Below are 57671 nucleotides of genomic sequence, written 5' to 3' on the forward strand. Positions count from 1 at the left end.
CTCGTAGCGCATCATCTCGCCTTGCCTCCTTGCGGAGACAACAACCGGCGCTCCCACATCCATCAGACACGGCCTAGCCCTTGATGAAGGCCAGCAGGTCCTTGTTGATGACGTCCTTGTTGACCGAGCACATGCCGTGGCTGAAGCCCGGGTAGACCTGGAGCTTCGAGCCCTTGACGAGCGTGGCCGTCAGCCGTCCGCCCCCGTCGATGGGGACGATCTGATCATCATCGCCATGCATCACCAGCGTGGGCACGTCGAACCGGGCCAGGTCCGCGCGGAAGTCGGTCTCCGAGAAGGCCTTGACGCAGTCGTATTCGGCCTTGAGGCCCGCCATCAGGCCTTGGAGGACGAAGCTCTCGCGGAGCCCCTCGGACACCTTCGCGCCGGGGCGGTTGAAGCCGTAGAACGCCAGGCTCAGCTCCTTGAAGAAGCTGGAGCGGTCCTTGCGCACGCCCGCGCGGATGCCGTCGAAGACCTCCAAAGGCAGTCCATTGGGGTGCCAGTCCGTCTTGATCATGATGGGCGGCACGGCGCTGATGAGCACCGCCCTGGCCACGCGCGAGGTGCCGTGGCGCCCGATGTAGCGCGCCACCTCGCCGCCGCCGGTCGAGTGGCCGACGTGGATGGCCTTGCGCAGGTCCAGCGCGGCCGTCAGCTCCGCGAGGTCGTCCGCATAGGTGTCCATGTCGTGCCCGCCCCAGGGCTGTGACGAGCGCCCGTGCCCTCGGCGGTCGTGGGCGATGGTGCGGTAGCCCTGTTCCGACAGGAACATCATCTGGTCCTCGAAAGCGTCGGACGAGAGCGGCCAGCCGTGTGAGAAGACAATGGGCTGGCCATTCCGGGGGCCCCAGTCCTTGAAGTAGAGCTGGGTGCCATCCCGAGTGGTGAGGAAGCTGCCCGAGATTCTTCCCACGTGCGAGGCGCCCGGCTTGTTTTCAGGGTTCATGTGTCTGTCCTTTGCTGTCGAGGAAGGCCCACCGCTCGCGACGGTATGCATCCCGGCGCGGGGCTGACATTGCCCGGCTCGACGAGCCCCGGGTCCGGAAGTGGAGTGGGGTCCGCCGACCGCTAACGGGGCCAGTCCCGCAGGAGCCGTTCGACGGTCTCCTGCCGGTCCCACGGCACCCGGCCGGTCAGCGTCATGCCCGCGTGCTCGATGCGGATCCGCCCCCGCGCCGACGCCCCCGGCAGGTGGCGCGAATCCACGCGGGTCCAGGCCGCGCCTCCGGTGGCCTCCACCACGCGCATCACGCAGTCGTCGAACTCCGCCTCCGGCAGCCAGCGCAGGGCGTCCAGCACCAGGTCGGAGTCGAACTTCCGCAGGGACGTCGGCTCCCCGGTGAGGGCCCGCAGGGCCTGCGGGCCCTTCCCTTCTGGAATGAAGGAGAGCCCCTGGGGACCCAGCACGCAGAAGCCCCGACGCCGCCCCAGCTTCGCGGGAAAGAGCGCCATGCGCTCCAAACGCACGCCCGACCGGGCCGCTCCGCGCAGGGGCGGCTGACGGTGCAACTCCACCAGCACGGCGACCGCCGTGGCCCCCTTCACCGAGCGCGCGCGAAGCACGCGGTCGCCCTCCACGAACAGCTCCTCCGACGACTCCAGCCGGACGCCGCCGTCGGGGATGGAGCCCAGGCGCACCCCCTGCAACGCCCCGAACAGCGGGTCCCACAGCAGCCGCTCACTGGTGAGCCGCAGCCGGCCCGAGCGCAGGAGCCGCGTCGACATGGGCGCCAGGGCGGTCAGCACGAAGAACGCCGCCACCGCCGGCTCGGCCCGAGCCGGCACGAGGAGCAGGAGCAGGAAGCAGAGCGCGGAGAGGATCCCCAGCCCCATGACCAGGCGCGGGGGCAGCTCCCACGTCGTCGGCACGGTCGCGAGGCCCGGGCCTGGACGTCGCCAGGTGTCGTCCTCGAAGACCAGCACCTCGCCCGGCTTCAGCGCCCAGGACTCGGGCCGCCGCACCTGGTCCTCCAGCCGCGTCAGCGCCTCCTCGAGCGACACCTCCGGGTGGGCCCTCCCCCACGCCCCCAACCTGCGCCGCGCGAGCCGGGTCAGCCGCTCACGCCGCGCCAACAGCTTCCGCGCCTCCCGCAACACCGGGGTGTCCTCGGCCCAGGACTCCAACGCCGCGCGACGGCGCACGCGCTCCAACGCCTCCGTCAGCGCCTCCTCCTGGGCCAGGAGCTCCGGCACCAGCTCCGGCCGCCGCAGCAACCGCCGCCGCCACCGCCAGTGGGACAGCACCTGCTCCAGCTCGGAATGCGAACGCCGCGCCGCCTCGAGGACCTCCGCGCGCCCTTCCAGCTGGCGCTCGGCGTCGGACCCGGCGGCGCGCGGCAGGACCGTGCTGGAACGGGGGCGTTCGGACATCACGCCGGCGAGCATAGTCCCGCGCGAACGCGACGTTCGCACCCGCGCGGTGAGCCCGCGCTCCCACCGCCGCTACTCTCCCGCCGGCTCCAGCTCCAATCGCTCGCACTGGAGCAGCACCGCCAGGGCCTCCGAGGCTTCGGAGGGCGATGGCGGGACGGCCTCGGGCCACGGCACGGAGGGCTGGTGCGGCGTTCCCTCCGATTCCTTCAGCAGCGCAAGCAGCTCCCGGGCCGGATCCCTGGGAAGCGCGGGCCCGTCCTGCGCGGGGCGTGGCGCGAAGGACGTGCCTTCCTCCAGGACCGGTGCCTCCGACGCGGCCTCTTCACAGGAGATGGCGGCGGCCCGGAGCAACATCGCGGGCGATGGCGAGCGCACCACCGTCATGGGCTCCGCGGGCAGCAGATCCTCCGGATCGAAGCCGAAGGGGATGGGGGGCGTCACCCTCGGCGGCGCGTCCCCGCTCCCCGCTTCCGGCCTCACCAGGGCGAACGTCTCCACGCCACTCAGACACCGCAGCGTGTTGAGCCGGGGCGTGGACGCCTCGGGGTTCACGGACGCCGGCGGAGGCCAGGAGAACCCCCGCTCCACGGAAGCCCCTCGCGTCGCCATGTCGGAGGGCGTCAGTCCTGGCGGCCACGCAGGCACCGGCAGCAGCGTCACCTCCGGCTCGCGCAGGGGCAGTGAGCGCACCCGCGCCCCACCCAACCCCGCCGCCATGGCGAGCGCCGCCGCATGCTCCGCCAGCACCCGCTCCGCCCAGACCTTCAACCACCGCGCCAGGGCCAGCACCCAGGCCACGTGGCGCCGCGCGCGAGGCAGCGCTCCCTCGGCCTCGGCTGACGTGGCGCCAGACATCCTCACCCCTCCTTCACCGGCATCCGGATGACCAGCGGGGCCGGCTCCGTGGCCAGCACCTCCGACGCCACCGACAGCACCTCTCCCTCCGCCCGCACCTCCAGGCTGCCCAATGACTCCACCGGGGGCAGGCTGGCGAAGCGGAAGTGCCCCTGCGCATCCGTGCGCGTACTCAATCGCAGGGCAGGCAAGGCCACCCACGCCCCCCCGATGGGCTCGTTCCCCGGCCCCACCACCTGCCCCAGCAGCGGCGCGGTCCCCTCCGGAGCATCCACCAACGACAGACACCTCACGCCCGCCAGGGGTTGCTCCTTGCGCACCTGCACGCGCAGGCGGAAGGAGGGACGCGGCACGGAGCGGAGCCCCGCCCAGAGCGCGGCCGGCACCGGACTCAGGTCCACCTCCAATTCCTTGTCACTCATGGCGGCGAAGACCAGATCGCCCAGCAGCCGGTGCGCGCGCTCCGGCGTCTCCGCCCCCACCGTCACCAGGTAGCAGACCGTGAAGCCCAGGGCCCCCCGCTTCCCGGCCCGGGTCGGGGGCGCGGGCCCCAGCTCCAGCAGGTAAAGGCAGACACCCCGGTCCAGGGACTCGCGATCGGGCACGCCCAGATACACGGGGGTCTCCGTGGCAATACGGCCCACCCACGCCTTCATGCGTAGATCGACTTCGTCGATCATCCCTTGGCCCCCCGGTTCCGGCCCCGCCGACCTCGCCGCCTCTTGCTTTCATCATACGCTCGCATCGCCAGGGATGTCTTGTCATCACCCGGCGGAGCGAACGGGACGTCAGTGATTGGACAGGCATTGCGCCGGCTCGCGGCCCCAGCGACGGCATCCCACCTGTCGGGAATCGGGCACTCCCACCGCCGCGCACCCTGGCACCCCGGAAACCCCGTACGGGATTCACGCGATCAGCTTCTCTTCCAGGGCACCTTCCGCGAAAGATGCACCTCAGGGCCGGCATTCACCGTGGAACTTTCATCATGACGATGGACTCCCCTTCTTTGAAACGACGACGCAGCTCGCTTCCTTCCTCCAGCCTCGGGCTGGGCTGCCTGGCGGTGCTGGGGCTGGCCAGCCCCGCGCTGGCGCAGGAGGACACGCCTTACAAGGTGGGCCTGCTGGTGGACGCGGGGGCCCCTCACGGCATCGGCGTGTCCGCGGTGGTGCGGCCCGCCTCGTGGCTGCGGCTCCAGGCGGGCCCCACCACCAACACGCTCAGCATCGGCGTGCGCGGCGGGGTGAGCATCCTCCCGATGGACACCTTCATCGCGCCGTCCTTCAACGCGGAGGTCGGGCACTACTTCGGTTCGGAGTACAGCGAGGTGCTGGACTGGCTGGGCCGCGACCCCAGCGCCACGGCGCAGGCCATCCGCGACGTCACCTACAACTACGTCACGGGCAGCGTGGGCCTGGAGGTGGGCACGAAGAGCCGCTTCAACTTCTTCCTGAACGTGGGCCTCAGCTACGTGGCGCTCACCGTGCCGGACCCCACGCCGCTCCTCCAGGACGCCGCCAATGACGACACCGTGACGTCGGGGCCCATGCACCTGCGCGCCACCATCCCGTCCGTGAAGCTGGGCTTCATCCTCTACTTCTTCTGAGCCAGGAGACCTTCAACCATGCGAACGCCATCCTTCCGCACCCTCCTGCTCGCCAGCGCCGTGTCCCTCTTCGGCACGGGCTGTGACTCCCTCTTCAACATCGAGGTGGAGGCCGAGCGCATCTGCAAGACGGAGAAGGACCTGTCCTTCCCGGCCGCCCTCCCGGGCAGCGCCAGCGTCCAGCAGTCCATCCAGATTCCGCTGGGCGACTTCTCCAGCGCGCTGCCCGACGACGCCGACGTGCGCACGGAGCTGCGGCTGAAGCTCTTCGACGCCACGGCCACCACCGACATCAGCGGCATCGAGCGCGCGAAGGTCTCCGTGCGCAAGCCGGGCTCCACGGACTACGTGCTCCTGGGCGAGTTCCGGCGCACCGGCACCAGCGGTCCCACGAACACGCTCGAGCTCACCGGCAGCGGCGCCGTGGACGTGCTGGACCTGGCGAAGCAGCAGGAGCTGGAGTTCCTCTTCGAGGCCAGCGGCTCCCTGCCCACGCAGTCGTGGAGCGCGGACATCGACGTCTGCATTGGCGCCAAGGCGAGCGCCAACTACTTCCACCTGCTGTTCTGAGACCTCCCCGTCCCGCCCCGGCGTCAGGACACCGGGGCGGGCGCGGCGGGCTGGATGCCCAGGTGTTCGTGGCGCGTGCCCAGCACGTGGTCGAAGAACGGATGCGTCACGCACCAGTTCGCGTCCGCCACGCGCCCCAGGTGGTGGTCGCACAGCCAGGGCACCTGCGCCCGAGCCCACGCCGGGTCCAGGTGCGCGCGGCGGTGCACGCGGTGGTAGTTGAACGCGCAGGCCCACACGGTGCCCACGAAGAACGGCGCCAGGGGGAACAGGGGCGCGTGCGCGAGCGCGAGCACCGTCAGCGCCGCCCGCTCCTTGAGCTCCGCGGCGCGCGTCCAGAGCGAGCGCAGGTACGCATCCGCGCACGGGGACGCCGCGAAGGCCGCGTGCGGCGGGGCGGACGCGTGGCGACGGCCCGGCGTCAGGTACCGGCGCAGGGCCCACTCCGCGAAGTTCGAATACGCCCACCCCAACGGGATGCCAATCATCACGCCCCCTCCCGCCTCCGCCCGCGTGACACCGGCAAGGGGGTGGCCACGGGCCCTCCCAGGGGCAACCGGGAAGCGGGTGCCAGTGCACAGCGCGAAGCGTCCGGGTGCGGCCGGTGACAGGGGCCGGCCCACGGGGGAGGTGTCCCAAGGAACAGGCTGGAAGTTGGACGGGGGCGCGAGGGGCCCTTAAGTGGGGACGGTGGGACGCAAGCGGGCCATGGGCGGCATCGACATTCCGGGATGGGCGTGGCTGGTGCCGTGCGCGCTGCTGCCGGTGGTGCTGCTCAACCTGGGCGTGGCCTGGCTGGGTGGAACGCAGGTGTCGCCCCTGTCCTTCTCCTTCCTCCAGACGAAGGCCCGCGCCCTGGGGGCGTACGTGGCGCACCGGCCGGCGTGCGTGCTGGACGAGCACCCGCCGCTGGAGCCGCTCATCGCGGAGGCGGAGCGCCGCCACGGGATTCCGCCAGGGCTCCTGAAGGCGCTCATCCAGGTGGAATCCGAGACGCGGGTGCACCGCATCTCGCCCGCGGGGGCGATGGGCCCCGGACAGCTGATGCCGGACACGGCGGCGCTGATGCGGGTGGAGGACCCCTTCGACCCCGCGCCTTCCGTGGACGCGAGCGGCCGCTACCTGGCGGAGCAGCTGCGCAGGTTCCGGAACGTGCCCCTGGCGGTGGCCGCGTACAACGCGGGGCCCGGCGCGGTGAACGGGCGCGTGCCGCACAACGGGGAGACGGAGTTCTACGTCGCCAAGGTGCTCGCGGCCTACGCGCGCACAAGGCCACCAGCGCCAGTGGTGGTGAAGCGTCCCGCCGTCGAGGCTCCGGTCAAGGCAGTGGAGCGCGCCGCCGTCAGCCAGGCCAGACCGCCAGCGCCCGTGAAGCGCCCCGCCGCGGAGGCACCCGCCAAGGCAGTGGAGCGCGCCGCCGTCACGCAGGCCGCCGCGAAGAAGGCCCGGCCGCCCGGCGCGGACGTGAAGCCGCCCGCCGCGCCGAAGGTGACGGCACCCGTGAAGAAGCCAGCGCCCCGGCCGGCCACCGGCGACAAGCCCCCCGCGAGGATCGCGTCCGCGACGAAGTAGCGTGGGCCCGAAGGGTCCGCTCCGGCCCCATGGCACGCCTCCTTCGCGGGGGACGGGCCAGCCTCAGCCCTTCCGGGAAGCCTGGAGGCCGCCCGCCGCGCCCGTGTCCATCCACACCTCCACGTCGCGGTGGAGCTGGAGGAAGGACGCCGGGCACCGGGGCGTCAGCGGCCCGTGCACCATCGCCGTCACCGCCGCCGCCTTGTTCACCCCGAACGCCAGCACCACCACCTTGCGCGCCTGGAGCACCGCCGCCATGCCCAGCGTCAGCGCCGCCATGGGCACGCGAGACGGATCATCCCCGAACGCCAGCACGTGCGACAGCCGCGTCTCCCGCGACAGGCGCGCGCGGTGGCTCATCGCCGTCAGCACCTCGCCGGGTTCGTTGAACGCGATGTGGCCATTGGGCCCCACCCCCAGCAGCAGCAAGTCCAACCCGCCCGCCGCCGCGAGCGCCGCGTCATAGCGCGCGCACTCACCCTCCGCGTCCGGCGCGCACCCGTCGAGGAAGTGGATCCGCTCCGTTGACAGATTCACATGCCGGAACAGGTGCCGGTCCATGTACGCGCGGAAGCTGCCCGCGTCCTCCGGCGGCAGGCCCAGGAACTCGTCCACGTTGAACGTGGTCGCCCGCGACAGGTCCAGCGCCCCCCGGGCCGCCAGCTCCACGAGACTCCGGTAGACGTTGAGGGGTGAGCGCCCCGTGACCAGCCCCAGCACCAGCTCCGGCGTGTGCCTCACGGCCTCGGCGATACGCGCCGCGCAGGTGGTGGCCGCCTCCTGCTCCGTTTCGAACACCCGTAGGTTCATGAGCCGGCCAGCATACGCCGCCCTCCCTGCCCCGGTCGCGCGCCCCCCAGCCCCAGCGTGCGTGCCGCCGCGCGGCAAGCCCCTCCGTCTTCGCGAATGACACGCGAGCCCCGTGGCGAATTGACAAGCACGGTCCCCCGCACGCCGGGGAGCCGGGAAGGGTTTCCCACGGGCATCCCGTGCAATCCGTCCTCACGCGTGGAGGCCGGGTCGCGCTAGAACCCAACCCATGAAAGTCGCCGTGCTCACCGGTGGCGGGGATTGCCCCGGCCTCAATGCGGTCATTCGCGCCATCGTCCGCCGTGCCAGCGAGCACGGCTTCGAGATGATGGGCCTGCGCGATGGATGGAAGGGCCTGCTGGACGACAACCACTTCCGCCTCACGCGGGAGACGACGTCCGGCATCCTCCACCGGGGTGGCACCATCCTGGGGACCTCGCGGGTCAACCCGTTCAAGGTGGAGAACGGCCTGGAGCGCGTGAAGCGCGCCATCGAGCGCAATGGCATCCACGCGGTCATCGCCATTGGCGGCGAGGGCACGCTGTCCGCCGCCACGCGCATGTCCCAGGAGGGCGTGCGCATCGTCGGCGTGCCCAAGACCATCGACAACGACCTCAACGGCACCGACTTCACCTTCGGCTTCGACACCGCGGTGTCCATCGCCACGGAGGCGGTGGACCGGCTGCACTCCACCGCGGAGTCGCACAAGCGCGTCATCGTCTGCGAGGTGATGGGCCGGCACGTCGGGTGGATCGCCACCTACGCGGGCATCGCGGGCGGCGCGGACGTCATCCTCGTCCCGGAGATTCCCGCCGACCTGGAGGCCGTCGCCCAGCACCTCCAGCGCCGCAACGCGGGGGGGCGCACCTTCTCCATCGTCGTGGTGGCGGAGGGCACGCGCATCAAGCTGTCCGCGGAGCAGAACGAACAGCTGGTCACCACCGGCGCCCTGGACGAAGCGGGCCGGCCGCGCCTGGGCGGCGTGGGCAACATCGTCGCCGCGGAGATTGAACGACGCACCGGCTTCGAGACGCGCGTCTCCGTGCTGGGCCACATCCAGCGCGGCGGCGCCCCCACGGCGCACGACCGGGTGCTCGCCACCCGGTTCGGCGTGCATGCGTGCGACATGGTCGCCCGCGGCGAGTTCGGCAAGATGGCCGCCCTGCGCGGCAACGACATCGTCAGCGAGCACCTCTCCGAGGCCACCCGCGAGCTCAAGCGCGTCCCCAAGGAGTTCTTCGAGGTCGCGCAGGTCTTCTTCGGCTGATGATGACGTGATGCGCCATGCCTGCTCCCACCCGGAGTGACAGGCATGGCGCCGCGCATCCGGTAGCATCCGCCCCTCAACGCCGAACGCGAAGGGATGGTGCCGATGCTCACCGGTCGCATGATGGACTTCCCTCTCACCCTGACGCACTTCCTGGAGCGCGCGCGCACGTACTACGCGGCGCAGGAGATCGTCAGCCGCAATCCGGACAAGTCCCTGCACCGCTACACGTACGCGGACTTCCACCGGCGCGTCAGCCAGCTGGCGAACGCGCTGACGCGGCTGGGGGTGAAGCCAGGGGACCGGGTGGCGTCGCTGAGCTGGAACCACCACCAGCACCTGGAGGTCTACATCGGGGTGCCGGCGATGGGCGCGGTGATGCACACGCTCAACCTGCGGCTGCACCCCAACGACCTGGCCTACATCGCGCGCCACGCGGAGGACATGGTGGTGGTGGTGGACCGCTCGCTCCTGCCGCTGGTGGAGAAGTTCGAGAAGGCGGCCGGCTGCATCAAGCACGTCATCGTCATCCCGGATGACGGCCCGGTGCCGGAGGGGCGGCTGGACTACGAGCAGCTGCTGGCGGCGGAGGAAGGCACCTTCGCCTTCCCCCGGCTGGATGAGAACAGCGCGGCGATGCTCTGCTACACGTCCGGGACGACGGGCAACCCGAAGGGGGTGCTCTACAGCCACCGCTCCATCGTGCTGCACACGCTGGTGTGCTGCCTGCCGGAGGTGCTGGGGCTGCGGGAGTCGGACACGGTGCTGGCGGTGGTGCCCATGTTCCACGCGGCGGCGTGGGGCCTGCCGTTCGACGCGCTGCTCACGGGTTCGAAGCAGGTGCTGCCCGGGCCGCACCTGGATCCCCAGTCGCTGCTGGAGCTGATGCAGGGCGAGCGGGTCACGGTGGCGGGCGGCGTGCCCACCATCTGGCTGGGCATCCTGGCGCAGCTGGACCGGGAGCCGGGCAGGTGGGACCTGAGCACGATGCGGCACATGGTGATTGGCGGCTCCGCGGCGCCGCCGGCGCTCATCGACGGGTTCCGCAAGCGCCACGGGCAGAACGTGCTGCACGCCTGGGGCATGACGGAGATGAACCCGGTGGGCACGCTCGCGCGGCTCAAGGGGGACCTGCGCACCGCCTCGCCGGAGGCGCAGCTGGAGGCATACGCGTCGCAGGGCTATTCGGTGCCCTTCGTGGAGACGCGCCACGTGAGCGACAGCGGCGAGGTGCTGCCCTGGGACGGCCAGGCGATGGGCGAGCTGGAGGTGCGCGGGCCCATGGTGGCGGCGTCCTACTTCGGCGACGAGGGCCAGGACCGCTTCACGAAGGACGGGTGGTTCAAGACGGGCGACGTGGTGACCATCGACCCGGCGGGCTACCTGCACATCACCGACCGCAGCAAGGACGTCATCAAGTCCGGCGGCGAGTGGATCAGCTCCGTGGCGCTGGAGAACGCGCTGATGTCGCACCCCAGCGTGCTGGAGGCGGCGGTGTTCGCGGGCCGGCACGCCAGGTGGGACGAACGGCCGCTGGCGGCGGTGGTGTTCAAGGCGGGGCAGCAGGCGACGAAGGAGGAGCTGACCGCGCACCTGGAGAAGCAGTTCGCGAAGTGGTGGCTGCCGGATGACTTCCTCTTCGTGTCCCAGATTCCGCGCACGTCGACGGGGAAGTTCCTGAAGATGAAGCTGCGGGAGGACTTCGGGGACCACCTGCTGAAGGCGCCTGTCGCGTCCTGAAAGCGCTGGCCACCTGACACTGGGAGTTGGCGGCTCGCGCTGGGGCGGGGCTGGGGGTAACGTCAGGGTGTGATGCCCTCCGTCCAACAGCTCCGCCCGTTCGCCTACGCGCCCGTGCAGGCCTTCCTGCAAGCCTCCGGCCCGGTGGTGCTCATCCAGCAGCCGCCAGAGCCGGTGTTCCAGCAGGTGGCGCTGCGGCTGGCGGAGGCGCGCACGGTGGGCATGGCGCACCGCTCGCGGCTGGTGGACCGGCTGCTGGTGATGCTCCAGGGGTTTGACGCGCTGGAGGTCCACTTCCTGGGGCCGGAGCGGGACGGGCAGGAGATGAAGGTGGGGCGCATGGACGGGTGCGCGCTGCTGGTGCACGACCCGTCGGTGTCGAAGCAGCACGCGGTGCTGCGCTGGCACGCGGCGCAGGGGTCGTGCTCGGTGATGGACCTGGGCTCCATGAACGGCACCTGGCTGAACGCCGGCGCGCTGGGCGAGGGCGAGGTGCGGATGCTCACGGACGGGGACGCGCTGTCCTTCGGGGACGCGCAGTTCCTGTACCTCCGGGCGGAGACGCTGCACTCGCACCTGCGGCTCGCCAGCCCCGGCGGCGGGCTGTGACGGGCGCCTCCCCGCGACTCCCCGGCTGAGACCCGGCGGGTCCAGGCAGGCAGCCAGCGACGGAGGACGGCGCGCTGTCAGGGGGTCCGTTATCCTCGGGCCTCCTCACACCGAGAGCGCGCACACGATGGGAAGGCTGCTGGTCCTGCTGTGGGTCTATCTGGGCGCTTACCTCGTGCTGCGCAGGTTGTGGCCCGCCGTCACCCGCGGCTGGCGCCAGGGCGTGCTCCTGGGCCTGATGGGCGTGGCGCTCGCGACCTGGCTGGTGCCCGCGCTGACGGGCTACGGCCTCCACCACACGCCGCCGCTCCTGGCGCCGCTGAAGCTGTTCGCCGTCGTCTGGAGCATCGCCGCGCTCCTGGTGATGCTGGCGGGCCTGCCCTTCCTGGTGCTGAAGCTGCGCGCCGAACGCCGCCAGCAGGCCGCGCCCCCGGGCGTCGACCTGGGGCGTCGCGACCTCCTGATGAAGGCCGGCCAGGCCGTGCCCGTGCTCGCCGTGGGCGCGAGCGGCGTGGGCGTCGTGGGTGGCAGCCTGGGCTTCACCGTGCGCGAGGTGGAGGTGAAGCTGCGCGGCCTCCCCGCCGCGCTCGACGGCTTCCGCATCGGGCAGATCACCGACGTCCACGTGGGCCCCTTCATCTCCCCGGAGTACCTGCGCGGCGCCGTGGAGGCGATGAACACCGCCGGAGTCGATCTCCAGGTGATGACGGGCGACCTCATCGACGACGTGAACCAGGTCGAGGAGACGATGGCCGCCCTCGCCTCCACGACGGCGCGCCACGGCATGCTCGCCATCCTGGGCAACCACGAGCACTGGCGCGGACTCGACGAGGTCCTGGGCGGCTATGAGCAGCTGGCCCGGCGCGGAGCCCCGGTGCGCCTGCTCGTGGACGAGGCCCACGTGCTGGAACACGGCGGCCAGCGCGTGCGCGTGGTGGGCGTGGACTTCCCCATCTCCAGCCGCGGCCGCGCCGGGCGCGACAGCCGCTGGAAGCAGTCCGCGGAGACGGCCTTCGCGGACGGCCACCCGGACGACGTGGTCCTCTGCCTCTCCCACCACCCGGACTTCTTCTCCTACGCCGCCGAGCGCGGCGCGCGCCTCACGCTCGCCGGCCACACCCACGGCGGCCAGGTGGCCCTCCTGGGGATTCCGCTGTTCGGCTTCGTCTTCAAGCACATGCTCGGCCGCTACCGCTTCCGCGACAGCCACCTGTACGTCTCCGGCGGCACGGGGCACTGGCTCCCCTTCCGCATCGGCATCCCCCCCGAGGTGACGCTGCTCACGCTGCGCAGCGCCTGAAACATCCCGACGCGTGCGGACTTCCGCCAACGCACCCCGCCAAAGGTCTCAACCCCAGCCGCCTTGTTTCACCGATTTTACGTGGAACATGTTTTATAGTATGTAAAACGTGTTTAGAACGAAGGGGCGGAATAATGAGAACCTTGAAGCAGTGGGCCTGCGTCGCGGGTGCGCTCTCGGTGTTGGCGGTGGGCTGTGGTCCGGAGGACTCGCCGTGGAACGACCCCACGAGCGGCCTCCAGGAGCTGGACAGCTGCAAGGGCGACAACAAGCTGGCGGATGGCGGCAAGTACTTCGTCAACAACAACTGGGGAGACATGGGGGTGCAGGACCAGGGGGGTTACACGGGCATCGACAACAGCAACCCCAATGACAAGGGCGTCATCGACGCGGAGAAGAAGGCCGCGGCGGCGCTGGATGGGGGCGGCTGTATCTACGGCGCGCACGGAGGCAATCCGGCCACCTGTGGAGGGCAGACGTCGGTGCAGGGCCTGCCCAACGACACGAGCCAGTCCATCTTCCACAACGAGTACCACCCGGAGTGCGGAGGCAAGCCGCTCATCCTGAGCGTCTGCTACTCCGGCGCGAAGGGCACCAACGGCTACCAGCCCATCGCGGCGGTCGTCAGCGGGAACTACAACGTCCCGCCCGAGAAGATCATGGCGTGCACGGGCACGGTGGCCCCGGGCGTCCCGATGCGGTGCTTTGGCACCATCGTGGATGGCAACGGCAAGGCCATTGGCGACCAGAAGGTGGGCGGCGTGGACTTCGTGCAGGTCCGCGGCGAGCCGGGGCCGAATGACATCGTCCGGTGCAAGCCGAACGACACGTGCCCGACGTGCACCCCGGACGCGGGCGTGGATGCCGGCGTGGACGCGGGCACCGACGGCGGGGTCCGTCCGGATGCAGGCGTGGACGCGGGCACCGTGGACGCGGGCACCGACGGCGGGGTCCGCCCGGATGCGGGCGTCGACGCGGGCGTGGATGCCGGCGTGGACGCGGGCACCGACGGCGGGGTCCGCCCGGATGCCGGCGTGGACGCGGGCACCGTGGACGCGGGGCCCCCGCCGTTCGACGCGGGCGTCATCATCCGCGACGCGGGCGTCATCGTCCTCAACGCGCACGCCGCGCGCTGACGGACGCGCGAGCAGCCCGGGCCCCGTTCCGCCTTGCTGGCGCGACGGGGCCCCACGGCCTGACGCACTCCCGGTCCCCCGAAGCCCCTTCCCTCGAGGGGCGTGAGCGCGGCCCTACGGCTGACGCGCCGCTGCTTCGAGCAGGCGCAGCGGCGTGTCCCGTCCCATGGCGATGAAGGGCGCCCAGTAGTGGGGATGGGGCTGGGCCTGTCGCAGCTCCCGCATCGCCTCGCGCAGCGCCGTGGCCAGGCCCTGCCCCGCCAACAGGTGGCGGTAGTAGGTCTCCATCAGCGTGCGCGTCGTCGCGTCGTCCACCTTCCAGAGACTCATCACCACCGTCTCCGCGCCCGCGACGAGGAAGGCCCGGCGCAAGCCGTAGACGCCCTGCCCCCGCCGGACGTCGCCCCGGCCCGTGTCGCAGGCGGAGAGAACCACCAGCTGGGTGCCCCACAGGTCCAGCCCCGCCAGCTCCAGGGCCGTCACCAGCGAGCTGTCAGCGGAGGACCCGGAGTCACTGGCGCTGGACGCCGCTTGCGCGCGCTCCCCCGCGAGGAGCAAGCCCGAACGCAACAGGGGGTCCGGAGGGCGCGGCGCCCGGGCGTCCTCGCCCAGCGCGCCGAAGTGGGCGATGGCGCGGGTGTTCTCCTGGGTGGCGGCGTCCTCCAGGAAGAAGCCGTGCGTGGCCAGGTGGAGGATGCCGGGCGTGGTCATCCGCAGCAGCCGCTCCTTGGTCGCCTTGGGCCCCAGATAGAGCTGGGCCCGGGGAAAGAGGCGCTGGATGGCCTCCGCCTCCTCACGGGAGCCCGGCAGGGGCACCGGGGCCCAGTCACGCATCCGCAGGTCCTCGGGCCGCGTGGGAGCGGAGCGCTCGGCCCACGCGTCCGCGCTCGCCGGAGCCTCGGCCGTGGCCTGGAGCCCCGGGCGGAAGGCCGGGTCCGCCAGGACGACCACGGACGACGCGGAGCGGGGCGGCTGGGGACGGGGCAGCAGGTCCTTGCCGGACGTGAGGTAGGTGAAGTCGTAGGTGTCGACCAGGAACCGCTGGCCGTCGTGCAGCGCCGCGAAGGGGACCAGGGCCAGCTGACCATCCGGCGACAGGAAGAGGCGGTGGGCCTTCCCCAAGAGCGGCAGCAGCGGCTGGAAGGCGAGCTGGTAGAGCGCCTGGGAGGACGCGTCGAAGGCGGCATCCCGGCGGGCCAGCGCGTCCCGCATGCGCGAGGCGGCGGCCTCGATGGGCTCCGCCGGGCCCAGGTCGAGCGTCCGGATGCTCGCGTCGGGCAGCAGCACCAGCGCCATGCAGCGCAGCTGGGCCGAGGAGGTGCGCGCGCCCGGAACGAGGGGGCGATCCTCGTACGTGATGAACTCCACGAGCGCCCCGTCCTCCGGCAGGGCCGCGGCGACACGGTCGACGATGTCCTCGGGCGTGGGCAGCGCGGCCAGCGCGCGCAGGGGCGCCGAGCGCCGGGCGAGGGTGGCCTCCAGCGCATCGCCCTGCGTGGCCAGGGCCTCGAGCTGCCGCTGGTAGGCCGAGGGCGGGAGCGCACCGGGCCCGTGGAGCGACAGGCTCGCCAGCTGGCTGCGCAGCCCGCGCAGCCGCGCGAAGGTGCCGCGCTCCTCGTCCCCCAGGCTCCGGTAGACCGCCCGGGAGATGTCCGCGGTCTCCTCCACGGAGCGGCCCTTGAGGAGCAGCGCGGCGCTCAATGCCAGACGCCGGACCTCCGCGGATTCGGGGTGCGCGCGCAGCAGCGCGTACAGGTGCTCCTCGTCGACGCGCAGCAGCTGGAGGAAGCTGGCCAGCCGCGCCTCGGAGAACTCCAGCGCCTCCCGGCGAAGGCGCTGCTCGGAGACGGCGAAGGCCCGCGTGAACAGCGGCACCGCCGCGTCCAGGCGCCGCTGGGCCAGCCGCAGCAGGGCCAGGTTGTTGAGCGACGCCGCGAGGTCCGGGTGGTTGCGGCCCAGGACGGCCTCACGGATGGAGAGAGCGCGCTCGTAGAGCGGCTCCGCCCGGCCGTACTGCCCCTGGTCCCGGTAGAGGTTGGCCAGGTTGCTGAGCGCGCCGGCGACATCCGGATGGTTCCGGCCAAGCACCTCCTCCCAGATGGAGAGCGCGCGCACATAGAGCGGCTCCGCCCGGTCGTACCGGCCCTGCTTGCGATACAGGGTGGCCAGGTTGTTGAGCAGCGCGGCGACGTGGGGATGGCGCTTGCCGAGCGACGTCTCCCAGAGGACGAGCGCGCGCGCGAACAGCGGCTCCGCCCGGTCGATCAACCCCTGCGCCTGATAGAGCGTGGCCAGGTTGTTGAGCGACGCCGCGAGGTCGGAGGGGTTGCCGTCCGGCGCCGCCTCCCGGATGGAGAGGGCCCGCGTGTACAGCGGCTCCGCCCGGTCATACAGCCCCTGGTCCTGGTAGAGGTTGGCCAGGTTGTTGAGGGAGTCCGCGACCCGGGGATGCCGCTTGCCCAGGGACTCCTCGCGGATGGAGCGCGCGCGCTCGTAGAGCGGCTCCGCCCGGCCGTACTGCCCCTGGTCCTGGTAGAGCGTGGCCAGGGTGTCGAGCGAGTCCGCGACCGACGGATGCGCCTTGCCGAGGGCCGACTCCCGGATGGACAGCGCGCGCACGTAGAGCGGCTCCGCCCGGCCGTACAGCCCCTGCTCCCGGTAGAGCAGCGCCAGGTTGTTGAGCGAGTCCGCGACGGTGAGGTGGGACATGCCCAGCACCGTCTCCCGGAGCTCGAGCGCGCGCACGTAGAGCGGCTCCGCCCGGCTGTAGAGGCCCTGGTCCTGGTAGAGCATGGCCAGGTTGTTGAGGGACTGGGCGTAGGCGAACTGGTTCTCGCTGAGGACCGCCTCCTGGCTGGCCATCGCGCCCGTGCGGCGGCGCTTGTCCAGGCTGAACAGGTTGTTCTGCCGCCGGGACAGGGCGTGCTCGTGCGAATAATAGCCCCCGGGCTGCCGGTCCGGCTCCATCACCGGGGAGGCCGCGAAGGCGAGCAGGGAGCTCACGACGACGGAGTCCACGGCGTCGTCGCTCACCGCGGCTTCCCGGATGGCCAACGCGCGCTCGTGCACCACCCCGGCCCGCGCGAAGTCCCCCTGGAGCCGGTACGCCTCGCCGAGCAGGTTCAGGCAGGTGGCGACCTCCCGGTGCGCGCCGCCAAACACGGCCTCCCGCAGCGCGAGGGAGCGCTCACCCGGCGCGACGGCCTCGGCGTACCGGCCCGCATCGTAGAGCGCCAGCGCCGCGTCGTAGGTGCGCTGGGCCTCCAGCAGCTGGCCCTCCACACCGGCCGGCATCCTCGCGGCGCACCCCAGGGCCAGCACCACCATCCACCCGAGAATCCACCGCATGCCTCCTCCTTGGGGTCCGAAGGGTGGCCCATCCCGTCCCCCCCGTGAGAGAGGCAGGGACCCGGAGAATCATGCAGGAAGGCGCGGCGGTGACGAGGGCGGAGCTACTGCCCGTAGCCCCGAAACTGCTCGAACACCCGCGCCATTTCCGCGTCATCCAGCAAAACCGGTTCCCCGACCTGGAGCGCGCGCCAGTACATGGCGGCCAGCGTCTCCACCTCCACCGCCAGCTTCCAGGCGGCGGGCAGGTCCGCGCCCACCGCCACCATGCCGTGATTGGCCAGCAGGCACGCCTTGCGGCCCTCCAGCGCCGCCATCATGTGCCGCGCCAGCTCCGGCGTGCCGAAGGTGGCGTACTCCGCGCACCGCACGTCCGTGCCGCCCGCCGCGGACACCATGTAGTGGAAGGCCGGGATGCCCCGGCGGAGGCACGCGAGCGTGGTGCTGAACATGCTGTGCGCATGCAGCACCGCGCCCACCTCCGGCCGCGCCGCGAGGATGTCCCGGTGCAGCTGCCACTCCGTGGACGGCCTGCGCCGGCCCTCGTGCGTGCCGTCGAAGCGCATGAGGACCACGTCCTCCGGCGTCATCGCCTCGTAGTTCATCCCGGAGGGCGTGAGGAGGAAGCCCTCCTCCACCCGCTGGCTCAGGTTGCCGGACGTGCCCTGGTTCAGCCCGGACGTGTTCATCCGCCGCGCGGTGGCCACCATCGCCTCGCGCAGCGCCGGATGTCCCCCGGCCGCGCTCACGTCGCCGGGCTCCGCTCCGCGCGCCGCTCCGGGAAGAGCGACAGCAGCCCCTCCTCCGTCGCCGGACACACGCCCCGCTCGGTGATGAGCGCCGTCACGAGCCGCGCGGGCGTCACGTCGAACGCGTAGTTGGCCGCGGGGCTCCCGGGCGGGGTGATGCGCACCGTGGCGATGTCCCCCGAAGGCAGCCGGCCCGTCACGTCGCTGAGCTCCGCGCCGTCCCGCTGTTCGATGGGGATCTGCTTCACCCCGTCCTGAATCGTCCAGTCCACCGTGGGCGAGGGCAGCGCCACGTAGAACGGCACGCCGTTGTCCTTCGCCGCCAGCGCCTTGAGGTAGGTGCCGATCTTGTTCGCCACGTCCCCGTGCGCCGTGGTGCGGTCCGTCCCGACGATGCACAGGTCCACCTCCCCGTGCTGCATCAGGTGGCCGCCCACGTTGTCCGCGATGACGGTGTGCGCGACGCCGTGCTGCCCCAGCTCCCAGGCCGTGAGCACCGCGCCCTGGTTGCGCGGGCGCGTCTCATCCACCCAGACGTGGAGCGGCAGGCCCGCGTCGTGCGCCAGGTACATGGGCGCCAGCGCCGTGCCCCAGTCCACCGTCGCCAGCCACCCGGCGTTGCAGTGCGTGAGCACGTTGAGCCGGCCCTTGCGGCCCTTCTTGTCCCACGCCTCCTGGAACAGCTTCAGCGCGTGCTCGCCGATGGCCCGGTTGATGGCCACGTCCTCGTCGCACAGCGCGGCCGCGTGCCGGTACGCCGCCGCCGCCCGCTCCTGGGGCTTCAGCGGCGCGAGCACCTGGCGCATCCCGTCCAGCGCCCAGTGCAGGTTCACCGCCGTGGGCCGCGTGGCCCGCAGCATCGTGAGCGCCTGCTCCAGCGCGGCGTCGGACGCATCCCCCCGCATGGCCAGACACACGCCATAGGCCGCCGTGGCGCCGATGAGCGGCGCGCCCCGCACCAGCATGCTGCGGATGGCGTGGCCCGCCGCGTCCGCCGTGGTCAGCTTCACCTTCACGAACGCATGCGGCAGGCGCGTCTGGTCGATGACGCCGACGCTCCAGCCGTCGGGCTCGACCCAGATGGAGCGCATCGGCTCGCCTTGGACTTTCATCGCCGTGTCTTTCCTTGTTCAGCGCTTGAGGACGCGGCCCGCCACCGCGGAGAGCTTGTCCACCAGGGCCGGGTCGCGCACGTCGGGCGAGGTCATGATGGCGTGGTCCAGCGCCGTCTGGCAGCCGCTCCGGCACGGGCCCGCATGCTGGCCCACGAGCGGCGCGATGTTCTTCACCAGCCCGCGCGCCTTGCCCGCGTTGCCCAGGAGCACCGCCACCACCTGGTCCACCGTCACCGCGTCGTGGTCCGGGTGCCAGCAGTCGTAGTCCGTGACCATCGACACGCTCGCGTAGCAGATCTCCGCTTCCCGGGCGAGCTTGGCCTCCGGCATGTTCGTCATGCCAATCACATCACAGCCCCACTGCCGGTACAGCTTGCTCTCCGCCAGCGTGGAGAACTGCGGCCCCTCCATCACCAGGTACGTGCCGCCGCGCACGACCTTGAGGTCCAGGCCCTCGCACGCCGCCATCACCGCGTCGCCCAGGCGCGAGCACACGGGTCTGGCCATCGACACGTGCGCCACCAGCCCCGCGGAGAAGAAGCTCTTCACGCGCGCGAAGGTCCGGTCCACGAACTGATCCACCACCACGAAGGTGCCCGGGGGCAGGTCCTCGCGCAGGCTGCCCACCGCGGAGACGGACAGGATGTCCGTCACGCCGCTGCGCTTGAGCGCGTCGATGTTGGCCCGGAAGTTCAGCTCCGACGGCGGGATGCGGTGCCCCCGGCCGTGGCGCGGCAGGAACACCACCGGCTGGTCGCCGATGCGCCCGAAGCAGAACTCGTCCGACGTCTCACCGAAGGGCGACGACACCCGGCGCCACGAGACATCCGTCAGGCCATCAATCTGATACAGGCCGCTGCCGCCGATGATGCCCAGCACGGGCTTGTTGGAACTCGACATGGTGGAAAGGCTCCGCTCCGGAGGGACGAACGCTTCAGGACACGCGCGCGAACGGGTCGAGCGACGTGAAGTCGTGGAACACCGGGTGCCCGTGGCCCGGGGGGATGGCCACCTCGCCCCGGTCCAGGCACGCCGTGCAGAAGCCCGCCTGCCGGGCCGCGTCCAGCTCCAACACGTTGTCGGAGAGGAACAGGAGGTCCTTCGGCGGCAGCGCCAGCGCCTGGGCGATTCGCGTGTACGACGCGGCCTCCACCTTGGGCCCGGTGGTGGTGTCGAAGTAGCCGGAGAACAGCGGCGACAGGTCCCCCTCCACGCTGTAGCCGAAGATCAGCTTCTGCGCGGCGATGCTGCCGGAGGAATAGACATACAGGCGCAGGCCCGCGCCGTGCCACTCGCGCAGCGCCCGGGCCGCGTCCGCGTGCACGTGGCCCTTCAGCTCGCCGCGCGCGTAGCCATCCGCCCAGAGGAGGCCCTGGAGCGTCTTGAGCGGCGTGGCCTTGCGGTCCTCGTCCAGCCAGCGCTGGAGCAGCGCGACGGTGCCCACGTCGTCCAGCCCGGGCTCGCCCGCGAGCGTGCGCGCGTCGGACAGGCACTGGCGCACGGCGGCGTCCTGGCCGTGCGTCGCGACGTACTCCGCCAGGTGCCTCCGGGCGAAGGGGAAGAGCACGTCCTTCACGAAGGCGATGGAGCTGGTGGTGCCTTCGATGTCGGTGACGATGGCGACCGGGGCGCTCACGGCGCGTACTTCGGGAAGCGGTCGGCGATGGTCTCGCCGGTGAAGTGGCCCACCCAGCCGTCGGGGCGGATGAAGAAGCGGATGGCGGCGAAGCGGGGCCGGGGCCCCATGTCGAACCAGTGCTTCATGCCCTCCGGCACGCTGATGAGGTCGCCCCGGGTGCACTCCACCTGGAACACCTTGTCGCCGGCGTGCAGGTAGAAGCAGCCGCTGCCCTCCACCATGATGCGCGCCTCGTCCTCCGTGTGGGAGTGCTCGGAGAGGAACTTCTGGCGGGCCGCCTCCACGTTGGGCGCGTCCGGCTTGATGCGCGCCACGTCCACGGTGTTGTACCCGTGGGCCTTCTTCTCCGCGTCCACCACGTGCTGGTAGGCCGCGAGCACTTCCTCCTGGCCCGCGTTGTCCGGCAGCTCCACGGACGCGTCCACGCGCTCGAAGCGCACGCCAATGGTCTTCAGCTCCCGGCCGATGTCCGCCACGTCGGTGAAGACGCCCAGCGGTGCCTCCGGCTGGTGGTCCTTGTAGACAATCAGGTTGCTCATCGCCGCACCTTCATCTTCTCGAGTTCGTACGTCAGCAGGTGTTCCAGCGCCACCACGTGGCGCCGCGCCTCGGCCATGCTCCGGCCCCAGGTGTAGAGCCCGTGGCCGGCGATGAGATACGCGACCAGGTCCGTGCGCTTCTCCAGCAGCGCGGTCACCTTCCCGGCCAGCCGGGGGATGTCCTGGTCGTTGGGGAAGATGGGGATGGACACCGCCGCCTCGTGCGTGCGGGTGTCGCCCAGGGCCTTGAGCAGCTCGAAGTCCTGGAGCACCAGCTCGCCCTCGGGCAGCCGCAGGTTGGACAGGAGCGCGGCCACCACGGAGTGCGTGTGCAGCACGGCCTGGGCCTCCGGCCGGTCGCGGTAGAGCTGGAGGTGCAGGGGCGTCTCCGCGGAGGAGCCCTTCGGCGGCGGCGCGTGGATGTCCGCCACCAGCACGTCCGCCTCCACCAGCTCCCCCTTGTCCACGCCGGAGCGCGTGACGGCGGCCGTGCGGGCATCCAGCCTGCGGGAGAAGTTGCCGCTGGTGGCGGGCACGAAGTTGCGCACGCTGAGGAAGCGGCCCACTTCGACGATTTCACGGGCCGCTTCGGACAGCGTGGCGGCGGGGGCCGGGCTGATGCTCATCCATCCCTCGGGGGGGCGTGAGGACGCGATGAAACATCGCGCTGATGACACGGAGCATAATCCGGCGCTGACCGGTAGGCGCAAGGGAACGCGACGCAGGACGTCACCCGTCCCTGGGGACGGCTCAGCCGCCCTCCAGCGCGAAGGTGGCCAGCCGCGCGAACTCCTTCTGCCCGTCTTGCTCCAGCACGTCGTTGTGGCCCGCGCCCGGCACCGTGACCACCGTGGCGTGGGGGAAGCGCTGCCCCAGCTCCCGGCCCATGGCCACGGGCACGACGTCGTCGTCCTCGCCATGGATGATGAGCACGGGGATGGGAATGCCGGGGGCCTTGTCCTGGGACTGGTAGCGGTCGCGCATGAGCAGCGTGGCCGGAAGGAAGGGCACCGTGCGCTGGCCCATGGCCACCATGGACGTGTACGGCGACACCAGCACCATGCGGGCTCCGTACCCGCGCCGCGCCATCTCCACCGCGACGCCCGTGCCCAGGCTGCGCCCGCTGAGCACGATGTCCTCCGGCTTCACGCCCTCGTCGCGCAGGAGCTGGAGCGCGGCCTCCGCGGAGGCGTACAGGCCCGCCTCCGACGGACTGCCCGGCGACGCGCCGTAGCCCGGGTACTCCACCGCGAGGAAGCCCAGGCCCGCGTCCCCCAGCATCTGGCCCATCCCCTGCTGTCCCAGGAGCTGTTCACCGTTGCCGTGGAAGTGCACCACCGTGGGCGCTCCCGGCGGCGCGGGCAGGTAGAAGCGATCCACCTGGAGGCCCGTCGCCAGCGGCACCGTGCCGAACCCAGGCCGCGCCCGCAGCGCCTCCGGCGACGAGCGCGGCGCGGGGTAGATGAGGGAGCGCTGCGCGGCGAAGGCGAGTGCGCACAGCGCGAGGTACAGCATGCCGGTGACGAGGAGGAAGGCCATGAGCTGGCGGCGGAAGCGGTGCACGCCGCCACTCCATCACACCGCTCGCTCCCGGGGCGACAGCCGCGCGTCGAAGAACGTGAGCAGCTTCGCCCAGGCGCCGCGCGCGGCCTCCGCGTCGTAGTTGGAGCGCGTGTCGTTGAGGAAGGCGTGCTTCGTGCCCGCGAAGGTGTGCCGCTCGTAGGGCACGCCCCTCTCCTTCGTGAGGTCCACCAGCGCCGGGACGCTTCCGTTGACGCGCGCGTCGTCCTCCGCGTAGAGGCCGAGCACCGGGGCCTTGAGGTGCGTCAGCGTCTCCTGCGGAGGCGTGAAGCCGTAGCAGGTCGCGACGGCCGCGACCCGCGGATCCGCGCTCGCGAGCCGCAGGGCCAGCGAGCCCCCCATGCAGAAGCCCAGGGCGCCGACCTCGCGGCCCTTCGCCGGGCCCTGGGACAGCCACTCACGGCCGCCCTTCACGGTGGCCAGGTAGTCCGGCCAGGGGCGGTTCGGGTCGAGCAGCGTGCCCAGGGTCTCGCGGAAGCTCCGGGCCTGGGCTTCGGGGTACCTCGCGAGGCCCTCCTCCAGCTTCGCGTTGTCGAACCACGAGGGCGTGGGCATCGTGTCCAGGAAGGCCTTCACGTCCTCGATGCGCTGGGGGGCCAGCTCCGGGCGGCGCCCGCCGTAGGTGTAGAGGTCCGGCGCGAGGACAGCGTAGCCCGCCATCGCCAGCCGGTTCGCGATGTCCTGGATGTGCGGATCCACGCCGAAGACCTCCTGGATGACCACGAGGCCGGGCAGCGGCCCCTTCGCCATCGCCGGGCGCGTGGAGTAGCCCTGCGCGGGCTTGCCTCCCGCGTCGAAGTCCACCCATTCGGATTGAAGCTTCATCGGTCGTCCTCCGGAGCGTGTCGCGTGTGCACGCGGCAGCGTAGCGCCCCGCGCCACGCCCCGCGCGGCCGTCAGTGCGGCATCGAAGCGAGGAACGACAGGCCCAGGTGCACCGCCGACGCGACCACCAGCCCCACGCCCACCAGCCCCGCCAACGTCAGGGCCATGGGGTGGCGGTCCGCGGCGCGCAGGCCCTGATGGAAGGTCCGCTTCAGGAGCGTGCGCTGGCAGTGCACGTGGATGCGGCCCTCCAGCGCGGCGTGCAGCTGCGACACCATCTCATCCACGGAGGCGAAGCGCTCCTGGGGGTCCTTGCTCATGCCCATCTTCACGAACCACATCAGCTCCGCGGGCACCGGGCCCTGCGCGCTGTTCACGTGCATGGAGGCCATGTCCAGCGTGCGCGTCTGCACCGCCTTCATGATGTCCGGCACGGACTGGAGGCCGTCCAGGTAGTGCGTCAGGGACAGCAGCTCGTGGAAGAGCACCGACAGGCTGTAGATGTCGCTGCGCGCGTCCATCGCGTCGTGCTCGCCGCGCGCCTGCTCCGGGGACATGTAGAGCGGCGTGCCCACCACGGAGCCCAGCTCCGTCTGGAGCGGCCGGGCCGGGGCGATGGCCTCCGTCGGGGTGCCCGGGAGCACCGGGGCGGTCGGTGAACCCACGCGGCGCGCGAGCCCCCAGTCCAGCACCGTCACCTCTCCGAAGGGGCCCACCATGATGTTCGCGGGCTTGAGGTCGCGGTGGATGAAGCCCTTGCCGTGCGCGTACGACAGCGCGTGCAGCACGCCCAGGAAGATCTGCACCCGCACCTGGAACGGGTAGCGCACCAGCGCATCCAGCTCCGAGCGGCGCAGCCGGGCGATGATGGACTCCAGCGTCTCGCCCTTCAGGTGCTTCATCATGAAGAAGTAGCGGCCCTGGTCATCCACGCCCACGTCGTGCACCGGCACGATGTTCGGGTGGTCCAGCGTGCCCACGGTGCGAATCTCCTCCACGAAGCGCAGCACCCGGTCCAGCTCCGCGCCCGGGGGGAGCCGCTTGAGCGCCACCTCCCGCTCGATGTCGTGGTCGCGGATGAGCACCACCTCGCCCATGCCGCCCTGGCCCAGCGGGCGCACTTCCTCGAAGCGCTCGCGCTGCAGGGGCACCACGCTGGGCTGCTGGCCCGTCCACTCCACCCGTGGGAGCACGGTGTTGCGCCGCTGGGTCGCCGCGCCGGCGGGCACGAGCGTGGGCGCCAGCTGCGCCCCCGTGGAGGGAGTGATGAGCGTGTTTTCCAGGCCGGCCGCCAGCGATTGACTCATGGGAGGCCAGGAATAGCAGGCACTCCGCGCGCGCGCCCACCTACGCGCAGTCCATGACGCAACCGCGCGAAACCACAGGGCTGGCGGCCCGCCTGGCGTCAGCCGGCCGGGGTGAAGGGCACGTCCAGCACCGGCAATTTCGTAGCGCCGGGCAGGTCGTAGTGCCACCACTCCATCCGGTTGCGCTGGAAGCCGGCGCCCTCCATGGCCTTGCGCAGCACCTCCCGGTGTTCGCGCGAGGCGGGCGTGCCGCCCGTGTAGCCGTGGTGCGCCGCGGGGGTGAAGTCATCGAAGGGGGTGGGCATCTCCACCTCCGCCCCCGCCGCCGTCACCAGGGTCAGGTCCACCGCCCCGCCCCGGTTGTGGTTGGAGCCCTTGTGGGGGTCCGCCACGTAGCCGGGCTTGGGGAGGATCTTCCACATCTCGTACTGCACCGCGCGCGGCCGGTAGCAGTCATACACCTTCAGCCGGTAGCCCTGGGGGCGCAGCGCGTCCGCGGCCTGCGTCAGGCGCTTCACCGAGTCCGGCAACAACAGACACCGCGCGCCGTCCGGATACACCTGCCGCTTGAGGAAGTTGTCCTTCGTCGCGTAGCGCAGGTCCAGCACCAGGTCCGGGATGACGGTGGCCGCGTCCACCAGCTCCACCTTCGGGGCGGGGGCCTTCGCCTCGGGCTTCGGGGACGGCTTCGCGGCCTTCGCGTCCTCCGACAGGGCCGGGGCGCCTCCCAGGAGCGCCAGGGTCAGCGTGAGGCCCGCCGCCGCGCGCATCAGCGCACCCCGTCCGTGTACGGCGTGGGGTCCGGCACGCCCGCCTCCTGGAAGCCCTTCGCGCGGAGCACGCAGCTGTCGCAGCGGCCACACGCGCGGCCCTGGGCGTCCGGGTCGTAGCAGGAGTGCGTCATCCCGTAGTCCACGCCCAGCTTCACGCCGGCCTGGATGATCTGCGCCTTGGTGAGCCCGGAGAGCGGCGCGTGCACCTGGAAGCGCGCGCCCTCCACGCCGGCCTTGGTGGCCAGCTGGGCCATCGCCTCGAAGGAGCGGATGAACTCCGGACGGCAGTCGGGATAGCCGCTGTAGTCCACCGCGTTGACGCCGATGTAGAGGTCCGTGGCGTCCACCACCTCCGCCAGCCCCAGCGCCAGGGAGAGGAACAGCGCGTTGCGCGCGGGCACGTACGTCACCGGGACGTCGTGGGACATGGCGTCCTCCGAGCGGTCCTTGGGCACCGGGATGTCATCCGTGAGGGCCGAGCCGCCCACCTGCCTCAGGTCCACCGACACCACGCGCACGTCGCGCACGCCCATGGCCGCGGCCACCTTGCGCGCGCGGTCCAGCTCCACCGCGTGGCGCTGTCCGTAGGCGATGCACAGGCACACCGGCTCGAAGCCGTCCGCCTTCGCCATCGCCAGACACGTCGTTGAATCCAGACCTCCGGACAGGAGCACCACCGCACGCTTCGCCATTCCATCCTCCACTTCGGGGCGGCGCACGTTACACGACGGGAAGAAGCCCGGGGTGTTTCAGTCCACGCGGTCGCCGCTCACCGTGTACACGGTGGTGCACGTGGACGGCTTGCAATTGCAGCTCGCCCCCTTGCCCGGCAGGAACACGTCCGTGAGCGTGCCGCACGCGAGCGACACGTCGTAGCCGTTCTCCGTGGGCGCCGGGACGGAGCCGTCCGGGATGCCGCCATCCAGCGCCTTGCAGTCGCGCGCCACGTTGCGCGCCTGGCTGTCGCTCAAGAGCACGACGTTCAGCGCTTCCTCGATTTCGGAGTCCTCGCAGCCGGTGCCACACGAGTCGCGGCGCGCGGTGGCGCGGTGGGTGGAGGACACGCTCTGGCCGTTGTAGCCCGCGTCGCGGGAGAAGCCCTGCACGGTGAGGAAGCCCGTGCCCGCGTCGGTGTCTCGCGAGAAGGTCCCCTCGAAGATGAAGGTGCCCGCGTCATCGAGCTGCGCGAAGTCGCGCGAGCCCGCGTCGCACGTGGTGCGCGCCGCGTCCAGCTTCGCCTGGAAGCGGAAGGTCCCCAGCACCTGGTTGCCCGGGTACACGGGGTCGGAGAAACAGCCCACCGCCACGGCCAGTGCCGCCGCGGGGAAGAGCGCCGCTGCCAGTCGCTTCCAGTGCATGACGCGCTCCAGGTTAGACGTCCAGCGACGCCAGGGCCAGTTGGCGGAAGGCCTCGCTGCGGGCCAGCACCGCGCCCACATCCACCGCTCCCGGGTCCCCGCCGCGCGAGCCCGCGTCCAGCTGCGCCAGCACGCGCCCCGCCGCCAGCGACGCCGGCATCGCGCGCCAGGCCGCCACCGCCGCGGACTCCCATGCCAGCGCCACGCCGGGGCGGGTGAGCTCCACGCCCTGGTCGCCCAGCGCCAGCGCCAGCGCGCACAGCCAGCCCAGCTCCACCGCGCCGAAGCAGCCCAGCGCGCCCGCGCCCAGCACCAGCGCGTCCCGCGACGTGAGGTACGCCTCCACGCCGCCCCGCGGATCCACGGCCACGCGCACGTGCTCCGCGCCCAGCGACGTGAGCACCGGCTTCAGCGCGACGTACACCCGCGCCAGGCTCTGGTCCGTCACCGGCACCAGGCCCTCCGGCTCCGGGTGCTGGAAGTCCTGCGTGGGACGGTCCAGCCGGGACACCGGCGCGCGCGGCGCGGGGGCGTCGCTCCCCACCAGCGCGGCGCCGATGCCGTCCGTGCGCTCGGCCTCCGCGCGGCCCAGGGCGCGCAGCGCTTCCGCGTACAGCGTCCAGCCATCCACGTCCGGCCACTTCTCGCGCAGGAGCGCGGGCCAGAAGCGCACCGCGAGCACGGCGCCGTCCGGGGTCGGAGAGAAGCGCTCGGTCACCCACCGCGTCAGCGCGGGCGTGAGCTGGGCTCCGTCCGCGAGCCGTTCGGCCAGGCGCACCGCGGGGCCCACCAGCTGCGCGTCCAGGTAGCCGCGCAGGATGACTTCCAGCTCCGCGGGTTCATTCGTGAGGCGCTCGCGCAGCCGCAGCGCTTCGCCCACCAAGCCCCGCGCCTCGGCGAAGCGCACGCGGCGGGCGAGCCGCTCGTCCGTGTCCGGGAGCTGCTCCAGCTGCGCGGCGGCGTCGGCCCAGCGCTGCTGGGCTTCGTAGGCGTCCGACAGCCGCTCGCGGTACGGCGTCCACGCGTCGGGCCCCGCGAGCTTCGCCAGGGTGTCCGCCAGCGCGAGGAACACCGTGGACTCGCGCGCCTCGTCCACCAGCGCGAGCAGGGCGCGCACGGCGGCGAGGCTGTCCGCGTCATCGGAGAGGGCTTCCTCGAAGGCCTCGCGCGCCTCGGCGGGCTGCGCCAGGGGGCCCTGGAGGAGCTCCCCGCGCTCCAGGTGCAGCAGCGCGCGCGCCTTCGCGTCCGCCGTGTCCTGCGCGATGAGCGCCAGCGTGCGCTCCGCGGCCTCCAGGTGCTCCAGCTTGCGCTCCAGGGCGTACCGCTCGCGCAGCAGCTCCGCGCGGCGCGCGGGCCAGCCGTCCGCCGCGAAGGCCAGCGACTCCAGGCGCGCGGGCTCCGGCAGCGCGCGCACGCGGACGAGCACCGCCTCGGCCAGCGACTCGGGCTCCAGCCCCAGCTCCGGCAGCAGCAGCATCAGGCGCGCGGCGAGGCCGGGCTCCGGGCTCAGCTCTTCCAGGGCGCGGAGGCGCGCGATGGCCGTGGCCGGGCGGGCGCGCAGCACCTCGTCGCGCAGGGACACGGCGAAGGCCGCGTCGCGGTCCTGGGACAGGGCCGCCAGCTCCAGCAGGCCTTCCCATTCCGCGTCCTCGCGCAGGCCGTCCGCCAGCGCGGCCGCGTGCGCCGGATCCGCGTCCGGCATCGCGACCAGGGCCCAGAGGGCCACGCGCTCACGGGGGGCGTCCCCCGCCTGCGCGGCCATGGCCAGCGCGTCGGTGTACTCCCCCGCGGCCATGGCGGGCGCGAAGCCCACGTCCAGGGCGCGCGCGAAGGCGCCCAGGCGGCCGAAGCGCTCGGCCAGCTCCGCCGGGGAGAGCATGTCCGGCGCGTCGGTGGCGATGCGCTCGATGACCTCCAGCGCCTCGCCCATCTCGCCCGCCTTCTCCCAGAGGCCCGCGGCCTCCAGCAGCAGCGGCGGACGCTCCTCCGGGGCGGCGAGCCGCGCCGCCTGCAACAGCGCGCGGGCCGCGCGGGGCGCGTCTCCCGAGGCGCGGTGCAGGTGCGCGACCAGCAGCGCGGCGCGCAGGTCCGGCTCGGTGGAGACGGCGGCCTTCGCGGCCTTGAGCGCATCCTCCAGCAGGCCGGCCTTCTCGAAGGCGCGCGCGGCGGCCACCAGCAGCGACACCCGCTGTTCGCCGGACGCGAGCTCCGCGCGGGCCACGCGCACCTCCGCGCGGCGCGCGTGCGCATCCCCCAGCAGCGGCTCCAGCGTCTCCAGCGCGTCGGCGTAACCCGCGCCGGAAGCGCCTCGCGCCACCACGGCCTCCAGTGCGTCGCGGGCGGCCTCCTCGCGGCCCGCGTCCTTCGCCAGCCCCGCGAACTCCAGCCGCAGCACGGCCGCGTCGTCCGCGTCCTCCGTGAGGGGGATCAGCCGCTCCAGCGCGGCGAGCAGCCCTTCCAGCTCCTTGCGAGCGCGCAGGCCGTCCACCAGCGCGCGCAGGGCCGCCGGGCTGCCTGGATCCGCCTCCGCCGCGCGCCGCGTGAGGGACCACGCCGTGTCCGCGTCCGACAGCGACTCGTGGGCCAGGGACGCGGCGGCGAGCAGCAGCTCGGCGGCGCGCGCACCGCCCGCGGCCTCCGCGCCTGCTTCGTAGATGTCCAGCAGGTCCCCGTGGCGGCCCAGGGCGCGCAGGCCCTCCACCGCCCGGTCGATGACGCCCGCGTCCGCGGGACGCAGCCGCGCCAGGGGCACCAGCGCGTCGATGGATTCTCGCGGGTCCTCGAAGAGGTCGGCCGCGCGGCGCAGCAGCACCTCCTCCGTCGCCGTGTCCCGCGCGCGCCGTGCGAGCTGCAGCGAGGCCCGGTACAGGCCCGGGCCATTGCCCGTGCGCGCATGGACCTCCGCGAGCAGCGACAGCGCCTCACCGCCGCGCTCGCCCTCCGGCTCCAGCGACACCACCGCCTCGAAGGCGTCCGCCGCGTCGTGGAACGCCCCCGACGCGAGCGACGCGTGGCCCAGGCGCAGCCACGTGCGCACGCGCACCGGGACCGGCAGCGTGTCTCCGCCCAGCGCCAGCACCCGGCGGTCGTAGGGCTGCGCGGCCGCGGGGCCTCCGCCCTGGGCGGCGAGCTCGGCGCGGGCGCAGAGCGCCTCCACGTCCCCGTTCGCGCGGCCCAGGTAGTCGTCGAAGGCCTCCGCGGCCTTCAGGGCCTCGCCGGCGTCCAGCAGGCGCTGGGCCCGCTCCCGCAGCAAGGGCAGCGCTTCCGCGGGGGCCACGGCCTCCGCGCGCTGGCCCAGCAGGTCCGCCAGCCGGCGCACGTCTCCGGCCGCGCGCTCGCGCACGTGGTGGAAGGCCTCCGCGTTCGCGGGGTCCAGCTCGAACGCGCGGTCCTCGCACAGGATGGCGCGCTCGCGGGCACCGCCATCGCGGAAGGCGCTCGCGGCGGCGAGGTAGCTCACGGCGGCCTCGGCGGGCGTCTGGCGCTCGGCGCGGCGGAGCATCAGCTCGGCCAGGGACTGGCGCTCGCCGGTCTCCTCCAGGAAGGCGCGGTGGCGCGTGAAGACGGGCTCCCGGAAGGGATCCGCCTCCAGGAGGATGGCGTCGAACTCCGCGGCGTCCGCGGGGCGGCGCACCTGATGGAGCAGCTCCGCCGCCTGCGCGGTCAGGTCCAGGTCGTCCGGCTTCGCGGCGCGCGCGGCGATGAGCGCGGCGGCGGCGGCCTCCGGCTTGTTCGCGCGGTCGCGGTAGAGGACCGCGGCCCGGTACAGCAGCGCCGCGTGACGGTCGACGTCCGTCTCCGCTTCCGCGCACTCCTCGTACCAGGCGGCCAGCTCCGCCAGCCGCCCGTCGCGCTCCAGCAGCTCCGCCAGCAGGCGCTCGGCGTCCGCGAGCCCGCGGTCCTGGCGCAGCGCCTGACGCAGGAAGCCCTCGGCCTTCGGCGCGTCCGCCAGCTCGCCCAGGTTCAGGCGCGCGAGCCGCAGCAGCACCGCCGCGCCCTCCCGCGTGCCCGTCATCCGGGGCAGCCCGCGCTCCCACCAGCGCGCCTCGGCGGCGGCGTCGTCGCGGCGCTCGGCCAGGGCCGCGCCCATGCGGGCGATGTCCAGCTCCGCGGCGAACTCGAAGGCGCGCTCCAGCGAGGCCTCCGCCGCGTTCAGGTCCAGCTTCACGTCGCGCAGCAGCTCCGCGCGACGGCGCTCGCACGCGGCGGCCTCCGCGAGCCGGTCCTCTTCCGCCAGGAGGTCGCGGGCGTTCGCCAGCGAGCGCAGCGCGTCGTCCGCGCGGCCCAGCACCTCCGCGAGCCGGGCCTCCTCGTCGTAGGCCGCGAGCGCCGCGTCCACGTCCCCCGCCTGGAGGCTGAGCGCGGCCACCGGCTGGAGCTCTGCCAGCAGCTCCGACGTGCGGCCCGTCTCGCGGTAGAGCGCGACGAGCCGGCGGCGCAGCGGCAGGGGCTCCTTCGCCATCCTCGCCGCGTGCGACAGCAGCGACGCCGCGATGGCCGCGTCCGCCAGCGCCTCGCGCGCCCGCTCCGCCAGCGACACCAGCCGCGTCACGGTGGCCTCGGACGGCGCCAGCGCGCGCGCGTGGGTGACGCGCACCTCGAAGGCGCCGCGCGGGTCCTCGCGCTCCAGCAGCGCGGCGAGCCGGTCCACCGCGCGCTCGCACAGCGGACGCTCCGCAAGCAGGTGCCGGTACGCGGCCTGCGCGCGCTTCACCTCGCCGGCCTGCTCCGCCAGGTCGCCCAGGCGCAGCGACGTGGCCTCCGCCTCCTCCGGGGCCGCGCGGAAGTCCGCCGCCTGGACCAGGGCCTCCTGCAGCGGCAGGGCTTCGCGCACCGCGCCGCGCAGGTAGAGCAGGTCCGCCAGCGTGGCCAGGTCCTCGCCCTTCGCGGGCACCCGCGCATGGGCGCGACGGGCCAGGGCCAGCGCGCGATCCAGCTCCTGGGCCTGCCGGGCGTACGCGACGCCTTCGCGCAGCAGCGCCGCGGCCTCGGAGGCGTCCGCGTCTTCCGCCGCGGCCTCCAGCAGCCCCGCGGCCTCCAGCAGCTCCCCGCGGCCGGCCACCAGCGACACCAGCCGGCGGCGCACCGCCGCGTCAGCCGGGGTCAGCCGCAGCGCCTGTCGCAGCGCGGCCTCCGCGGGCGCGCTCTGGCCCAGCCGGTCCAGGTAGAGCCCCGCGAGCTCCGAGTACAGCGACGCCGCGACGGCGGGCGCGGCATGGGGTGCTTCGGCGGCGAGCAACTCCGCGAGCCGGGCCCAGTCCTCCAGGTCGCGCAGCACGCGCTGCAACGCGAGCGTGGCCTCCTCGTGGCGCGGCGCCAGCAGGAGCGCGGCCTCCAGGTCGTTCGCGGCGGCCTCGCGCTCGCCCCCGCCTTCCAGCAGCGCGGCGCGCAGGAGGAGCGCCTCCACGCGGCGGGGGATGGGGCCCTGGCGCGCGGCCTCCGCGAGCGCGGCGGCTTCGTCCACGGGCTTGCCATCGCGGCGGGCCAGCTCGGCGAGCGCGAAGAAGGCGTCGCACCGCGCGTCGGCGGGCGGCTCCAGCGCGATACCAGCGCGCAGCGCGTCCCCGGCGGACTCGCGCTCGTCCTTCTCCAGCAGCACGGTGGCCAGGGCCAACAGCCGCTCGCGGGCGCGGGCGCCCAGGGTGGCATCCGCGGCCACCGCGCGGCGCCACGCATCCAGCTCCGCGGGGGCATCCGACGCCTCGCGCGCCAGCTCCGCCAGCATCAGCAGCAGCGGCGCGGGCCGGCGCGACAGCTTCGCGGCCTGGGCGCAGTCGTCCCGCGCGGGCCCCATGCGGCCGGCGCTCCGGTGCAGCGCGGCCCGGCGCGCGAGCAGCTCGGCGCGAGCCTCGCCCGACGCGGCGGACACCAGCGTGCCCAGCAGCTCCAGCCGCTCGGCCTCCTCCTCCGTCGTGCCCGTGCCGGGCGGGGGCAGCAGCTCCAGCAGCGCCTGCGCCGCCCAGGCGTCCTGCGACTCCTCCGCCAACAGGCTGCGCAGCGAATCCGCCGCCGCGCTCGCGCGGCCCAGGGACAGGCACAGCTCCGCCAGCTCGCGGCGGGCCTGACGGCGGGCGTCGCCCGACAGGCGCGGCCACAGCTCCACCAGCAGGTCCGCCAGGGCCTCGCGCGCGCCGGCCTTGCGGTGCAGCGCGGCCAGCTCCAGCCGCGCGTCCAGGTCCTCCGGCGTGCGCGCGCAGAACTCCGCGAGCAGGCGCCGGGCCGCGTCCGTGCGGTTCGCGCGCACGGCGGCGGTGGCGGCCTTGCGCGTGAGGGCCACGCGCTCCGCCTCGCGAGGCGCGTCCACGTCCGCGGGCGGCAGGGCCAGCACCGCCTCGAAGTCCTCCAGGGCGGCGCGGGCATCCGTGGCCAGCCGCAGCTCACCCCGGCGGATGCGCGCGGGCGCGAACGTCGCGTCGCGCTCCAGCGCGTCCGCGAGGAAGGCCTCCTCGCGGCTCGTGCCCGCGGCCAGCAGCGACGCGCGGAAGAGCAGCTTCGCGCCGGCGCGCGCCTCCGGCACCAGCGTGGCCCGCCGCGCGTACAGCCGCGCCGCCTCCAGCTTCTCGCCGCGCTCCAGCTCCAGCTCGGCCAGCGCCTCCAGCACCTCCGCGGCGAGCGGACCCTCGGGGCTGGCCTCCAGCGCGGAGGCCAGCCGCATCAGGGCGGCGGACCGCTCCCCGCGCTCCAGCAGCGCGCGCGCGCTCTGGAAGAACAGCGGCGCGGCTTCCTCCGCCCGGTCCGCGCCCGCCAGGGCCTGCGCGCGCGTGGCCCACAGCTCCGCCAGCGCCTGCGTCTCACCGGCCTCCGTGTAGAGGGCCTCCAGCCGCGTGGCCAGCGCGTCATCCAGCCGGCGCAGCGGGAAGGCCTGCGCATAGGCGGCGATGGCGCCCTCGCGGTCTCCCAACAGCTCGCACGCCCGGCCCAGCCGCGCGCGCACGTCCGCCAGCTTCTCCGGCGCCGCGGTGCGCGGCAGCATCGCCAGCAGCGACTCCAGCGCGCGCCGCGCGTGTTCGGGCCGCTCGCAGCGCAGGCTCAGGTCCGCGAGGTCCAGCAGCACCGCCGCGTCGGGAGCGAGCCGCGCCGCCTTCTCCAGCGCCACCAGCGCGTCGCCCACCCGCCCCAGCCGGGCCTCCAGCACGCCCGCCAGCTCTCGCAGCGCCGCCGCCGCCAGCCGCTTGTCGCCCTGCGCCTCGGCTACGCGCGCGCGGTCCTCCAGCGCGGTCGCGAGCCCCGCCATGTCCGAGCGCTTGCGCTGCAACGCGCACAGCTCCCCCAGCGCGGGCAGGTCGTCCGGCTCCGCGCGCAGCACCTCCTGGAGCGCGTGCACGGCCAGGTCCAGGTCGAAGGCGAGGTCGCGCGCGGCCACCGCGAGGCGGCGGTACTTCTGCGCGCGCTCCTTGGGCTCCGACGTCAGCCGCGCCAGCGACGCGAGGCACCGCGTGAGCTGCGCGCCGTCGCGGCGGGCCTCGGCCAGCGCGAGCAGCGACTCCAGCGCGGGGCGGTGGTCGCCATCCGCCTCCAGCGCCAGCGTGAGCAGCTTGTCGGCCTTGTCCGCCTGCTGGAGCTTGCCGCGGTACAGCTCGCCCGCCTCGGCCCACAGCGCCGCGCGGGCCTTCGGCTCCTCCTTGAGGGCCGCGGCCTTCTCCAGCGCCTCGGCCAGCTCCTGCGAGCGGCCGGTGACGCGGAAGTACGGAAGCAGCTCGTCCAGCGCCACCGCGTCGCGCGGATCCAACGCGAGCGCGGCCTCCAGGTGCTCGCGAGCGCGCGCCGGGTCGCCCAGCTTCGTGCGCGACAGCCGCGCCAGCGCGTGGTGACTCTCGTGCGCGGCGTGGCGGACGCCCTCCGAGCGAGGCGCCGGCCCCGCCAGCTCCAGCGCCTGCTGGTAGCCGCTCAGGGCCTCCTGCAACCGGCCCAGCCCCTCCGCCACGCGCGCGGAGGCGAACAGCGGCTCGGGCTCGCCGGGCAGCAGCGACACCGCCTCGCGGTAGCGCAGCAGCGCGTTCTCCGGCTGCTTCAGGCCCTCTTCCCACACCCGGCCCGCGAGCAGGTCCGCCTGTCCCACGCGGTCCAGCTCGTGGCGCGCCATGGACACTTCGCGCAGCCGGTCCAGCGCCTTCAGCGCGCGCAGATGCTCGCCGCCGCGGTGGCACAGCTCGCCCAGCAGCAGCAGCGCGTCCGGCTGGTCCGGCGACAGGCGCAGCGCGGCCTCGCAGTGCAGCCGGGCCCCCGCGATGTCGTCCTCCGTCTGCGCGCACAACCGCGCCAGGTGCACGTGCGCGTCCGCGGCCTCCAGCGGGTCGCGCGCCAGGGCCGCGAGCCGACGGTACGCCCGCACCGCGCCCGCCCGATCCCGCGCCTGATCCGACGCGCGCGCCAGGGCCTTCAGCGACGGCAGGTGGTCCGGCTTGAGGCCCAGCAGCTCGTGCAGCGCCTTCACCGCCACCTGCGGCGCGGTGTCGCGCGAGGAGCGCGCGGCGGCCTCGGCGGCGAAGAACGCGGCGGCCTCCTCCGACGTGCGGCGGGCCAGCGCGCACAGCGCCAGGTAGCGCTCCGCCGCGCGGGCACCCTCGCCTCGCCGCTCGCGCACCACGGCCTCGCCCCACAGCGCCGCGGGGCTGCGGTCGCGACGGCGCGACAGCGTGGCCGCCACGTCCAGGGCCAGGTCATGCGCCTGCGGATCCGCCACCAGCAGCGCCAGCAGCCGCTCCGCGGCGAAGGGGTGCGCGTCCTGCGCGTCCCCGGCCTGGAGGTAGGCCTGCCGCGCCTCGGCCAGCCGTCCCTGCGCGACCAGCCCTTCCGCGTCCGCGAAGGCCCGGGCACCCTCCAGCGCCAGCATCAGCTCCTCGTCCGGCGCGGCGGGCGGCGGCAGCCCCCCGGCGGCGAAGCGCAGGCGCAGGCCCGTGCTGGACACCTCCGCCGCGGACAGGCGCGCGGTGTCCAGCGTGGGCACCTTGTAGCCACGGCTCAGCGCGGCGCGCTCGCACAGCGCGGGCAGCACGCGCGTGGAGAAGCCGGTGGCGCCGCGCACCTCCACGTCCGGCAACAGGCCCAGCGCGCCCACCGCCTCCGACAGGAGCCCCGGCAGCTGCACCGACGGCGTGGCGGAGAAGCCATACAGGCGCACGTCGTAGACGTAGACGGCCAGCCGGTCCCCGTCCGCGTCGAAGGCGATCTTGAACGTGAACGGCGTGCGCTCCGGCGCGGGCAGCCGGCCCTGGCCCTCCAGGTAGCCGGGGCGGAAGTGCAGCCGCAGCTCCTCCACGCCCGCGAGCCGCCCGGCCAGCTCCGCCACCTTGCGCGTGACGAGGTCCGCGTCGACCGCCAGCTCCAGGAAGCCGAAGAGCAGCTTCTTGCGCTGGTAGCGCGTGGCCCCCGCGCTGACGTTGAACGGGAAGCTGACGTCCGGAATCTGGAGCGCGAAGTCGGAGATGCGCAGCCCGGGCTGGACCTCCAAGGCCGGAAAGCCCACGAACGCGCGCCGATCCAACAGGCGAAGCTCGGGGGCTGCGCCCGCGGCGGGCGCGACGGGCTTGGGGGACTCGCTATCGGTGGCCATCGTCGAAGGGTGGGGAGGCTACCATGACCCCTAAGCCCTGGAATTTTTGGGCAATCCCCCGCTTGGCAGGCAAGCGGCGGGGCGGGATGTACCCAGGGCATTCTGTCTTGGAGGAACGTCATGCGCCCCGAGCGGAAGCCGTGCAAGATGCCGCGTCGTGCTGGCCCCCGACGCACTGGTCCTCGACGGTCGTTTCCGGGTCCTCGGGCCCTTGGGCTCTGGGGGCATGGGCGAGGTGTACCTGGGTGAGCAGGTCTCCCTGGGCCGCAAGGTCGCCATCAAGGTCCTGCACCACGACCTGCACACGCAGGCCGGCATGGCCGAGCGCTTCAAGCGCGAGGCCCGCCTGCTGTCGGCCGTGGAGCACCCGGCGGTGGTGCGCATCGTGGACTTCGGCCAGTCCGGTGACGCCGCGTGTCTGGTGATGGAGTTCGTGGAGGGGCAGAGCCTCCACGACGCGCTCCAGCACGGCCCGCTGGTCGCGCCCCGGGCGCTGGCGCTGCTCCAGCAGCTGGCGGAAGGGCTGGCGGCCATCCACGACAAGGGGATCATCCACCGCGACCTGAAGCCGGAGAACGTCCTCATTTCACCATCCGTCCGGGGCGAGCAGGCGCGCCTGTTGGACTTCGGCATCGCGCGGCTGGTGGAGCCGGACGCGAACAGCGCCCTCAGCCAGGTGGGCGTGGTGCTGGGCACGCCGGAGTACCTGTCCCCGGAGCAGGCCCTGGGCGCGAAGGTGGACACGCGCAGCGACCTGTACTCCTTCGGAGTGCTGGCCTACCGCGTCCTCTCCGGGCGGCTGCCGTTCGACGGGCCGTCGCCGCGCCACTTCCTGTCCCAGCACGCCTCGTCCGCGCCGCTGCCGCTGGAGCGCGCGGCCCCGCAGCTGTCTCGCTACGTGGGGCTGTTGTCGCTGGTGATGCGGCTGCTGGACAAGGACCCGGCGAAGCGGCCCCAGTCGGCGAATGAGCTGGCGGACGCGCTGGGGCTGGCGCACGCGGCGCTGATGGCGTTCACGCCGAGCCAGGGCACGCCCATCGTCCACGCGGCGACGCCCTCCAGTGGGACGGCGGCCTTCGGGGTGAACACGGCGCCAGCGGTCTCCGGCTCGGGGACGTCCGCGTTCGGCGTGGCCCCGGCGCCAGCGGTCTCCGGCTCGGGGACGTCCGCGTTCGGCGTGACCCCGGCGCAGGGAGGAGCGCCCGCGGCGATGGCCCCTCCGGCGCAGCCCCGCACGGGCACGGCGGCGTTCGGCACGGCGGCCCGGGTAACGGGCCCGCTGGGGACGGTGACGGGTGGCGCGGCGGTGGCGAAGGCGCAGAACGTGACGGTGATGCTCACGGACATCCAGGGCTTCACCGAGCGCATGAGCCGGCAGACGCACGAGGAGAACGCGCGGATGCTGGACACGCACGACCGGCTGCTGATGCCGCTGGTGCGCGAGCACGACGGGCGCCTGGTGCAGAAGCGCGGCGACGCGTTGTTGGCCGTCTTCCGGGCCCCTTCCGCCTCCATCCGCTGCGGCATGGCGATGCAGCAGGCGCTGTGGCGCTACAACCAGACGGTGCCGCCCGAGCACGAGCTCCACGTCCGCGTGTGTCTGCACGCGGGCGAGGTGGTGGTGACGAACGACGCGGTGTTTGGCGAGCCGATGGAGGTCGTGAAGGCGGTGGAGCACGTGGCCGCCGCGGGCGAGGTGACGTTCACCGAAGCCGTGAACATGGTGCGCAACCGCGCCGAGGCCCCGGCCGAACCGTGCGGCGCCATTCCCCTGCCCGGCCGCGAGGAGCAGGTGCAGCTCTACCGGGTGACGCGCGCGGCGGAGGGTTCGCCGTTCGGGGCGCGGCTGGGGCAGTCGGAGCCCGGGGCGAAGGGCGCCTCACCGCTGGCCGGCCTGGTCGCGAAGGCACGCGAGGGGCTGGGGACGCTGCGACGGCGCCCGCGGCTGCTGGGTGGCATCGCGGCGGCGACGGCGCTGTTGGTAGCGGGGATCGCCTGGACGGTGCACGCGAATGATCCGCTGGTGCGGGCGCGGGCCCTGCTGAAGCAAGGCAAGGCCGCCGAAGCGCTCCAGCGGTTGAGCGAACCGGACGTGCCCAGGAGCGCCGTGACGACGCGGCTACGCGCGACGGCGAAGCACGCCGTGGGTGCACACAACGAGGAGCACGGCCTGCTCCTGAGCCTGGACAAGGCGGGCCGGGAGGCTCCGGAGATGGAGCTGCTGGACGGGCTGGCGGAGGACTTCGGGGAGAACGAGAAGGACCTCTCCGCGCGCAGGGCCCTGGAGGCCCTTCCCTCCGCCACGGTGCGCTCGCACCTTGAATCTCTGACGCGGGGAGAGCCCTCGTCGAAGCAGTGGGGCGCGCTGCGCTATCTGGACTCCCCCAAGGACAACGCGGGCCTGGACCTCGTGGGCCTCTACGCGGCGGCGCTGGCCTCCGGTGACTGCGGCATCCGCACCAAGGCGGCCCAGCGGCTGATGGCCCTGGGCGACCCCGCCGCCCTGCCCGCCCTCACGCGCGCGGCGGAGGCCCCGCGCGAGAAGCAGCCCGGCGCCAAGGCCTGCAACGCCCAGGCGCTCACCCGCGCCATCGAAGAGCTGAAGAAGAAGTCCGCGCCCTGACGTGGCCCGAGGGACGCACCCGTGTGTCACCCGGGCCACGCCTTCGCGCGGGCCTCCTGCACAGGACTCGGTGGATCCCCGCGCACACGCCTTGCACACGCGCCGGGGCTCTCAGTGCCCCCCTTTCCCCGAGCCCCATGATCTCACTTCGAACCTGCGCCCTCCTGCTCCTCCTCACGGCCAGCGCCACCGCCCACTCCGCCCCCACCGCCTCCCCTGAAGAGTTCGTGCTCGCGAAGGACGTTCGCGTGCGACGCATCGCGCCCGGCGTGTGGCTGCACGTCACGAAGGCCGACAAGAAGTGGGGCGGCACCGCCGCGAACGGGCTCCTCGTGGAGGACGGCGACGCCTCCATCCTCGTCGACACGGGCTGGACGCCCCGTCAGTCCAAGCTCCTGCTCACCTGGGCCCGCGACACGCTCCACCACCCGGTGCGCGCCGCGCTGGTGACGCACTTCCACGTCGACCGGACCGGCGGCATCCCCACGCTGGACGCCCAGGGCATCCCGGTCCACTCGCGCGAGGACACCGCCCGCCGCGCCGCCGCGCAGGGCAACCCCGTCCCCCAACAGCGCCTGTCGGATGCGCAGGACTTCGGGCCGCTGTCGGTGTTCTTCCCCGGCGCGGGCCACACGGCCGACAACCTCGTCGTCCTCCACCCGGCCACGCGCACCCTCTTCGGCGGCTGCTTCATCCGGGACGCCACCGGGAAGGGCATGGGCAACCTGGAGGACGCGGACCTCGCCGCCTGGCCCGCGAGCCTCCAGCGCGAGCGCGCGCACTTCCCTGACGTGCGCATCGTCGTGCCCGGACACGAAAGCCCCGGCGGGCCGGAGCTGCTCGACCACACCGAGGCCCTGCTGCGCGCCGCCTCGCGCTGACCGCCTCAGTCGTCCCGGTGCGCGTGGCCCTTCTTCTTGCCACGCCCCGGGCCGCCCCAGTCATCGTCGTCGTCGTCCCAGTCGCGACCGCCCCGGCCCTTCACCTTCTCGTCCACCTTGAGCAGGTTGCGCGAGTACGCGTCGAAGTCCAGGTGCAGGTGCCCCTTCGCACCCTGGGCGAAGGCTCGCAACTTCACCTTCCACACGTTGTTGCCGGTGAGGTGCGCCTCCTGCAACTCACACCGGTACCCACGCGAACGGCACTGGTCGAACCCGCGCCGCACCGCTTCGTCGTAGCTCATCGCGACGGGACGCGGCGGCGGTGGCCGGGGAGGCGGACGCGAAGGACGCGTCTCCGCCACGATGCATCCGGAAGACAACAGCAGGCTTCCCAAGAGCAGGGACAATCGCATGCGCGGGATGACGCCATACCCGCGCCCGGATTCAAACGGGCGCACGGTATGTCCCTGCGACTGCCGTGAGACTACAAAGCTCCAGGCGAAGCGAACGCGACGAACAGCTCGCCGGCGAGGTACGCGCGCAGGCCCTTGCTCGCGGGCCGGATGAAGTCGTTGAGCAGCGCCCCCGAGTTCTTGCGGTGCACCGTCGGGAACGCCAGGTTCATGCGGCTGCGCGCCACGCCCTTGCCGCCCCGGTGGATGAACGTCACGGTGCCGTCGGGCGCCACGCTCTCCACCACCGCGATGTGCGTCATCCCGTCGTTGCGCTTGCCGTCGCGGTTGCGGTCGTACGTCTCCTTGAAGAACGCCAGGTCGCCGGGACGCGGGTTCAGCCGGTGCACCGCGCCCGCCGCCTGCGCGCGCCGGAAGATGCCCGTCACCGCGTTCTCCCCCGCGAGGAAGCCGTGCGCCACCAGGTCGATGCCCGCCTGCAGGTACGCCAGCCGCACCAGCCCCGAACAGTCGTTGGGCACCGAGCGGTCCAGACGCCGCGCGCCCACCAGCTGCGCCGCGCGGGCCACGATGCCGCGCGCCAGCTTCGACGGCGGCGGCAACAGCTCATCCCAGAATCCTCCCGGCCCCTGCGCCGGCCCGGTGAAGAGCGCCGCGGCCTCCAGCGCCGCCGCGATGACGCCCGCCTCCTCCGGCGCCGCTGGGAGCTCCGCGTCCAGCAGCGCCGCCAGCCCCTCGCTGCCCTCGGGCGTCACGAACGCCAGCGGAGGCGGGGCTTCCGCCTTCACTCCCAGTGCGCCCTCCGCCCCCATCGCCGCGACCCTTGGTGCTTCAAGGGAGGAGGCAGGGGGCGCCACGGAGGCCGGAAGTTCCACCGCCATCCGTGGCGCGGCGTCCGGCACATGCGCGCAACCCACCAGGCAGCCCAGCGACATCAGGATGACGAGCGATGAACGACGCAGCAGCAACAAGTCCTCCAGGGGTGAACGCGGCCGCATTCAACCCCGGAATGCTTTTACGTCAAACAGGGATCATCCCTCCCAGGTCGCGAGCAGGTCGCGCACCCGGGCGTACTTCTGGAGCAGGGTGGCGCGGTGGGCGCTGAGCACCACCATGAAACCCACCACCAGCAGGCCCAGCAGCGACAGGAACGCGGCGCCCACGCGATGGTCGCGCATGCCGAAGCGCACCAGGTTGGCGGCCACCGCCGTCACCAGGAACGCGGAGCCCAGGTACACGTACGAGCGGATCCGCAGCGCGATGCCCGCGCCCACGCCCACGAGGCAGAGGAAGACGCACAGGAGCATCGCCTCGCCATCGTTGAAGAGCAGCGGCTTCCACGCGCCCGCCACGTAGATGGCCGTCACCGCCAGGGCGCGCAGCTGCGCGTAGGCGTCCTGCGACAGGCCCTTGCGGAAGACGCGCAGGAGCAGCAGCAGGGAGAGGCCCGCGGGGATGGCGTAGAACTGCGGCTCGCCGGTGCCGGTGCCCAGCCACACGAAGTACAGCGCCGTGTTGAAGGCCGCGACGGACATCAGCGACGCGGCGCCGCGATCCTTCGAGCATGCCGCGAGCGCGGCGAAGTGCGCCGCGTAGCCCACGAGCAGCGCCGTGGCCACGAAGGGCTGACCCCACGGCAGCGACAGCAGGCCCGCCAGCGGGAAGAGCCAGGCGCCGGCCACCACCGGACGGCGGAAGGCCGCTCGGCCCGCGCCCTCGCGCCGCACGAACAGGTGCAGGCCGGTGAACACCGCGCCGCCCATGAGGGACGCCAGGCTGTCCGCCGCGCTGGGGCTCGCGCCCAGCCCGAGCAGCCGCACGCAGAGATAGCCCGTCGCCACCACGGCCTGCGCCATCCACGCGGAGGCTTCGTCCTCTTCCCGCGCCGCGCGCCGCACCAGCGCGAAGAGCAGGAAGACGAGCCCGCCGCACGCCACCCAGGCCTCGCGCGCGGCGCCGCCCGGGACGTGCACCGCCAGCACCGCGAGCAGCGTCTCCACCAGCGCGATGCCGGCGAAGACACGCCCCATGCGCCCGCGCACCTGCTCCCCCGCCACCGTCAGCACCAGCGTGGCCAGCAGCGCGGTCGCCGCGCCGAAGTACGGGAGGATGAACTCGCCGCCCCGGCCGGTGGAGTGCACCGCGCCGAAGTGCAGGATGAGCGCGTGCACGGCGAAGAAGGACGCCATCCACCCCAGCCACTCGCGCTCGCGGCGGCGCAGCACCACGTCCCACGCGGTGGCCCACGCGAAGAGCACGCACAGCGGCAGGCCCGGGTGCTTCAGCTCCCGGAGGCCCGCCAGCGACAGCAGCGCCAGCACCGCGCCGCCGTGGTGCAGGGCCGCGCCCACCGTCACCCCTCGCGCGTCCAGCGCGTGGCCCACCAGCGCCAGCACCAGGCCCGTGCCCGCCATCACCGCGGGCGCCCAGAGCGGCGGCACCGCGGCGACCAGCACCGCGCCCAGGAGCACCGTGGCCCCGTTCATCATCAGGCGGTCGCGCGTCACCATCAGCACCAGGGACGCGGCGCCCGCGACCAGCGCCACCGGAAGGGGCAGCGCGCCCGGTCCCGCTTCGCCCAGCCGCAGGCCCACCAGCAGCCCCACGGTGACGGCGCCGCCGACCCACAGGGGCTCGCTCCACGTGCCCTCGATGCCGGGCGTCAGGCGCGCGGTGAGGTTCGTCAGCACGCGCTGCACACCGCCGGACTGGCACAGGGCGGACAGCAGCGCGGCCACCAGCCCCACGCCCGCGACCCACAGGCCCGCCTCGGGGCGCCACTGCCCCAGGGCGAAGTCCGCTGTCCGCCCCAGCGGCGCGAGCGCGAACGCGCCCACCGCCAGCGTGAGCAGCCAGCGCTGGGACAGCAGGAAGGCGGAGGCCAGCACCACCGCGCCAAGCGCCGCCAGCGCGCCAGGCGTCGGGGTGTGGAGGACCGCCATCGCGGCCACGGCCAGGGCCGAACCCGTGGCCGCGACCTTCAGCGCCGCGTCGCGGGGGGCTCGGAAGAAGGCCGCCACGGCCTGGGGAACATGATGCTCCGCCAGCGCCAGCACCAGCAGGACGCCGGTCGCCCAGGGACGCGCCTGCGGGATGAACATCAGGAGCGCGGACGCGGCGACGATGCGGACCGCCGGCTGGGGGCCCGTCATCGGGACCAGCGCGATGGCGCAGAAGAGGGCCACGCGCTGACTCGGCTCCACCTCCGGGACCAGCAGGGCCAGCATGCCCAGGACCGCGAGCGCGAGCTGCATGCCCTGCGAGAGCGCATGGCGCGGCCCCTCCTCACGCGAGCGCAGGAGCCACGAGGCCACGGACGGCACATGCTCCACGACGCGAACCACGAGCAGCGGGAAGAGCGGCAGCATCACGGTCCACGCGACGGGAGGACTCCAGGCCTGCAGGGTCAGCAGGCCGTACGGCACCATCAGCGCCGCGACGAAGGGGTAGCGCAGCGCCCGCGTCCACAGGAGCGGCAACAGCGCCGGCCCCACCAGCGCGAGCCACGTGGCACCCTGTGCTTGCGACAGCGCGTGGCCGTTCCAGGCCATCGCGGAGGCCGCCAGCACCCACATCGCGCCCACCGTGATGATCCGGGCGAAGGATACCCCGCCCGTGGCGAAGCGCCGCACCGCGGGCACGTCGTCCAGGAGGGCCACGAGGCTGAGGACCGTCGCGAGCCCCAGCAGCGGCAGCGGGCCCATCGGATTCAGCGCGAAGGTCGCCTCCAGGGTGGCGAGCGTCAAGCCCAGCATCGGCGGCAGCATGCGGAGGGTGAAGAGCGCCGCGAGCGCCGCGCCCAGCAGGAACACGGACTCCTGGCCCCGGTCCGCCATGGCCACCGGGATGAGCGGCAGGATGAGCCCGAGGCTGCCCGCGGTGGTGGTGCTCGCGCTGCGCCCCTTGCGCGCCGCGACCACCGAGCCCACGAGCGACCCCGCGATGAGCAGGCCCAACGACACTCCTGGCGACAGGGTCCACGCCGAGAAGAGGCCCGGGATGTCCGGCAGGAGCGCGAGGCCCACGAGGACGACGGCGTACGGCCGCACGCCCGGCCGGGAGCGGGAGACCACCGCCACCGTCGCGGCGGCGGTGAGCAGCACGGGGCCCAGGAACGCCTGCATGCCCAGGAGCCCCCAGGTCACGGCGAGCCCCGCGTACAGGAGGGCGGGCACGCCCACCCGCCTGAGCAGGCCGCCGCGCTCGCCCAGGAGCGCCAGCACCAGCCCGCCGCCCACCATCGCCGCGATCATCGCCTGCGTGGAGTGGACCGCGGCCAGCTTCGGCAGGATGGCGCCCGCGAGGAAGGCGCCGTACGCCACGTAGCGGTCGTCCCGCAGCCGGAACGCGGCGGCCAGCGCGCCCGCGCTGGCCAGCGTCAGGCCCACGACGAGCGCGGTGACGGGCTGGGCGGGGCTGAGCGCCATGGAGAACGCGCACGTCGCGATGACCCCGGCCACGACGGCCACGAAGCGCCGCGTGCGCTCATCCGTGAGGCCCCACGTGAGCGCCCCGAGCCCCAGGGCCAGCACACCGGCCACGACGGCCGCGGAGCCCGCGCCAAAGGCGATGACGGCCGAGAGCGGCAGCGCGGCGAAGAGCACCGAACCCACCGCGGACAGCGGGAAGCGCTTGAACAACAGGCCCGCCCCCAGCGACAGCACGGCCAGGGCGAGCGTGGCGAAGAAGGCCGGCCGCGCGTCGGTGCCCAGGTGGCCGTAGAGCGCGAACAGGGGCGCGGCGTAGGTGGTGGCGCGCAGCAGCACGTCCGCGAAGCCCAGGTCGCGCGCGTCGCCGGTGCGCTCGCCGCGCTTCTGGACGCGGAACGCGAGCACCAGGCCCGCCAGCACGAAGGGGATGGCCGTCAGCGCGCCGTACTGGAAGGGCAGCACCTCCGCGGGCGGGTAGCCCATGCGCGCCTTGATGGCGTTGAGGAGGACGGTGGCGGCGTGCGGGACCAACTGCACGCTGGACGCATAGGAGAGGTAGGCGCCCAGATACGCCGGATAGAGCCACGGCAGGCGGGACACGGGGCCGCGCGACAGCGACACCAGGGTGCCGGTGAAGATGGCGGCGGTGAGGAAGAGGGCGGGATTCGTGCCGGTGATGGCGCTCGCGAGGCAGGCCACCTGGAGCGCCACGGTGCCAACCGCGAGCGGATCCGCGGGACGCGAGGCTTCGAGCGTGCGGAAGCGCAGGCACGTGGCGAGCAGGAACGCGACGAAGGGAGCGTAGGTGCCCGGAGGAACGGGGGTGCCCGCGCTGGCCAGGGCCAGGTGCAACCGGATGGCGAACAGCGCGGTCAGGTACAGGGGCGCGGCGAGCGTGAAGGCGAGCGCATCGCCCTTGCGCGGGGTGGCGGAGGCCTTGCTCGACAGCAGGAAGAACAGGAGGCAAGGCAGCGCGTTGAGCCAGACGGCCGGAGCGCCCACGCGCGCGGCCAGGGGCGCGAGCCCCATGATGAGCGTGACGCCCACGAGGCCCAGCTGGACGAACGGGCGGGAGGGCGCGTCGAAGGCTTCGGAGGGCTTGCGCGCGAGCCACGCGGCGGCGCCCGCCCAGACGAAGAGCAGCGGCACGAGCAGCGCGGGGTGCACGCCGTCGAGCTGGAGGGTCTCACCGAAGCCCATGGGCCCCAGCGCGACGCCGCCCAGCGGGGCCACGGCGGATCCGATGAGGCCCAGGATGTGGCCCGGCTTGCGCAGCGACTCACGGCGGGCGAGGAAGCCGCCCCACACGGAGAAGCCCACGGAGTAGCCCACGGTCATCAGGAAGACGGTGAGCGACCGGGTGACGGACGTCATCCCGGCCCAGGACTCGAAGACGAAGTAGAGCGTGCCGGAGAGGATGAGGAACGCGCCGATGAACCACGCGATGCTCTCGTAGAGGAAAGGCCGCCACACGCGGCTCCACGCGGAGGTCTCCTCGACGAGGCGCGCGGTGCGGCCACGAGGCGCGGGCGGATCCATGAACGGCTCGCCCGGGTTGGGGGGCAGCCGGTGGGCCGCCGCCGCGCGGTTCGCGTTCGCGGCTTGCGCGCGGGACTCGGCGGACGCGCCGTGGGGAATGCCAGTAGCAGAAGTGGCGACCCCCAGGGCCGCCGCGGCATCGAGCACGGAGAAGTGGACCGCGGAGGGACCACTGGCGCCCGGCGTCTCGGAAGCTCCGGCGACCGCGGAATCGGTGAGGGCTTGCGCGGCGGTGTCCGGGTTCGCGTCGGAGACGGAAGCGGCGGCGGTGTCCGGGTTCGCGTCGGAGACGGAAGCGGCGGCGGTGTCAGGAGGGGACTCGCCGTCGACCGCGGTGTCGAGGACCGCGGGAGCGCTGGAGGCCTGAACAGCGACCTCGTGAGCGTTGACGACGAAGGCGCGAGCGGTGTCGGCGGCGTCGGTGCTCGCGGAAGCCGCGAAGACTTCAGGCGTGGCGGCCACGGACACGGGGCCGAGGGCAACGGCCCCCTCCCCCATCGGCGGGACCCCGGCCTCATCACGAGGCGCGACGGGCGCGGGACTCAGCGCCTCGATGGGGGTGTCCGTGAGGACGGAGAGGAGGATGCGGGCCTGCCGCTCGTAGCGTTCAGCGATCCGCCGGCTCACGACGAGCGGTACGTCGTGACCGTCCCAGCGTCGCACCTCGTCCAGGAGGAAGTGGACATGCGCGAGCTCGGCCTCGATGTCGGACCGGGCTCGGGCGGAAAGACGGTTGCCACAGACAACGCACTGGCGCGCGCTTCCCAGGCGCTCTTGTCGGCAGGCAGGACAGTACATGGTGCTTCCCCCTCTACAACGACCGTGCCACGCACAATGCCCTGGAAGGGCACGACAAGCGAATCCACCGAGGTGCATCGGGCGCGTGGCGGCTGTGCAGACGGCTGCACAGGTGCACACCCGGCGCTGGCCGGTGGGGACAAGTCATGGGACCGTGCGGGTCATGAGCACGGAACTGGTGTTGAGGCCCATCGAGGCCCGGGACGACGCGGCGATGGCCGCGGTCATCCGCGCGGTGATGCCGGAGTTCGGAGCGGACGGTCCGGGCTTCGCCCTCCACGACCCGGAAGTGGACACGATGAGCGCGGCCTACAGCCGCCCCCGGCACGGGTATTTCGTCGTTGTTCATGAGGGGCAGGTGGTGGGCGGCGCGGGCATCGCGCCGCTGGACGGGGGCACTCCGGACGTCTGCGAACTGCGCAAGATGTACTTCCTGCCGGCGGCCCGAGGCCATGGCATGGGCGAGCGCCTGTTGAGACACTGTCTGGAGTTCGCGCGAAGCGCGGGCTTTCAACGGTGCTACCTCGAAACCCTGGGGGGCATGGAGCAGGCCCAGAAGCTCTACCGGAGGCTTGGCTTCGAACCGCTGAGCGCCCCCATGGGCCGCACCGGCCACTTCGGCTGTGACCGCTGGTACGCGATGAACCTCTCCCCGCCCGCCTGACCGCTCGCCCACCGGCCCTGCAAGAGCGCCAAGCCCGTCGCCACCTCCCGACCCAACTTCCCAGGTCAGGAGGCCCGCATGGCGGACAGCAAGCAGCCCCGACCCACGATCGCGCCCCGGCGCGCACCGCGCACCCAGAGCGCACGCACCGCGCACGCCGCCGCTTCGGACGCGGAGAAGCTCCCGTTCGACATCGAGGAGGTCCTGCGCCGCGTGCGCCACGAGGTGCGCTCCTTCGCGGACGCGGCCATGTTCGAGCTGGCCGCCAGAGGCCACGGCTCCCTCTTCGAACAGCTCATCGCGTGCATCCTCTCCATCCGCACGCTCGATGAGGTCAGCCTCCCCGCGTCACTCCGGCTCCTCGGCCGCGCGCGCACGCCGGAAGCCCTCGCGCGCCTCTCGCCAGAAGAGATCGACGCGCTCATCCGCCCCGTCACCTTCCACGAAGGCAAGGCCGCCCAGGTCCACGCCATCGCCATGCGCACGCGCGATGAGTTCCACGGCCAGCTCCCCGCCGACGCGGACGTGCTCCAGTCCTTCAAGGGCGTGGGCCCCAAGTGCGCGCACCTGGCGCTCGGCATCGCGTGTGGCCATGAGGTCATCAGCGTGGACATCCACGTCCACCGCGTCACCAACCGCTGGGGCTACGTGAAGGCCTCCACTCCGGAGCGCACGCTCGCCGCGCTCGAAGCCGTCCTCCCGCGCCCCTACTGGGTGGAGCTGAACCGGCTCCTCGTCCCCTTCGGCAAGCACGTGTGCACCGGCACCCGGCCCAAGTGCTCCACCTGCCCCGTGCTCCCCTACTGCCGACAGGAGGGCGTCACCTCCCACCGCTGAGCACTACCGGTCGTGCCCCGCCAGCTGCGTGGCCCGCCGCGCGAACCTCCGCCACGGGTTCGTCCGGCCGCCGTTCTGGAGCGTGATCTCCTTCGAGTGCCGCACGTCCTTCTCCCAGCACGCCTCCAGCTTCGCGGCGATCTCCCGGTCCTCGAACACCAGCGACCCCTCGCTCAACTTGTTGAGCGACAGCGAGTCCAGGTTCGTGGAGCCCACGACGCACAACCAGTCATCCACCAGCATCGTCTTCGAGTGCAGCATCGCCGGCTGGTACTCCCAGATGCGCACCCCTGCCGCCAGCAGCCGCTCATACGTGGACCGCTGCGACGCCCGCACCACCGGCACGTCGTGATGCGGCCCCGGCCCCAGCACCCGCACGTCCACGCCCTGCCGGACCTTCACCTCCAGCTGCTCCAGGATGTCATTGGGTGGCGTGAAGTACGCGTTGGCGATCCACAGCCGCTTCGTCGCCGCCGCCACCACCAGCCGCACCATCCGCTCCGCCTCGGTGATGCCCAACCGCCCGGAGCTCTCGATGAACGCCGCGCACCCGCCTCCGTCCGCCTCCAGCGAAGGGAAGCACTCGCGCGGCAGCAGGCTCCCGCCCGACTCCTGCCAGTGCTTGGCGAACGTCACCTGCATGCGCCGCACCTCCGGCCCCTCCACGCGGACGTGCGTGTCGCGCCAGTGGTCCGGCGTCAGCCCGTCGCCCTCCCACACCTTCCAGATGCCGAAGCCGCCCGTGTACGCGATGCGCCCGTCCACCACGACGAGCTTCTGGTGCGACCGCCCCAGCAGCCGCCCCAGCACCTTGCCCGCGAGCAGCCGGTAGTAGTGCACCTCCACGCCCGCGTCGGTCAGCCGCTTCTCGACCTGGAGGTCGAAGTCCTTGTCCCCCGCCGTCTCCTCGCTGCCCACCGCGTCCACGACCACGCGGCACTGCACGCCCGCCTGGGAGCGCTCTCGCAGCGCCTCCACGAACCGGTCCGACAGCGCGCACGGCCGCCAGATGTAGATGAGCAGGTGCACGCTGTGCTTCGCCGCGCGGATGTCCTCCAACATCCGGCCAAAGACCTGGCTGTTCTCCAGCAGCTGCATCCGGTGCCCCGGCGTCAGCCCCACGCCCGACGACTGGTAGAGCGCGAACGAGAACCCCTCGGGCCCCGGCGGCAGCGCGAACGGCCCCTGCATCTCGTGCTTGCGCGTCTCGCCGTCACCGTCGAACCCGTGGGCCCCGGGCTGGGGAAGCACTTCCGTGTCCTGGAGTTCGCTCATGGCCTCCACAACGTAGGGACGCCCGGCGTCCCTGGCAGGCGCGGCCCGCCCTCCGGTCCGCCCGGTGAACAGGTCCCCATTCCGTCGTTGCCGGAGCCTCGCACCGTGGCGACACTGCCCTCTCCCGAGTTCCCTCGCCTGGAGAGATCGCATGCTCGACACCCCTTCACGTCCCTCCGCCCGGGAGCTGCTGTCCCTGTCCGGCCTCGCCCCGCTGGTCCCCATGCTCTACATCGCCTGGACGGACGGCGAGCTGACCGGCGAGGAGCTCAAGGCCCTGGGCGCCGCCGCCCGCGCCCAGCCCTGGCTGGACCTCAAGTCCAGCACCGTGCTGGCGCTCTGGGTGGATCCGCTCCGGCCGCCCCCGCCCCGCGAGCTGGCCATCCTGCGCGAACACATCCGCGCCACCGCCGAGACGCTGGCCAGCAGCCAGCAGCAGAACCTGGCGGAGCTGGGCGTGCAGCTGGCCCAGGCGCTCGCGGGGGAGGCGCCCCTGAACGTCCCCCCCGCGGAGCTGGCGAAGGCCCTGGCCACCCTGGAGGCCACCCTGGGCGTGGATGGCAAGGAGGCGGTGCGCTCGCTGGTGCCTCGGGCCTCGCGCGTCCCGCACGCGGAGCCCCGCTCCCACGCGGCCTCCTTCGACCCGGCGGCGATGACGGCCGTGCTGGACCGCACCTACGCGGGCGTGCGCCAGCAGGTGCGCGGGTGGCTGCGGGACGCGGACTTCCGCTACAAGGAAGGCCTCACCTCCACCGAGTACCGCGAGCAGGTCTTCGACTGGCTCCGGCACCTGGCGGATGACGGCCTGGGGCAGCTCGCCTTCCCCAAGGGGCGCGAGGGCGGCGCGGACCTGGGCGCGTTCATCGCCGCGTTCGAGACGCTCGCCTTCTTCGACCTGAGCCTCGTCATCAAGGCGGGCGTCCACTTCGGCCTGTTCGGCTCCAGCATCCTGTTCCTGGGCACGAAGCGGCACCACCAGCAGTACCTGCCGAAGGTCGCCACGCTGGAGCTGCCCGGCTGCTTCGCGATGAGCGAGCTGGGCCACGGCTCCAACGTGCGCGACTGCGAGACGGTGGCCCGCTACGACGCGGACGCGGGCGAGTTCGTCATCGACACGCCGTCGGAGACCGCGCGCAAGGAGTGGATTGGCAACGCGGCCCGGCACGCGCGCATGGCCACGGTGTTCGCGCAGCTGGAGGTGGACGGCGAGCGGCTGGGCGTGCACGCGCTGCTCGTCCCCCTGCGCGACGCGCACGGCAAGGTGCTGCCGGGCATCCGCATCGAGGACTGCGGCGAGAAGATGGGCCTCAACGGCGTGGACAACGGACGGCTGTGGTTCCACCAGGTGCGCGTGCCGCGCGAGAACCTGCTCGACCGCTACGGGCAGGTGACCGAAGCGGGCGAGTACACCAGCTCCATCACCGGCGACTCCAAGCGCTTCTTCACCATGCTGGGCGCGCTCGTCGCCGGCCGCGTGAGCGTGGCGTGCGCGTCCCTGAGCGCGGCCAAGAGCGCGCTGACCATCGCCGTGCGCTACGGCGACCTGCGCCGCCAGTTCGGCCCCGCCGGCGCCCGCGAGGTGCGGCTGCTGGACCATCAGTCGCACCAGCTGCGGCTCCTGCCCCTCGTCGCCAAGGCGTACGCGCTGGACTTCGCGCTGGAGTACCTGGTGGACCGCTACGTCCACCGCACCGAGGACGACGCGCGCGAGGTGGAGGCGCTCGCCGCGGGCCTGAAGGCCTACGCGTCGTGGAACACCACCGCCACGGTGCAGGAGTCCCGCGAGGCGTGCGGCGGCCAGGGCTACCTCACCGCCAACCGGCTGTCCTCGCTGAAGGCGGACACGGACGTGTTCACCACCTTCGAGGGCGACAACACCGTGCTCATGCAGCTGGTGGCCAAGGGCCTGCTCACGGGCTACCGCCAGCGCTTCGAGGACGACCGCGTCTTCGCGGTGCTCAAGCTCCTCATGGACCAGGCCGCCACGGTGGTGATGGACCGCAACCCCATCGCGGGCCGGAGGACGGACAGCGACCACCTGCGCGACAGCGACTTCCAGCTGCGCGCGCTGCGCTTCCGCGAGGAGGCGCTGCTCGCCTCCGTGTCCAAGCGCATCCGCAAGCGGCTGTCCGCGGGCGTGGAGGCGTTCGAGGCCTTCAACCAGGTGCAGGCGCACCTGCTGGCGCTGGCGCACGCGAGCGTGGAGCGCATCGTGCTGGAGCAGTTCCTGCGCGGCGTGGCGGCGGTGAAGGACGAAGCCCTCAAGCCAGTGCTGGGGCTCCTCGCGGACCTCTTCGGCCTGTCCTGCCTGGAGTCCGCCAGCGGCTGGTTCCTGGAGCACGGCTACCTGGAGGCCCCCAAGGCCCAGGCCATCCGCAAGGAGCGCGTGAAGCTGTGCGCGGAGCTGCGGCCGGACGCGGTGGGGCTGGTGGACGCGTTCGGGATTCCCGACGCGTGTCTGGCCGCGCCCATCGGCCTGGGGCGGCTGGCGCCCGGCGGTGACCGCTTCGACGACGCGGCGGCGGACGGCTCGCGCACCACCTGAGGACTCGCGCGGGGTGAGAGGTGCTGGGGCTTCTGTCGGGGGTGGCCGGTGGCGCGACGGCCTCCCCTGGCGGGAAGGCATCGATTTCATTGGCGAAAAATAGTTAATTCATTTAATTATCTTCCCATGCCGACCTCTTCCAGCGGGTTTCCTCCCGAGGATCCCCGGGGGCTGATGCTCGCCGGGGACCGCATCGGGCAGCAGTTGCAGACGCTGTCACTGCTGACGCGGCGGATCGAAGCGCGGCTGGGTGACAGCCTGGGGGTGAACTCCACCGACCTGTCGGCGATGGAGCAGCTCATCACCAGCGGGCCCATGAGCCCCACGGACCTGGCGTCGCGGCTGAAGGTCACGACCGCCGCCGGCACCTACATCGTGGACCGGCTGGAGCGCGCGGGGCACGTGGCGCGGGAGAAGCAGTCGGACGACCGGCGCAAGGTGCGGGTCGTGCCCGCGCCCGAGTCCGTGGCGCGCGTCTTCCAACACCTGACGCCGATGCTGACGGGGCTGGACGCGCTCGTCGCGGGACTTCCCGCCGCGGACCGGGCGGTCATCGAGCAGTTCCTGGGCCGGGTGATCGACGTCTATCGGGCGGCGGCGGATCCGGCCGCGGCACCTTCCTCACACGGATTGGACTGAAGGACCCCCATGAGCAGACGTACTGTGTTGGTGACCGGCGCCAGTGTGGCGGGCCCCACCCTGGCCTACTGGCTGCGCCGCTACGGGATGGACGTGGTGGTCGTCGAGCGCGCGCCGGAGCTGCGGACCGGCGGCCAGACGGTCGACGTGCGCGGCGCGGGAAGGACGGTCGCGCAACGCATGGGCCTGGAGGACGCCATCCGCGCCTGCTCCACGAACGAGGAGGGCATCGCCTTCGTCGACGCGAACAACCGGACGCGCGCCGCCTTCGACGCGAAGGCGTTCGGGGGCGAAGGGCTCATCGCGGAGCTGGAGATCCTCCGGGGCGAGCTGGCCCGGCTCCTGGTGGAGCGCACGCGCGATGACGCCGAATACATCTTCGGGGACTGCGTGACCGGGCTCGAGGACGACGGGGAGCGGGTGCGGGTGACGTTCCAGCGGGGGGCGCCCCGCACGTTCGACCTGGTCATCGCGGCGGAAGGGATTGGCTCCAGGACGCGGAAGCTCGTCTTCGGTGACGAGGTGACGTTCCGCGCGTTCGACCTCCACACCGCCTACTTCACGATTCCGCGCGCGCCCTCCGACGGCCAGCAGGCCCGCTGGTTCAACGCGCCGGGCAGCCGGAACGTGACGCTGCGCCCCGACAACCTGGGGACGACCCGCGCGCTGCTGTCCTTCCAGGAGCCACCCCAGGGCTACGAGCGGCTGGAACCCGCGCGGCAGAAGGCGCTCCTGAAGCGCACCTTCGCCGGCCTCGGATGGGAGACGCCGCGAGTGCTGGCGGCCCTGGATGACTCGCCGGACTTCTATTTCGAGGCCATCGGACAGGTGAAGATGCCCCGCTGGTCGAAGGGGCGCGTGGCCCTGGTGGGCGACGCCGCCTACTGCGCCTCCCCATCAGCGGCATGGGCACGAGCCTCGCGCTCGTCGGCGCCTACGTCCTCGCCGGAGAGCTGATGCGCCACGGCGACCACCGCCAGGCCTTCGCGTCCTACGAAGCCCTCATGCGGCCCTACGTGAATCAGGCCCAGCAGCTTCCGAAGAGCGCGCCGCGCCTCGCCTCCCCGCGGACGCGCGCGGGCATCGCGTTGGGGCATGCGGTCCTCCGGCTCGCGACCGCCCCCGGCCTCCGGCGCATCCTGGGCAAGGTGCTGTCACCCTCGGCGGACGCCATCACCCTGCCGGACTACGCCCCCGTCGCGAGCTGAAGCACGGGCCCCGCGTCCTCCAGGGGCCTTCGGCTTCACACCGGGGGTGGACCGCGACGGTGACCTTCGCGCCGCCCTGACGCTCCCCCAGTAGGGCCTCGGAGCCAAGGCCGCACGGGTCGTCCGGGACGCCACTGGAGTCAGGGAAAACCGGGCACGCGCGGGCCGTCTTCCCATTGACACCCATGCACCGGACCCATCAGGGTCCGGGAATGAGGATGAACGCCGGACCCATGCGGGCCGCGGACAAGGCCCGACAGAAGGCCTTCCGTACGGCCTTTCCGTCCTACGGCCCCCAGCGGCCGTCCTGGGGAGGCAGGCTCTTGCGCCTCTTCGGGTGGGGCCTGCTGATCCTGGGCGCCTTCCTCTTGGTCGTCGTCATCGACGGGTGGCGTGCGTTCGGGCGGGGCGCGGAGGGGGCGCGGCTGGAGCGGATGGTGCGCTCGCCGCAGTGGCAGGACGGCGGGTTCGTCAACCCGCAGCCCATCCTGAACAACTGGGAGCGCTCGCTGTCGGACCTGTTCCACGGCAGCTCCGACGCCAGTCCGCGGATGCCGGTGGTGGTGGACCGCATCGACCCGGAGCGCTTCGCCACGCCGCCGCCGGACGGGCTGCGCGTCACCTGGATGGGGCACTCGTCCACGCTGGTGGAGGTGGACGGGCACCGCGTGCTCACGGACCCCATGTGGGGCGAGCGCACGTCGCCGCTGGAGTGGATTGGACCGAAGCGCTGGTTCCCGGCGCCCATCGCGCTGGACGCACTGCCGCCCATCGACGCGGTGGTCATCTCGCATGACCACTACGACCACCTGGACTTCGCGACCATCACGGCGATGAAGGATTGGGACACCACGTTCGTGGTGCCGCTGGGCGTGGGGGCGCACCTGGAATACTGGGGCGTGCCGGCGTCGCGCATCGTGGAGCTGGACTGGTGGGAGCGCACGAAGGTGAAGGGGTTGGACATCGTGTGCACGCCGGCGCGGCACGCGTCGGGCCGGTTCCTGCAACGGGACAAGACGCTGTGGGCGGGCTGGGCGCTCGTGGGACCGGCGCACCGGGTCTACTACTCGGGTGACACCGGCCTGTTCCCCGCGATGGAGGAGATTGGCGCGAAGCTGGGGCCGTTCGATTTGACGATGATCGAGACGGGGCAGTACGGCGCGGGCTGGCCGGACTGGCACCTGGGGCCGGAGCAGGCGGTGCTCGCGCACCGGCTGGTGCGTGGCCGGTTGATGTTGCCGGTGCACTGGGGGCTGGTGACGTTGGCGTCGCATGGGTGGACGGAGCCCATCGAGCGCTCGTTGGTGGCCGCGAAGCACGACAGCGTGGGCATCACCGCGCCCCGTCCCGGACAGGACTTCCTCGCGAGGGCACCGCCGCCGGTGGAGCGCTGGTGGCCGGACCGCCCATGGAAGACCGCGGAGGAGGCGCCCATCGTGGCCAGCCAGATTCCGCCCAAGGTCCGCGAAGGGCCTCCGGCGCTGCCGCTGCTCGCGGTTCCGGCGACGGCCAGCCCGCCCTCGGCGAAATCGCAGGGCGCGGGAGCACAGGTCGTGACGCCACAAGCGACACCGCCAGCGCCGGCTCCGCCGTCCCCCGCTCCGCAGGGCGCGAACGCGGCGGAAGCGACGCCGCGGGGCGCGAGTCCGACGGCCTCGAGCCCCCAGGATGCCAATCCGCCGAGCACGGCTCCGCAGGGAGCCAAGGCGACCGGCGCGACGGCTCCGAGCGCGGGCCCGACGGCGGTCCGTCCGCAAGTCGCGAACACGGAGGTCGCGGCGCCTCCCACCCCCCACCCGCCCGGCGCGGGGACGACGGTCGCTGCGCCGCATGAGTGACGCGCGGCGGGCCGCGTTGCACGGGGCCTTCAAGGCCACGGCCTCCGGCATGAGTGACGCGCGGCGGGCCGCGTTGCACGGGGGCCTTCAGGGCCACGGCCTCCGGCATGAGTGACGCGCGGCGGGCCGCGTTGCACGGGGCCTTCAGGGCCACGGCCTACGTCGTGCGCCCGCACCCGCTCGTCGGAGGCGTGAAGCACGTGCTGCGCGTGGACGCCGCGCACCCGGCGCTCGACGCCGCGCTCACCGCGCACGGCTTCACCAGCTGGGCCTTCATCACCGCGTGGAATCCCCGCGCGCACCCACGGCCGCTCCGCACCAACGAGCGCCTTCAGCGCTCCCTTTTCGCGCTGCTCGAAGCCCGGGGGCAGCCGTTCGTGTCCGCCATCGGCGTCGCGGACGACCGGAGCTGGTTCGAGGAGAGCGTCTTCGTCCCCGGCCTGTCCCGGGACGAGGCCCTCCGCATCGGACGGCTGTTCGACCAGGAGGCCGTGGTCTGGAGCCGCGTGGACGGAAGCGCGGAGCTGCTGGAGTGTCTGGCGTTCGCCGGTCCCTGAGCCTCGACAGGGTGTCGTTCACGTCACACCCGCGGTGACGACACCCATTCGCGACCCGCCCCTCACGTCGGTGACACGGGATGATGCCATCGTCTCCGCCCCCGAGGGTGCGGCGGTGCGCCCCTCCCCCCTCCTTCCCTCCAGGAGCCGCCTCGATGCAGCCTTCCGTCCCCCGCGCGCGTGATGCCGCGCGTCCCAGCGTCTTCCTCCTCGCCGGCGCCTTCGTCACCGGCCTGCTGCTCTTCATGCACGGCGGCTGCGGCGACCAGGAGTGCGTGAACGCCTTCGACTGCCAGGAACAGAACCCCGCGCCGGAAGGCCAGGGCTGGACCTGCGTCGACCACGTCTGCCGGGCCGTCACCCTCCAGCCCCCGCCCACCAATACCGACGCGGGCACGGACGACGCGGGCACGGGCGACGGGGGCACCGCCGCCACCGTCTCCGTGAAGATCATCGCGTTCAACGACTTCCACGGGCAGTTGGAGCCCGCGAGCGGCAGCGGCGGCCAGATTGCCCAGGCCTTCCTGGCGGACGGCGGCCCGGATCGCGTGAACGCGGGCGGCGCCGTGTACTTCGCCCGCCACGTCGCGGAGCTGCGCGCGAAGAACCCGAACAGCGTGGTGGTGTCCGCGGGCGACCTCATCGGCGCCACGCCGCTGCTGTCCGCGCTCTTCCATGACGAGCCCACCATCGAGGCCATGAACCAGATGGGCCTGGACCTGAGCGCCGTGGGCAACCACGAGTTCGACGAGGGCGGCTCGGAGCTGCTGCGCATGCAGTCCGGTGGCTGCCACCC

The 57671-nt window shown here is 72.9% G+C and carries 43 protein-coding genes (1 of these 43 running past the window's edge); 19 read left to right on the forward strand and 24 right to left on the reverse strand.

The genetic code is table 11. From position 1 onward, the window contains the following. Positions 1 to 73: 73 nt before the first annotated feature. The 4 genes from GTY96_RS35315 to GTY96_RS35330 form a co-directional block, all read right to left on the reverse strand. Positions 74 to 949, reverse strand: a complete 876-nt coding sequence (locus GTY96_RS35315) for an alpha/beta fold hydrolase (protein WP_143902349.1) — start codon at positions 947 to 949, stop codon at positions 74 to 76. A gap of 122 nt (positions 950 to 1071) precedes the next feature. Beyond that, positions 1072 to 2373: a hypothetical protein gene (locus GTY96_RS35320; protein ID WP_143902351.1), complete on the reverse strand. Its 1302-nt coding sequence runs from the start codon at positions 2371 to 2373 to the stop codon at positions 1072 to 1074. Positions 2374 to 2445: 72 nt separating this feature from the next. Next, the gene (locus tag GTY96_RS35325; RefSeq protein WP_161667030.1) at positions 2446 to 3231 is read right to left on the reverse strand and encodes a hypothetical protein; all 786 of its coding nucleotides are present in this window, start codon (positions 3229 to 3231) and stop codon (positions 2446 to 2448) included. A gap of 2 nt (positions 3232 to 3233) precedes the next feature. After that, the gene (locus GTY96_RS35330) at positions 3234 to 3911 is read right to left on the reverse strand and encodes a carboxypeptidase-like regulatory domain-containing protein (protein WP_161667031.1); all 678 of its coding nucleotides are present in this window, start codon (positions 3909 to 3911) and stop codon (positions 3234 to 3236) included. Between the two features lie 305 nt (positions 3912 to 4216). On the opposite strand from GTY96_RS35330, the gene GTY96_RS35335 reads away from it, so the two are divergent. Then, complete coding sequence (locus tag GTY96_RS35335; protein ID WP_143902357.1) at positions 4217 to 4837, forward strand: hypothetical protein; 621 nt, start codon at positions 4217 to 4219, stop codon at positions 4835 to 4837. A gap of 18 nt (positions 4838 to 4855) precedes the next feature. Beyond that, positions 4856 to 5407, forward strand: a complete 552-nt coding sequence (locus tag GTY96_RS35340; protein ID WP_143902358.1) for a hypothetical protein — start codon at positions 4856 to 4858, stop codon at positions 5405 to 5407. A gap of 23 nt (positions 5408 to 5430) precedes the next feature. Here the strand turns inward: GTY96_RS35340 and GTY96_RS35345 are convergent, their stop codons facing one another. Then, entirely contained in the window at positions 5431 to 5895 is a 465-nt protein-coding gene (locus GTY96_RS35345; RefSeq protein WP_143902360.1) for a hypothetical protein, read from the reverse strand. A 202-nt stretch (positions 5896 to 6097) separates the two neighbouring features. Between GTY96_RS35345 and GTY96_RS35350 the strand changes: the two genes are divergently transcribed. Continuing rightward, positions 6098 to 6979, forward strand: a complete 882-nt coding sequence (locus tag GTY96_RS35350) for a lytic transglycosylase domain-containing protein (protein ID WP_161667032.1) — start codon at positions 6098 to 6100, stop codon at positions 6977 to 6979. Positions 6980 to 7042: 63 nt separating this feature from the next. Here GTY96_RS35350 and GTY96_RS35355 read toward each other — a convergent pair whose 3' ends face one another. After that, positions 7043 to 7789: a glucosamine-6-phosphate deaminase gene (locus GTY96_RS35355; protein ID WP_161667033.1), complete on the reverse strand. Its 747-nt coding sequence runs from the start codon at positions 7787 to 7789 to the stop codon at positions 7043 to 7045. A gap of 229 nt (positions 7790 to 8018) precedes the next feature. Here GTY96_RS35355 and GTY96_RS35360 point away from each other — a divergent pair, with 229 nt between their 5' ends. The 5 genes from GTY96_RS35360 (at position 8019) to GTY96_RS35380 (ending at position 13841) form a co-directional block, all read left to right on the forward strand. Next, complete coding sequence (locus GTY96_RS35360) at positions 8019 to 9056, forward strand: 6-phosphofructokinase (RefSeq protein ID WP_143902363.1); 1038 nt, start codon at positions 8019 to 8021, stop codon at positions 9054 to 9056. Positions 9057 to 9161: 105 nt separating this feature from the next. Then, a complete protein-coding gene (locus GTY96_RS35365) occupies positions 9162 to 10796 on the forward strand; it encodes a long-chain fatty acid--CoA ligase (protein ID WP_161667034.1) in 1635 nt (544 codons plus the stop codon). 72 nt (positions 10797 to 10868) lie between these two features. Beyond that, positions 10869 to 11405 carry an FHA domain-containing protein gene (locus tag GTY96_RS35370; RefSeq protein WP_143902367.1) on the forward strand — a complete coding sequence of 179 codons (537 nt, stop codon included), beginning with the start codon at positions 10869 to 10871 and terminating at the stop codon, positions 11403 to 11405. 127 nt (positions 11406 to 11532) lie between these two features. Next, entirely contained in the window at positions 11533 to 12705 is a 1173-nt protein-coding gene (locus tag GTY96_RS35375; RefSeq protein ID WP_143902369.1) for a metallophosphoesterase, read from the forward strand. Between the two features lie 134 nt (positions 12706 to 12839). After that, positions 12840 to 13841, forward strand: a complete 1002-nt coding sequence (locus GTY96_RS35380) for a hypothetical protein (RefSeq protein ID WP_161667035.1) — start codon at positions 12840 to 12842, stop codon at positions 13839 to 13841. 114 nt (positions 13842 to 13955) lie between these two features. Here the strand turns inward: GTY96_RS35380 and GTY96_RS35385 are convergent, their stop codons facing one another. The 14 genes from GTY96_RS35385 to GTY96_RS35450 form a co-directional block, all read right to left on the reverse strand. Next, the gene (locus GTY96_RS35385; RefSeq protein WP_161667036.1) at positions 13956 to 17189 is read right to left on the reverse strand and encodes a CHAT domain-containing tetratricopeptide repeat protein; all 3234 of its coding nucleotides are present in this window, start codon (positions 17187 to 17189) and stop codon (positions 13956 to 13958) included. Between the two features lie 104 nt (positions 17190 to 17293). Beyond that, positions 17294 to 17938 carry a class II aldolase/adducin family protein gene (locus GTY96_RS35390; protein WP_143902373.1) on the reverse strand — a complete coding sequence of 215 codons (645 nt, stop codon included), beginning with the start codon at positions 17936 to 17938 and terminating at the stop codon, positions 17294 to 17296. After that, positions 17935 to 19050 (reverse strand): S-methyl-5-thioribose-1-phosphate isomerase, encoded by a 1116-nt coding sequence (gene mtnA / locus GTY96_RS35395; RefSeq protein WP_143902375.1) that lies wholly within the window; start codon positions 19048 to 19050, stop codon positions 17935 to 17937. The genes GTY96_RS35390 and mtnA overlap by 4 nt, the downstream gene beginning before the upstream one ends. Before the next feature lie 18 nt (positions 19051 to 19068). Beyond that, positions 19069 to 19953: an S-methyl-5'-thioadenosine phosphorylase gene (locus tag GTY96_RS35400; protein ID WP_143902378.1), complete on the reverse strand. Its 885-nt coding sequence runs from the start codon at positions 19951 to 19953 to the stop codon at positions 19069 to 19071. Positions 19954 to 19987: 34 nt separating this feature from the next. Continuing rightward, positions 19988 to 20689, reverse strand: coding sequence for an acireductone synthase (gene mtnC / locus GTY96_RS35405; protein WP_143902380.1), 702 nt, complete (start codon positions 20687 to 20689; stop codon positions 19988 to 19990). Continuing rightward, complete coding sequence (locus GTY96_RS35410; protein WP_143902382.1) at positions 20686 to 21231, reverse strand: 1,2-dihydroxy-3-keto-5-methylthiopentene dioxygenase; 546 nt, start codon at positions 21229 to 21231, stop codon at positions 20686 to 20688. Before GTY96_RS35410 ends, mtnC begins: the two co-directional genes overlap by 4 nt. Further along, positions 21228 to 21857 carry a methylthioribulose 1-phosphate dehydratase gene (locus GTY96_RS35415; protein WP_143902384.1) on the reverse strand — a complete coding sequence of 210 codons (630 nt, stop codon included), beginning with the start codon at positions 21855 to 21857 and terminating at the stop codon, positions 21228 to 21230. Before GTY96_RS35415 ends, GTY96_RS35410 begins: the two co-directional genes overlap by 4 nt. Positions 21858 to 21981: 124 nt before the next feature. Then, the gene (locus tag GTY96_RS35420) at positions 21982 to 22794 is read right to left on the reverse strand and encodes an alpha/beta hydrolase (RefSeq protein WP_328701115.1); all 813 of its coding nucleotides are present in this window, start codon (positions 22792 to 22794) and stop codon (positions 21982 to 21984) included. A gap of 12 nt (positions 22795 to 22806) precedes the next feature. Then, on the reverse strand, positions 22807 to 23637 hold the full coding sequence (locus GTY96_RS35425; RefSeq protein WP_161667037.1) for a dienelactone hydrolase family protein: 831 nt from the start codon (positions 23635 to 23637) through the stop codon (positions 22807 to 22809). Positions 23638 to 23708: 71 nt separating this feature from the next. After that, the gene (locus GTY96_RS35430; protein ID WP_161667038.1) at positions 23709 to 24944 is read right to left on the reverse strand and encodes a serine/threonine-protein kinase; all 1236 of its coding nucleotides are present in this window, start codon (positions 24942 to 24944) and stop codon (positions 23709 to 23711) included. A gap of 98 nt (positions 24945 to 25042) precedes the next feature. Beyond that, positions 25043 to 25714, reverse strand: coding sequence for a D-alanyl-D-alanine dipeptidase (gene ddpX / locus GTY96_RS35435; RefSeq protein WP_186001928.1), 672 nt, complete (start codon positions 25712 to 25714; stop codon positions 25043 to 25045). Next, on the reverse strand, positions 25714 to 26409 hold the full coding sequence (queC, locus tag GTY96_RS35440) for a 7-cyano-7-deazaguanine synthase QueC (RefSeq protein ID WP_143902390.1): 696 nt from the start codon (positions 26407 to 26409) through the stop codon (positions 25714 to 25716). The genes ddpX and queC overlap by 1 nt, the downstream gene beginning before the upstream one ends. A gap of 57 nt (positions 26410 to 26466) precedes the next feature. Continuing rightward, positions 26467 to 27075 (reverse strand): hypothetical protein, encoded by a 609-nt coding sequence (locus tag GTY96_RS35445; RefSeq protein ID WP_143902392.1) that lies wholly within the window; start codon positions 27073 to 27075, stop codon positions 26467 to 26469. Positions 27076 to 27088: 13 nt separating this feature from the next. Continuing rightward, entirely contained in the window at positions 27089 to 36628 is a 9540-nt protein-coding gene (locus GTY96_RS35450; protein WP_161667039.1) for a flagellar hook-length control protein FliK, read from the reverse strand. Between the two features lie 157 nt (positions 36629 to 36785). Between GTY96_RS35450 and GTY96_RS35455 the strand changes: the two genes are divergently transcribed. Next, positions 36786 to 39251, forward strand: coding sequence for a protein kinase domain-containing protein (locus GTY96_RS35455; RefSeq protein ID WP_161667040.1), 2466 nt, complete (start codon positions 36786 to 36788; stop codon positions 39249 to 39251). 137 nt (positions 39252 to 39388) lie between these two features. Beyond that, positions 39389 to 40132, forward strand: a complete 744-nt coding sequence (gene blaCOR, locus GTY96_RS35460) for a COR family subclass B1 metallo-beta-lactamase (protein WP_161667041.1) — start codon at positions 39389 to 39391, stop codon at positions 40130 to 40132. A 5-nt stretch (positions 40133 to 40137) separates the two neighbouring features. Here blaCOR and GTY96_RS35465 read toward each other — a convergent pair whose 3' ends face one another. The 3 genes from GTY96_RS35465 to GTY96_RS35475 all read right to left on the reverse strand — a co-directional run bounded on the left by GTY96_RS35465 (position 40138) and on the right by GTY96_RS35475 (position 47141). After that, entirely contained in the window at positions 40138 to 40545 is a 408-nt protein-coding gene (locus tag GTY96_RS35465) for a hypothetical protein (protein ID WP_143902400.1), read from the reverse strand. 71 nt (positions 40546 to 40616) lie between these two features. After that, positions 40617 to 41543 (reverse strand): CHAP domain-containing protein, encoded by a 927-nt coding sequence (locus GTY96_RS38460; protein ID WP_255442233.1) that lies wholly within the window; start codon positions 41541 to 41543, stop codon positions 40617 to 40619. Between the two features lie 33 nt (positions 41544 to 41576). Then, positions 41577 to 47141: a hypothetical protein gene (locus GTY96_RS35475; RefSeq protein ID WP_161667042.1), complete on the reverse strand. Its 5565-nt coding sequence runs from the start codon at positions 47139 to 47141 to the stop codon at positions 41577 to 41579. Between the two features lie 334 nt (positions 47142 to 47475). On the opposite strand from GTY96_RS35475, the gene GTY96_RS35480 reads away from it, so the two are divergent. Together GTY96_RS35480 and GTY96_RS35485 are read left to right on the forward strand one after the other, a co-directional pair. Continuing rightward, a complete protein-coding gene (locus tag GTY96_RS35480) occupies positions 47476 to 47976 on the forward strand; it encodes a GNAT family N-acetyltransferase (RefSeq protein WP_143902404.1) in 501 nt (166 codons plus the stop codon). Between the two features lie 78 nt (positions 47977 to 48054). Then, positions 48055 to 48813 (forward strand): endonuclease III domain-containing protein, encoded by a 759-nt coding sequence (locus tag GTY96_RS35485; RefSeq protein WP_235686103.1) that lies wholly within the window; start codon positions 48055 to 48057, stop codon positions 48811 to 48813. Positions 48814 to 48816: 3 nt separating this feature from the next. Here GTY96_RS35485 and GTY96_RS35490 read toward each other — a convergent pair whose 3' ends face one another. Next, positions 48817 to 50088, reverse strand: a complete 1272-nt coding sequence (locus tag GTY96_RS35490) for a phospholipase D-like domain-containing protein (RefSeq protein ID WP_161667043.1) — start codon at positions 50086 to 50088, stop codon at positions 48817 to 48819. A 151-nt stretch (positions 50089 to 50239) separates the two neighbouring features. On the opposite strand from GTY96_RS35490, the gene GTY96_RS35495 reads away from it, so the two are divergent. From GTY96_RS35495 to GTY96_RS35520, 7 genes are all read left to right on the forward strand, one after another. After that, a complete protein-coding gene (locus GTY96_RS35495; protein ID WP_143902408.1) occupies positions 50240 to 52633 on the forward strand; it encodes an acyl-CoA dehydrogenase family protein in 2394 nt (797 codons plus the stop codon). Positions 52634 to 52759: 126 nt separating this feature from the next. Continuing rightward, the gene (locus GTY96_RS35500; protein WP_186001929.1) at positions 52760 to 53272 is read left to right on the forward strand and encodes a MarR family winged helix-turn-helix transcriptional regulator; all 513 of its coding nucleotides are present in this window, start codon (positions 52760 to 52762) and stop codon (positions 53270 to 53272) included. A gap of 9 nt (positions 53273 to 53281) precedes the next feature. After that, the gene (locus GTY96_RS35505; RefSeq protein ID WP_235686104.1) at positions 53282 to 54229 is read left to right on the forward strand and encodes an FAD-dependent monooxygenase; all 948 of its coding nucleotides are present in this window, start codon (positions 53282 to 53284) and stop codon (positions 54227 to 54229) included. Beyond that, positions 54178 to 54480: a Rossmann-fold NAD(P)-binding domain-containing protein gene (locus GTY96_RS38100; protein WP_235686105.1), complete on the forward strand. Its 303-nt coding sequence runs from the start codon at positions 54178 to 54180 to the stop codon at positions 54478 to 54480. The genes GTY96_RS35505 and GTY96_RS38100 overlap by 52 nt, the downstream gene beginning before the upstream one ends. A gap of 218 nt (positions 54481 to 54698) precedes the next feature. Next, complete coding sequence (locus GTY96_RS35510; protein ID WP_304503217.1) at positions 54699 to 56318, forward strand: MBL fold metallo-hydrolase; 1620 nt, start codon at positions 54699 to 54701, stop codon at positions 56316 to 56318. Between the two features lie 107 nt (positions 56319 to 56425). Continuing rightward, on the forward strand, positions 56426 to 56875 hold the full coding sequence (locus GTY96_RS35515) for a DUF3293 domain-containing protein (RefSeq protein WP_143902412.1): 450 nt from the start codon (positions 56426 to 56428) through the stop codon (positions 56873 to 56875). 155 nt (positions 56876 to 57030) lie between these two features. Beyond that, positions 57031 to 57671, forward strand: the 5' end (the start) of a protein-coding gene (locus GTY96_RS35520; RefSeq protein WP_161667044.1) for a bifunctional metallophosphatase/5'-nucleotidase. 1264 nt of this gene lie beyond the right edge of the window; the window shows 641 of its 1905 coding nt (coding positions 1-641); it begins with the start codon at positions 57031 to 57033; the stop codon falls past the right edge of the window.

It is taken from the genome of Corallococcus silvisoli (assembly GCF_009909145.1).
Lineage (GTDB): Bacteria > Myxococcota > Myxococcia > Myxococcales > Myxococcaceae > Corallococcus > Corallococcus silvisoli.

Excerpts from the sequence above, each read along its gene's own strand:
- blaCOR (WP_161667041.1), top strand. The coding sequence starts at position 39,389 with ATGATCTCACTTCGAACCTGCGCCCTCCTGCTCCTCCTCACGGCCAGC.
- GTY96_RS35335 (WP_143902357.1), top strand. The coding sequence starts at position 4,217 with ATGACGATGGACTCCCCTTCTTTGAAACGACGACGCAGCTCGCTTCCT.
- GTY96_RS38460 (WP_255442233.1), bottom strand. The coding sequence starts at position 41,543 with ATGCGGCCGCGTTCACCCCTGGAGGACTTGTTGCTGCTGCGTCGTTCA.
- GTY96_RS35425 (WP_161667037.1), bottom strand. The coding sequence starts at position 23,637 with ATGAAGCTTCAATCCGAATGGGTGGACTTCGACGCGGGAGGCAAGCCC.
- GTY96_RS35320 (WP_143902351.1), bottom strand. The coding sequence starts at position 2,373 with ATGTCCGAACGCCCCCGTTCCAGCACGGTCCTGCCGCGCGCCGCCGGG.
- GTY96_RS35510 (WP_304503217.1), top strand. The coding sequence starts at position 54,699 with ATGAACGCCGGACCCATGCGGGCCGCGGACAAGGCCCGACAGAAGGCC.
- GTY96_RS38100 (WP_235686105.1), top strand. The coding sequence starts at position 54,178 with ATGGGCACGAGCCTCGCGCTCGTCGGCGCCTACGTCCTCGCCGGAGAG.
- GTY96_RS35445 (WP_143902392.1), bottom strand. The coding sequence starts at position 27,075 with ATGCACTGGAAGCGACTGGCAGCGGCGCTCTTCCCCGCGGCGGCACTG.
- GTY96_RS35355 (WP_161667033.1), bottom strand. The coding sequence starts at position 7,789 with ATGAACCTACGGGTGTTCGAAACGGAGCAGGAGGCGGCCACCACCTGC.
- GTY96_RS35500 (WP_186001929.1), top strand. The coding sequence starts at position 52,760 with ATGCCGACCTCTTCCAGCGGGTTTCCTCCCGAGGATCCCCGGGGGCTG.
- GTY96_RS35415 (WP_143902384.1), bottom strand. The coding sequence starts at position 21,857 with ATGAGCATCAGCCCGGCCCCCGCCGCCACGCTGTCCGAAGCGGCCCGT.
- GTY96_RS35375 (WP_143902369.1), top strand. The coding sequence starts at position 11,533 with ATGGGAAGGCTGCTGGTCCTGCTGTGGGTCTATCTGGGCGCTTACCTC.
- GTY96_RS35505 (WP_235686104.1), top strand. The coding sequence starts at position 53,282 with ATGAGCAGACGTACTGTGTTGGTGACCGGCGCCAGTGTGGCGGGCCCC.
- GTY96_RS35450 (WP_161667039.1), bottom strand. The coding sequence starts at position 36,628 with ATGGCCACCGATAGCGAGTCCCCCAAGCCCGTCGCGCCCGCCGCGGGC.
- GTY96_RS35360 (WP_143902363.1), top strand. The coding sequence starts at position 8,019 with ATGAAAGTCGCCGTGCTCACCGGTGGCGGGGATTGCCCCGGCCTCAAT.
- GTY96_RS35330 (WP_161667031.1), bottom strand. The coding sequence starts at position 3,911 with ATGATCGACGAAGTCGATCTACGCATGAAGGCGTGGGTGGGCCGTATT.
- GTY96_RS35380 (WP_161667035.1), top strand. The coding sequence starts at position 12,840 with ATGAGAACCTTGAAGCAGTGGGCCTGCGTCGCGGGTGCGCTCTCGGTG.
- GTY96_RS35345 (WP_143902360.1), bottom strand. The coding sequence starts at position 5,895 with ATGATTGGCATCCCGTTGGGGTGGGCGTATTCGAACTTCGCGGAGTGG.
- GTY96_RS35410 (WP_143902382.1), bottom strand. The coding sequence starts at position 21,231 with ATGAGCAACCTGATTGTCTACAAGGACCACCAGCCGGAGGCACCGCTG.
- GTY96_RS35400 (WP_143902378.1), bottom strand. The coding sequence starts at position 19,953 with ATGTCGAGTTCCAACAAGCCCGTGCTGGGCATCATCGGCGGCAGCGGC.
- GTY96_RS35370 (WP_143902367.1), top strand. The coding sequence starts at position 10,869 with ATGCCCTCCGTCCAACAGCTCCGCCCGTTCGCCTACGCGCCCGTGCAG.
- GTY96_RS35365 (WP_161667034.1), top strand. The coding sequence starts at position 9,162 with ATGCTCACCGGTCGCATGATGGACTTCCCTCTCACCCTGACGCACTTC.
- GTY96_RS35385 (WP_161667036.1), bottom strand. The coding sequence starts at position 17,189 with ATGCGGTGGATTCTCGGGTGGATGGTGGTGCTGGCCCTGGGGTGCGCC.
- GTY96_RS35480 (WP_143902404.1), top strand. The coding sequence starts at position 47,476 with ATGAGCACGGAACTGGTGTTGAGGCCCATCGAGGCCCGGGACGACGCG.
- GTY96_RS35340 (WP_143902358.1), top strand. The coding sequence starts at position 4,856 with ATGCGAACGCCATCCTTCCGCACCCTCCTGCTCGCCAGCGCCGTGTCC.
- GTY96_RS35485 (WP_235686103.1), top strand. The coding sequence starts at position 48,055 with ATGGCGGACAGCAAGCAGCCCCGACCCACGATCGCGCCCCGGCGCGCA.
- GTY96_RS35495 (WP_143902408.1), top strand. The coding sequence starts at position 50,240 with ATGCTCGACACCCCTTCACGTCCCTCCGCCCGGGAGCTGCTGTCCCTG.
- GTY96_RS35315 (WP_143902349.1), bottom strand. The coding sequence starts at position 949 with ATGAACCCTGAAAACAAGCCGGGCGCCTCGCACGTGGGAAGAATCTCG.
- GTY96_RS35465 (WP_143902400.1), bottom strand. The coding sequence starts at position 40,545 with ATGCGATTGTCCCTGCTCTTGGGAAGCCTGCTGTTGTCTTCCGGATGC.
- GTY96_RS35515 (WP_143902412.1), top strand. The coding sequence starts at position 56,426 with ATGAGTGACGCGCGGCGGGCCGCGTTGCACGGGGCCTTCAGGGCCACG.
- GTY96_RS35325 (WP_161667030.1), bottom strand. The coding sequence starts at position 3,231 with ATGTCTGGCGCCACGTCAGCCGAGGCCGAGGGAGCGCTGCCTCGCGCG.
- queC (WP_143902390.1), bottom strand. The coding sequence starts at position 26,409 with ATGGCGAAGCGTGCGGTGGTGCTCCTGTCCGGAGGTCTGGATTCAACG.
- mtnA (WP_143902375.1), bottom strand. The coding sequence starts at position 19,050 with ATGAAAGTCCAAGGCGAGCCGATGCGCTCCATCTGGGTCGAGCCCGAC.
- GTY96_RS35490 (WP_161667043.1), bottom strand. The coding sequence starts at position 50,088 with ATGAGCGAACTCCAGGACACGGAAGTGCTTCCCCAGCCCGGGGCCCAC.
- ddpX (WP_186001928.1), bottom strand. The coding sequence starts at position 25,714 with ATGCGCGCGGCGGCGGGCCTCACGCTGACCCTGGCGCTCCTGGGAGGC.
- GTY96_RS35430 (WP_161667038.1), bottom strand. The coding sequence starts at position 24,944 with ATGAGTCAATCGCTGGCGGCCGGCCTGGAAAACACGCTCATCACTCCC.